The 57,671-nt window shown below is 47.3% G+C and carries 57 protein-coding genes (1 of these 57 running past the window's edge); 1 reads left to right on the top strand and 56 read right to left on the bottom strand.

Annotation, left to right across the window (positions count from 1 at the left end):
* From ACTNB3_RS10230 to gpr, 53 genes are all read right to left on the bottom strand, one after another.
* Window positions 1-435, bottom strand: partial view of a D-alanyl-D-alanine carboxypeptidase family protein gene (locus ACTNB3_RS10230; protein WP_441025384.1) — the beginning only. 930 nt of this gene lie to the left of the window's left edge; the window shows 435 of its 1,365 coding nt (coding positions 1-435); its start codon is at window positions 433-435; its stop codon lies beyond the left edge, outside the window.
* A gap of 256 nt (window positions 436-691) precedes the next feature.
* Window positions 692-1,261, bottom strand: coding sequence for an SMC-Scp complex subunit ScpB (gene scpB / locus ACTNB3_RS10225; protein ID WP_427805858.1), 570 nt, complete (start codon window positions 1,259-1,261; stop codon window positions 692-694).
* Window positions 1,251-2,018, bottom strand: a complete 768-nt coding sequence (locus ACTNB3_RS10220) for a segregation and condensation protein A (RefSeq protein ID WP_427805859.1) — start codon at window positions 2,016-2,018, stop codon at window positions 1,251-1,253. The genes scpB and ACTNB3_RS10220 overlap by 11 nt, the downstream gene beginning before the upstream one ends.
* A gap of 143 nt (window positions 2,019-2,161) precedes the next feature.
* Entirely contained in the window at window positions 2,162-3,046 is an 885-nt protein-coding gene (locus tag ACTNB3_RS10215) for a metallophosphoesterase (RefSeq protein ID WP_441025380.1), read from the bottom strand.
* Window positions 3,047-3,070: 24 nt separating this feature from the next.
* Complete coding sequence (locus ACTNB3_RS10210; protein WP_427820669.1) at window positions 3,071-3,328, bottom strand: hypothetical protein; 258 nt, start codon at window positions 3,326-3,328, stop codon at window positions 3,071-3,073.
* 565 nt (window positions 3,329-3,893) lie between these two features.
* Entirely contained in the window at window positions 3,894-5,123 is a 1,230-nt protein-coding gene (locus ACTNB3_RS10205; protein WP_441025377.1) for a serine hydrolase, read from the bottom strand.
* A gap of 65 nt (window positions 5,124-5,188) precedes the next feature.
* Complete coding sequence (locus ACTNB3_RS10200; protein WP_427820665.1) at window positions 5,189-5,476, bottom strand: hypothetical protein; 288 nt, start codon at window positions 5,474-5,476, stop codon at window positions 5,189-5,191.
* A gap of 231 nt (window positions 5,477-5,707) precedes the next feature.
* Window positions 5,708-6,925 (bottom strand): aspartate aminotransferase family protein, encoded by a 1,218-nt coding sequence (locus ACTNB3_RS10195; protein ID WP_427807941.1) that lies wholly within the window; start codon window positions 6,923-6,925, stop codon window positions 5,708-5,710.
* 256 nt (window positions 6,926-7,181) lie between these two features.
* Complete coding sequence (locus tag ACTNB3_RS10190) at window positions 7,182-7,778, bottom strand: putative ABC transporter permease (protein WP_427807943.1); 597 nt, start codon at window positions 7,776-7,778, stop codon at window positions 7,182-7,184.
* Between the two features lie 89 nt (window positions 7,779-7,867).
* Window positions 7,868-8,044, bottom strand: a complete 177-nt coding sequence (gene rpsU, locus ACTNB3_RS10185; RefSeq protein ID WP_004054229.1) for a 30S ribosomal protein S21 — start codon at window positions 8,042-8,044, stop codon at window positions 7,868-7,870.
* A 142-nt stretch (window positions 8,045-8,186) separates the two neighbouring features.
* Window positions 8,187-10,826 carry an alanine--tRNA ligase gene (gene alaS / locus ACTNB3_RS10180; protein ID WP_441025375.1) on the bottom strand — a complete coding sequence of 880 codons (2,640 nt, stop codon included), beginning with the start codon at window positions 10,824-10,826 and terminating at the stop codon, window positions 8,187-8,189.
* Window positions 10,827-11,251: 425 nt separating this feature from the next.
* Complete coding sequence (locus tag ACTNB3_RS10175) at window positions 11,252-11,386, bottom strand: hypothetical protein (protein ID WP_427807947.1); 135 nt, start codon at window positions 11,384-11,386, stop codon at window positions 11,252-11,254.
* 110 nt (window positions 11,387-11,496) lie between these two features.
* Window positions 11,497-13,971, bottom strand: coding sequence for a homocysteine S-methyltransferase family protein (locus tag ACTNB3_RS10170; RefSeq protein ID WP_441025373.1), 2,475 nt, complete (start codon window positions 13,969-13,971; stop codon window positions 11,497-11,499).
* 24 nt (window positions 13,972-13,995) lie between these two features.
* On the bottom strand, window positions 13,996-14,643 hold the full coding sequence (locus ACTNB3_RS10165; protein ID WP_427807951.1) for a vitamin B12 dependent-methionine synthase activation domain-containing protein: 648 nt from the start codon (window positions 14,641-14,643) through the stop codon (window positions 13,996-13,998).
* Between the two features lie 8 nt (window positions 14,644-14,651).
* Window positions 14,652-15,518, bottom strand: a complete 867-nt coding sequence (gene metF / locus ACTNB3_RS10160) for a methylenetetrahydrofolate reductase [NAD(P)H] (RefSeq protein WP_427807953.1) — start codon at window positions 15,516-15,518, stop codon at window positions 14,652-14,654.
* 80 nt (window positions 15,519-15,598) lie between these two features.
* Window positions 15,599-17,035, bottom strand: a complete 1,437-nt coding sequence (gene glgA, locus ACTNB3_RS10155) for a glycogen synthase GlgA (protein WP_427807955.1) — start codon at window positions 17,033-17,035, stop codon at window positions 15,599-15,601.
* Between the two features lie 74 nt (window positions 17,036-17,109).
* A complete protein-coding gene (gene spo0A / locus ACTNB3_RS10150) occupies window positions 17,110-17,898 on the bottom strand; it encodes a sporulation transcription factor Spo0A (RefSeq protein ID WP_427807957.1) in 789 nt (262 codons plus the stop codon).
* A gap of 125 nt (window positions 17,899-18,023) precedes the next feature.
* Complete coding sequence (gene spoIVB, locus ACTNB3_RS10145; RefSeq protein WP_427820423.1) at window positions 18,024-19,091, bottom strand: SpoIVB peptidase; 1,068 nt, start codon at window positions 19,089-19,091, stop codon at window positions 18,024-18,026.
* 149 nt (window positions 19,092-19,240) lie between these two features.
* Complete coding sequence (recN, locus tag ACTNB3_RS10140) at window positions 19,241-20,914, bottom strand: DNA repair protein RecN (protein WP_427820424.1); 1,674 nt, start codon at window positions 20,912-20,914, stop codon at window positions 19,241-19,243.
* Between the two features lie 24 nt (window positions 20,915-20,938).
* Window positions 20,939-21,391, bottom strand: a complete 453-nt coding sequence (gene argR / locus ACTNB3_RS10135; protein WP_427808035.1) for an arginine repressor — start codon at window positions 21,389-21,391, stop codon at window positions 20,939-20,941.
* 35 nt (window positions 21,392-21,426) lie between these two features.
* Window positions 21,427-22,260 carry an NAD(+)/NADH kinase gene (locus tag ACTNB3_RS10130; RefSeq protein WP_427807963.1) on the bottom strand — a complete coding sequence of 278 codons (834 nt, stop codon included), beginning with the start codon at window positions 22,258-22,260 and terminating at the stop codon, window positions 21,427-21,429.
* A 19-nt stretch (window positions 22,261-22,279) separates the two neighbouring features.
* On the bottom strand, window positions 22,280-23,086 hold the full coding sequence (locus ACTNB3_RS10125) for a TlyA family RNA methyltransferase (RefSeq protein ID WP_441025370.1): 807 nt from the start codon (window positions 23,084-23,086) through the stop codon (window positions 22,280-22,282).
* Window positions 23,087-23,092: 6 nt separating this feature from the next.
* Window positions 23,093-24,964, bottom strand: coding sequence for a 1-deoxy-D-xylulose-5-phosphate synthase (dxs, locus tag ACTNB3_RS10120; protein ID WP_441025367.1), 1,872 nt, complete (start codon window positions 24,962-24,964; stop codon window positions 23,093-23,095).
* 12 nt (window positions 24,965-24,976) lie between these two features.
* Window positions 24,977-25,867, bottom strand: coding sequence for a polyprenyl synthetase family protein (locus ACTNB3_RS10115; RefSeq protein WP_441025365.1), 891 nt, complete (start codon window positions 25,865-25,867; stop codon window positions 24,977-24,979).
* Window positions 25,857-26,159, bottom strand: a complete 303-nt coding sequence (gene xseB / locus ACTNB3_RS10110; RefSeq protein WP_427807971.1) for an exodeoxyribonuclease VII small subunit — start codon at window positions 26,157-26,159, stop codon at window positions 25,857-25,859. Before xseB ends, ACTNB3_RS10115 begins: the two co-directional genes overlap by 11 nt.
* A gap of 3 nt (window positions 26,160-26,162) precedes the next feature.
* The gene (xseA, locus tag ACTNB3_RS10105) at window positions 26,163-27,431 is read right to left on the bottom strand and encodes an exodeoxyribonuclease VII large subunit (protein ID WP_441025363.1); all 1,269 of its coding nucleotides are present in this window, start codon (window positions 27,429-27,431) and stop codon (window positions 26,163-26,165) included.
* Window positions 27,432-27,462: 31 nt separating this feature from the next.
* A complete protein-coding gene (nusB, locus tag ACTNB3_RS10100; protein WP_427807975.1) occupies window positions 27,463-27,858 on the bottom strand; it encodes a transcription antitermination factor NusB in 396 nt (131 codons plus the stop codon).
* A 15-nt stretch (window positions 27,859-27,873) separates the two neighbouring features.
* Window positions 27,874-28,257 carry an Asp23/Gls24 family envelope stress response protein gene (locus ACTNB3_RS10095; RefSeq protein ID WP_427807977.1) on the bottom strand — a complete coding sequence of 128 codons (384 nt, stop codon included), beginning with the start codon at window positions 28,255-28,257 and terminating at the stop codon, window positions 27,874-27,876.
* Window positions 28,258-28,362: 105 nt separating this feature from the next.
* Window positions 28,363-29,955 carry a peptide chain release factor 3 gene (locus ACTNB3_RS10090; RefSeq protein WP_427807979.1) on the bottom strand — a complete coding sequence of 531 codons (1,593 nt, stop codon included), beginning with the start codon at window positions 29,953-29,955 and terminating at the stop codon, window positions 28,363-28,365.
* Between the two features lie 156 nt (window positions 29,956-30,111).
* The gene (locus tag ACTNB3_RS10085; RefSeq protein ID WP_441025360.1) at window positions 30,112-30,726 is read right to left on the bottom strand and encodes a SpoIIIAH-like family protein; all 615 of its coding nucleotides are present in this window, start codon (window positions 30,724-30,726) and stop codon (window positions 30,112-30,114) included.
* A 21-nt stretch (window positions 30,727-30,747) separates the two neighbouring features.
* Entirely contained in the window at window positions 30,748-31,317 is a 570-nt protein-coding gene (locus ACTNB3_RS10080; RefSeq protein ID WP_427820430.1) for a stage III sporulation protein AG, read from the bottom strand.
* Window positions 31,304-31,609: a stage III sporulation protein AF gene (locus ACTNB3_RS10075; protein ID WP_441017715.1), complete on the bottom strand. Its 306-nt coding sequence runs from the start codon at window positions 31,607-31,609 to the stop codon at window positions 31,304-31,306. Before ACTNB3_RS10075 ends, ACTNB3_RS10080 begins: the two co-directional genes overlap by 14 nt.
* Window positions 31,610-31,625: 16 nt before the next feature.
* A complete protein-coding gene (locus tag ACTNB3_RS10070; RefSeq protein WP_427807987.1) occupies window positions 31,626-32,819 on the bottom strand; it encodes a stage III sporulation protein AE in 1,194 nt (397 codons plus the stop codon).
* A 50-nt stretch (window positions 32,820-32,869) separates the two neighbouring features.
* The gene (locus ACTNB3_RS10065) at window positions 32,870-33,256 is read right to left on the bottom strand and encodes a SpoIIIAC/SpoIIIAD family protein (RefSeq protein WP_441025357.1); all 387 of its coding nucleotides are present in this window, start codon (window positions 33,254-33,256) and stop codon (window positions 32,870-32,872) included.
* 37 nt (window positions 33,257-33,293) lie between these two features.
* Window positions 33,294-33,488 carry a stage III sporulation protein AC gene (gene spoIIIAC / locus ACTNB3_RS10060; RefSeq protein ID WP_427807991.1) on the bottom strand — a complete coding sequence of 65 codons (195 nt, stop codon included), beginning with the start codon at window positions 33,486-33,488 and terminating at the stop codon, window positions 33,294-33,296.
* 24 nt (window positions 33,489-33,512) lie between these two features.
* Window positions 33,513-34,034: a stage III sporulation protein AB gene (locus tag ACTNB3_RS10055; protein ID WP_441025354.1), complete on the bottom strand. Its 522-nt coding sequence runs from the start codon at window positions 34,032-34,034 to the stop codon at window positions 33,513-33,515.
* Window positions 34,019-34,942, bottom strand: a complete 924-nt coding sequence (gene spoIIIAA / locus ACTNB3_RS10050) for a stage III sporulation protein AA (protein ID WP_441025352.1) — start codon at window positions 34,940-34,942, stop codon at window positions 34,019-34,021. Before spoIIIAA ends, ACTNB3_RS10055 begins: the two co-directional genes overlap by 16 nt.
* 103 nt (window positions 34,943-35,045) lie before the next feature.
* A complete protein-coding gene (locus tag ACTNB3_RS10045; RefSeq protein WP_427820434.1) occupies window positions 35,046-37,133 on the bottom strand; it encodes a polyribonucleotide nucleotidyltransferase in 2,088 nt (695 codons plus the stop codon).
* 263 nt (window positions 37,134-37,396) lie between these two features.
* Complete coding sequence (rpsO, locus tag ACTNB3_RS10040) at window positions 37,397-37,663, bottom strand: 30S ribosomal protein S15 (RefSeq protein ID WP_427807999.1); 267 nt, start codon at window positions 37,661-37,663, stop codon at window positions 37,397-37,399.
* Between the two features lie 128 nt (window positions 37,664-37,791).
* Window positions 37,792-39,435 (bottom strand): Na/Pi cotransporter family protein, encoded by a 1,644-nt coding sequence (locus ACTNB3_RS10035; protein WP_441025348.1) that lies wholly within the window; start codon window positions 39,433-39,435, stop codon window positions 37,792-37,794.
* Window positions 39,436-39,447: 12 nt separating this feature from the next.
* Window positions 39,448-40,377, bottom strand: coding sequence for a bifunctional riboflavin kinase/FAD synthetase (locus ACTNB3_RS10030; RefSeq protein ID WP_427808003.1), 930 nt, complete (start codon window positions 40,375-40,377; stop codon window positions 39,448-39,450).
* A gap of 32 nt (window positions 40,378-40,409) precedes the next feature.
* Window positions 40,410-41,333, bottom strand: coding sequence for a tRNA pseudouridine(55) synthase TruB (gene truB, locus ACTNB3_RS10025; protein ID WP_427808005.1), 924 nt, complete (start codon window positions 41,331-41,333; stop codon window positions 40,410-40,412).
* Window positions 41,334-42,293 (bottom strand): DHH family phosphoesterase, encoded by a 960-nt coding sequence (locus ACTNB3_RS10020; protein ID WP_427808007.1) that lies wholly within the window; start codon window positions 42,291-42,293, stop codon window positions 41,334-41,336. It abuts the gene before it with no gap.
* Complete coding sequence (gene rbfA, locus ACTNB3_RS10015) at window positions 42,274-42,666, bottom strand: 30S ribosome-binding factor RbfA (RefSeq protein WP_427820436.1); 393 nt, start codon at window positions 42,664-42,666, stop codon at window positions 42,274-42,276. Before rbfA ends, ACTNB3_RS10020 begins: the two co-directional genes overlap by 20 nt.
* Window positions 42,667-42,687: 21 nt before the next feature.
* The gene (infB, locus tag ACTNB3_RS10010) at window positions 42,688-45,504 is read right to left on the bottom strand and encodes a translation initiation factor IF-2 (protein WP_441025343.1); all 2,817 of its coding nucleotides are present in this window, start codon (window positions 45,502-45,504) and stop codon (window positions 42,688-42,690) included.
* A gap of 13 nt (window positions 45,505-45,517) precedes the next feature.
* The gene (locus tag ACTNB3_RS10005) at window positions 45,518-45,841 is read right to left on the bottom strand and encodes a L7Ae/L30e/S12e/Gadd45 family ribosomal protein (RefSeq protein ID WP_427808013.1); all 324 of its coding nucleotides are present in this window, start codon (window positions 45,839-45,841) and stop codon (window positions 45,518-45,520) included.
* Complete coding sequence (gene rnpM / locus ACTNB3_RS10000) at window positions 45,828-46,097, bottom strand: RNase P modulator RnpM (protein WP_427808037.1); 270 nt, start codon at window positions 46,095-46,097, stop codon at window positions 45,828-45,830. The genes ACTNB3_RS10005 and rnpM overlap by 14 nt, the downstream gene beginning before the upstream one ends.
* A gap of 23 nt (window positions 46,098-46,120) precedes the next feature.
* Complete coding sequence (gene nusA / locus ACTNB3_RS09995; protein ID WP_427820438.1) at window positions 46,121-47,284, bottom strand: transcription termination factor NusA; 1,164 nt, start codon at window positions 47,282-47,284, stop codon at window positions 46,121-46,123.
* A 20-nt stretch (window positions 47,285-47,304) separates the two neighbouring features.
* Window positions 47,305-47,772, bottom strand: coding sequence for a ribosome maturation factor RimP (rimP, locus tag ACTNB3_RS09990; protein WP_427808017.1), 468 nt, complete (start codon window positions 47,770-47,772; stop codon window positions 47,305-47,307).
* Window positions 47,773-47,917: 145 nt separating this feature from the next.
* Entirely contained in the window at window positions 47,918-50,158 is a 2,241-nt protein-coding gene (locus ACTNB3_RS09985; protein WP_441025340.1) for a DNA gyrase/topoisomerase IV subunit A, read from the bottom strand.
* A gap of 13 nt (window positions 50,159-50,171) precedes the next feature.
* A complete protein-coding gene (locus ACTNB3_RS09980) occupies window positions 50,172-52,094 on the bottom strand; it encodes a DNA gyrase/topoisomerase IV subunit B (protein WP_427820440.1) in 1,923 nt (640 codons plus the stop codon).
* Between the two features lie 78 nt (window positions 52,095-52,172).
* Complete coding sequence (locus ACTNB3_RS09975; protein WP_427808023.1) at window positions 52,173-53,345, bottom strand: stage II sporulation protein P; 1,173 nt, start codon at window positions 53,343-53,345, stop codon at window positions 52,173-52,175.
* Window positions 53,346-53,414: 69 nt separating this feature from the next.
* Complete coding sequence (gene gpr / locus ACTNB3_RS09970; protein ID WP_427820442.1) at window positions 53,415-54,392, bottom strand: GPR endopeptidase; 978 nt, start codon at window positions 54,390-54,392, stop codon at window positions 53,415-53,417.
* A 185-nt stretch (window positions 54,393-54,577) separates the two neighbouring features.
* Between gpr and rpsT the strand changes: the two genes are divergently transcribed.
* Complete coding sequence (rpsT, locus tag ACTNB3_RS09965; RefSeq protein WP_427820443.1) at window positions 54,578-54,841, top strand: 30S ribosomal protein S20; 264 nt, start codon at window positions 54,578-54,580, stop codon at window positions 54,839-54,841.
* A 123-nt stretch (window positions 54,842-54,964) separates the two neighbouring features.
* Here the strand turns inward: rpsT and ACTNB3_RS09960 are convergent, their stop codons facing one another.
* The 3 genes from ACTNB3_RS09960 to ilvN all read right to left on the bottom strand — a co-directional run bounded on the left by ACTNB3_RS09960 (window position 54,965) and on the right by ilvN (window position 57,416).
* Entirely contained in the window at window positions 54,965-55,606 is a 642-nt protein-coding gene (locus ACTNB3_RS09960) for an orotate phosphoribosyltransferase (protein WP_427808029.1), read from the bottom strand.
* A 178-nt stretch (window positions 55,607-55,784) separates the two neighbouring features.
* Window positions 55,785-56,801: a ketol-acid reductoisomerase gene (gene ilvC, locus ACTNB3_RS09955; protein WP_427808031.1), complete on the bottom strand. Its 1,017-nt coding sequence runs from the start codon at window positions 56,799-56,801 to the stop codon at window positions 55,785-55,787.
* Between the two features lie 114 nt (window positions 56,802-56,915).
* The gene (gene ilvN / locus ACTNB3_RS09950) at window positions 56,916-57,416 is read right to left on the bottom strand and encodes an acetolactate synthase small subunit (RefSeq protein WP_427808033.1); all 501 of its coding nucleotides are present in this window, start codon (window positions 57,414-57,416) and stop codon (window positions 56,916-56,918) included.
* Window positions 57,417-57,671 lie beyond the last annotated feature (255 nt).

Genomic DNA, 57,671 nt, shown 5'->3' with positions numbered 1-57,671 from the left:
ATGGACCTTAGGCTGAGAAGCAGCATTCTTCGATACGGTTACAATTTCCCCGGCACTTTCCATCTGTGTACCTTCATTCTCCGCGCTTTCATTCTCCGCGTTCATCGCTTCCAGGGCAAGGATACAGGTCATGATTTTTGTCGTGCTTGCCATCGGCCGCATGGTTTGCCCGCCCTTCGAGATCAGGACACGCCGGCTCTTGGCATCCATCAGCACAGCGGAAATGGCATGCAGATTCTGCAGCTCTTCCGGCAGGGAACCTGCTGCTTCTTCTTCCTTCACTGATTCCTGAGATGCCTGATTCACTTCCCATACCTCGTCAGAAGCCAGCGCATGGAGTATTTCTTCAGTCCCGGCAAGCTGCGGCATCACGATGAGATTAATGGATATGATGAAAATGCAGGTGACCGATATAAGATTCCGGATTCTTTTCATTACGCACATCTCCCTATTCGAATCATATCATAGCTCCTCTTGAGGACATTATTTTCCTCTATCCTATCGTATGAACGGGTGCTTTTCTCCATGCATCTTCTTTCTTCCAATTTCTCTATGAAGCTATTGATTACCGAACCTTTTGGGAGTCTGCACAGCAACTAAAAAAGCTGCTGAAAATGTATACAGGAATGATCCTGTTTCCTACAATTTCTGCAGCTTTCTGCTTTTTACATGTATAATACCTCTGTCCCGGTTATATATCCAGCTTCAGCTGAACTTCGTCTTCGGCCTCTTCTTTGAATGTCTCCATCTTCTCCGCATCGATTCCCGGCAGCTCATCCAGCGACGTTACGCTGAATCTTCGAAGAAATTCTTCAGTGGTTCCGAATAACAACGGTCGCCCCGGTGCGTCGAGCCTTCCCACCTCACAGACAAGATTGTACTCGATCAGTTTATTCACGGCATGGTCTGATTTCACACCACGGATCTTCTCGATCTCCAGTCTGGTAACCGGCTGTTTGTACGCGATGATCGAAAGCGTCTCCAGCATGACATCGGTGAGGACGTAGCGCTTTGGCTGCTTGGCGATCCGGATCAAATACTCATACATTTCCGGCTTCGTGGCAAGCTGAAAGGAATCCTCCAGTTCAATGATGCGGATTCCCCTGCCTTCCTTCTCATATTGGTCCATCATGTTGTGAATGATTTTCTTTGTAGTTGGCACATCCTGTTCGATTGCCGCAGCGATCTTGCTGACTTCAACCGAATCACCCATGGCAAATAAAATCGCCTCGATTATGCCTTGCAGCTGTTTAATCTTCATTATGTTCCCCTTCATTCTCGTTCGAGGTAATCAGTATATCATCAAACGTATGTTCCTGATAAATCGTAATCTTTCCGATTTTCATAAGTTCTAATATTGCAAGAAATGTAACGATCACCTGGACCTTGGATGCCTGTCTAGTAAGTAGATCCCGGAAGCTGAAGTTGCGGTGTACTTTCGCATACTCTTCCACATAATTCAGTTTCTCAGGCAATGTCACTTCTTCCTTCTCAATCTTTCCGAATTTACTTCGGATTGGATCCGTCTTCTCCGTCTGTCGTTTTAATACTTCCTGGAAAATGTCATTCAGCTTCGAAAGGGTTAGATCCCCGAGAAGCTCATCCAGATCCACAGGCTCGACATAGCTCTTGACAACATCGGGAAGCGTTTCCTCCTTGTAATAAATCTTCTCTCCGTCTACCTGACGATCCCGAAGCTCATAAGACATATATTTGTACATCTTATATTGGAGGAGCTGTTCCACCAGTTCCTGTCTCGGGTCCTCTTCTTCGCCCTCTTCGTTGACTTCCTTCGGCAGGAGCATACGGCACTTAATGTCCAGAAGCGTGGCTGCCATCAGCAGGAATTCACTCATAATGTTCAGATCTTCCCGTTCCATATCTCGGATATATTCCATATACTGGTTGGTGATTTCCACGATCGGAATATCGTAAATATCTATTTTATTTTTATCAATCAGATGCAGAAGAAGGTCCAACGGCCCCTCAAACACCTGCAGTTTTACCGGAATTCCCATATTCTTACTGCCTTTCCGTCTGTCGAATCAAAGCGTGTCCGTGCACTAGAACAGTGTAACACACTTCTGGCTTTCGGGCAAATAGATCTTACAAATCCACTGAAATAAGCCCATGGCAATATCCACAGGCATAAATCATTCTTCTACATTCCATGAATATGAAGCACGATCAGCTCCGCCGGATTGAACAGACGGATATTGATCGTATGCGTCCCCAGTCCTTTGCTGACTACAATACTTGTATCTCCCTCTTTGTAGCAGTCGCCGGAATATTTCGGGAACAGCCCTACTTGAGGGCTGATGACGCCTCCCAGTACAGGGAGCCGCATAACGCCCCCGTGAAGGTGACCGGAAAGAATCAGATCCGCTCCCCATTCTTTGTAGATCGTGACAAATTCCGGGTGATGCACCATCAGAACATTCCATGCCTGCGGATCTGCCTGTCCCAGTCCGTCTTTCATATCCTGCAGGGAAGGCTCCATCCTGCCGAATCTGGCATAACATTCCGAAGGCATCTTCATTCCATACAGAAGAACCCGAGTGCCTTCCCATTCCATCTCGCAGGATTCATTGATCAGAAAATGGATTCCGGCCTGTTCCAGTTCTTTCTTATATTTCCAGTAGCTGTCGCCGTAATTTTCCGGATCCTCAAGCATCCTCTGTTCATGGTTTCCGAGCGCGCAATATACCGGGGCAAATTCGGTCAGTTTTTTCATGCATTCTGCCGCCTTTCCCCAGGAACTCTCCCTGCCGCCATGCGTATTTCTATTTGCCACAAGCATATCCCCGCCGCAGAGGATCAGATCCGGTTTCTGCTCCCGAATCTTTTCCAGAAGCTTACCATTCTCCTCTCCGTATTCGCGGTTATGAAGATCACTTAAAAATACGATTCTTTTATCTTCCATTTCAGGAGGAAGCTTCGGTGTCCTGATCTCGTATTCCGTCACTACAAACCGATGTGTCTCCCGGTATATTTCAGCTAATATGAGCAGCACTGCCGCTATGAGGGCAGCCAGTAAATATATCATTCTGCAAATCTCCTTAAAGTCATCTTAATCTCGTTCTACCCGTTCTATCATACAGGAATGTTCTTTGCTCTTCGGATCGTAATTAATTCCAACCAACAGAATATCTGCCCCATAATCCTTAATTGCAGCAGCCACCTCTTCCGCATCCATATTCAATGTAGCATCCAGAAGATGATCAGAGTTACGAATCAGCTTTGCAATTTCTGTATGCTTCCCTGTAGTTACAGCACGAACAAATTCCTCACGTGCATCTTTGCTGCAAATGATTTTCCAAAACGTCATGGTCTGCTTACACATGTCATCTTATCGCTTGTTCCAAGTGTACTGTTAATAAACGATATCAACCCTGTCTTATCTACATATATTCCTTTTCTTACAGTTTCAAACCCAGCATTTCCATGGTACTTATATCATATCTGATTTTTGAATATTTGTACACCTGATTTATTAATTCTTCTAACCGATGATCGTATGGTCCGTCACAATAGAACCCCGGCCAGACCGAGGGTAAACTTCGCTTTGACCGGGGCTTTTCTCCCTCGGCATCTTCTGTCGGTTCTGTGGTGATAACGCCATCGTCCCACTTATGATTCAGAGCATCTACCTCGCGGGTTTCGGTAACCTTGCAAACAGTGCAGGTTCTGGTTTCCTCACCCTTTTCGGTACAGGTAGGCTCGGTGGTAACAGTCCATTCACCCCACGCATGCTCTTTGCAGAAAGGTTTCCAGGTGATGGTGCCGCCGTAGTTCTGCATCACATCGCTTGTCCAGGTCTCATTCCCGCCGGGATAGAAAGCTGTAGCCGTAACTCCTTCGAAAGCATTTTCCTGAATTTCCGTTGCATCTCCTTAAACTGTCATTTCTTCCAATACGTCCAGCAATGCCGAAAAAAATGTCATCGCTCCGACATCTTCTTTTGCATAAATGGCAACTTCACCAATCTTTTCTCCGTTCAGCTTGTAACTTACCTGCCCGATGGTATCGCCCTGTTTCACCGGTGCATCGAGTTGTTCCACCGTTGTTTCTTTCGTTATGGCATTCAGATCTGCACCTGTGACATCCACATACTGAAAGGAATTCTCGGCTTCGCCTTCAACCTGTTTTTCGATTCCCCTGGTCACTTCCGCAAAAATCGGCTCCTCAAGCACATTTTCATCGACGAAGCGGCTGCATTTTCCAAAACCGTAGTTCAGCATAGAAATCGCATCCTTGACACGGGTTTTGGAATCCGGCTCAGCCATGACAACAGCGATCATTTCAATCCCGTCTTTTTCAGCCGTTGCCGAAAGGCAGAACTTTGCCTTACTGGTGGAGCCGGTCTTCAGTCCTGTCGCGTATTCGTACTGGCGAATCAATTTATTGGTGTTGGTGAGACCGAATTCGCTGGTTCCTTTAGCAGTCGTGTGGGTGATATTTTCCATCCAGATCATCGAATACTTATGAATCTCTGGATATTTTGTGATGAGTTCCCGAGACATCAGTGCGATATCTCTTGCGGTCGTGAGGTGTCCGTCCGTATCCAGTCCGTTGCAGTTTACGAAATGAGTATGTTCCATTCCAAGCCCCTTGGCACGTTCGTTCATCTTCTGTACAAAGGCCTGCTCACTGCCACAGATCAATTCGGACATTGCCACACAGGCGTCGTTCGCACTTGCCACAGAAATGCATTTGATCATAGTTTCCACGCTCTGCTTTTCTCCCGGTTCCAGAAACACCTGGGATCCGCCCATGGATGCCGCATACTCGGAAGTCGTCACCTCATCCTCCAGATGGATCTGTCCACTCTCAAGAGCATCAAAAATGAGCAGAAGTGTCATGATCTTGGTCACACTCGCAGGCGGAAGCTCCTTGTCGGCCTCCTTCTCATAGAGAACTTTCCCGGAGGAAGCTTCCATAATTATTCCTGACTCTGCGGAAATACCAAGTTCTTCTGTATTTTTTTCTTTTTCCCCGGAATCATCCTGGATATTGCCGGTTGTTTGCGTTTCTTCATTCGCCAGGCTGACCAAGCATGGCATCCTATAACTCGTCTGCAGGCACAGTACGATTCCCAGAAATACAGCCAAAAATCTACGCATAAAACAGCTCCTTCACCAATTCGTCTGTTACTAATAAATGCCATGCCGCATTAAAATAGAACCTTCTATCCTATGTTTCCGTTATATTCTTTTCCTTTTTCATTAAACCAGTCCAGCGCTTCGCAGATTCCTTCTTCTGCAAAGGCAAATTCTTTCGTCTCTTTTTTTTCCTCCGGAGTGTTGTCGTAATTGTACGGTCCTTCCCAGACCGTACCCAGAAGGATCGTCTCCTTCTCGCCATCCTCAGATTCTTTTTCTTCTTTTCCCAGTCGGAAATTCATCTTTCCCATACTTCCGTTAAACTTTGCCTTTTTATAAAAATTCAGCGGAAAAAGCTGCATCCGTTTCAACATTGATTTATCCCTCCATTGTAAATAACCGCCTTATATACGGAACCATTTGAAAGAAATATACTGCCAAATCACAAAAATAGCAAGCTCATTTTATTATATACATGACAACTCACAATAATCCAATGGACCATTTTCTCAAATGCATGGAACAAAAAAAGGCATTGCCATGCTTTGTGATGTTCGCATGCAATGCCTTTATTTGCAATATTTATGATTGTTTCACGCCGTCTTCTATTCTCCTGTCACTTCAAGGATCGCATCTCTCATGATCTCGATTGCCTGATCAATGTGATCTTTGGTAAGTGTAAGTGGCGGAATCATACGGTTTACATTGTTTCCGATCGCCGTGATCAGAAGTTTTCTGCGGAAGCATGCCCATTTCACATCCAATGCAATCGGCATATCGTATTCGCAGCCTACCAGGAGTCCTTTTCCTCTTGCTTCTTTTACATGTGGAAGGGTTGCAAGTTTTTCTTTGAAGTATTCTCCCATTACTTTTGCGTTTCCGCTCAGGTCGTTGTCCAGAATCTCTGTGATAGATGCAAGAGATGCAGCACATGCAAGAGGATGTCCACCGTATGTAGAACCATGTGTTCCTGATGTAAATACTTTCGCAACCTCTTCACTTGCACAGCAAGCTCCGATCGGCATTCCGCCGCCCATTGCTTTCGCCATAGTTACACAGTCCGGTTTTACTCCGTATCCCATGAATGCCATCGGAGAACCTGTACGTCCCCATCCGGTCTGTACTTCATCAAGAAGGAGAAGCATTCCTCTCTCATCGCAGAGCTTGCGAAGTCCTTCGATGAATTCCTGTGTTGCCGGATGTACACCGCCTTCGCCCTGTACCGGCTCGATCATGATCGCGATCGTATTTTCTGTTACTTTTGATTTGAAATCTTCCAGATCATTGTATTTTGCATAAGAGAATCCAGGAAGCATCGGTTTGAATCCAAGCTGGCATGCATTGTCCGGCTGACCTGTTGCTGAAAGTGCTCCGTAGGTTCTGCCATGGAAACCGTTGACAGCTGTTACGATATGGTAATGTTCCGGGCCGTATTTTTCAACACCGTATTTTCTTGCCATTTTGATCATGCATTCATTAGCTTCTGTTCCTGAGTTCTGGAAGAAAATCTTATCCATCCCGATCGTGTCACAGATTTTTTTTGCAAGGAGTGCCTGCGGTACGGTATATGGGTAGTTGAAGGTATGCATAATATCATCAACCTGATCCTTGATTGCCGCAACTACTTTCGGATTTCTGTTTCCGGCACTGTTTACAGCAACACCGCCATAGAAGTCAAGATATGCAACGCCTTTTTCATCATACAGATACATTCCCTCTGCTCTCTCTGCGATGAAATCGTAACGTGCATAGGTTTCTACCATGTATTTGTTTACAATGGCTTTCAATTCTTCTGCTGTTAATCCTGTGTCTTTGAGTTTCATAAGAAATTCCTCCCATTTTCTTTATTGTTGTAAGAAATATCAAAATGAAGTAGATTTGACTCCCACCAAGAGTAACTTGCGCAACTCGCCACCTATGAAGGTGGGAGTCTTATCTTCTTTCAAGATAAAAAAAAGCGCCATGTACATCCTGTACATGACGCCTTTGTCATTTAACGATTATGAGTATATACCTCAGTCTAAAATTTGTCAACACAAAATTTTTACAAAAAAATTATAGATATTTCAGATAAATTTTCTAAATAAAATTACGGATATTCTCTTTTATTCTTTCGATCGGTCCGGTAACACATTCCGGCATATCATCCTTTTTTACATTGTAGAAGGATGAAAGAAAATCCATACCGAATACGGTGATCAGTACCGAACCTGCCACCCGTCCTACATAAAGCGGGATCAATGCCACGATTCCCTCCACTGTGTTCTGCAGGAACATGAAGAGAAACAAGGTATAGAATCCCCAGGCGATCGAACTCTCGAGACAGATTATCCCTTTATAGTTGAAAGGTTTTTCATTATAATCCCACCAGACTTCTCCGAACACCTTCTGCATCAGAAGTGCGGTCAGATATTCCAGAATGGTTGCGAAAAAGGATCCCATGAAAAACAACAGGACACGATTCTCGCTGTATGGCCTGAGGAGAAAAAATACAGTCAGCGCCCCCACACCATAGATTGGACAGAACGGACCTCTTCCGAATCCCCTGTTCGTCAGCTTTTTATTACAAAAGGACATATAGATCGATTCGACGAGCCATCCCAGCATTCCGTAAGTCAGGAACCACATGACTAATTCATAACTTCCAACTCCAAAAATCACTCTATTCCACCACATATCCATTCCTCCGGCACTTGGCCCTTCGACCTCCTGCCCGCTAAAAAAATGAGGTGTTGATATTCAAACACCTCATTATTCTGCACATATTAATTATATTTACGTTTTCTAGCAGCTTCGGATTTCTTTTTACGTCTTACGCTTGGTTTTTCGTAATGTTCTCTCTTACGAATCTCCTGCTGAATTCCTGCCTTTGCGCAGTTTCTTTTGAATCTGCGTAAAGCGCTGTCTAACGTCTCGTTTTCTTTTACGATTACATTTGACATAGTCTCACACCTAACCTCCCCTCCAGCCTTGTATTGTGCATTATACGACTGTTCGGGTATTTTATTGCACTACACATGATTATAGCATATTTTTTAATACAGTCAAGAATTTTCTTTAAAAATATGCCAAATTATGCATAATTTATTGAATCTGTCCTGCTAAAACCTCTTTCACTTTTGCAAGTGCATCCGGAATGCCTGCCGGATTCTTTCCGCCTGCCTGTGCCATGTTCGGGCGTCCGCCGCCGCCACCGCCAACGCAGGATACGATTGCCTTGATCAGATTTCCGGCATGAGCGCCTTTCTTCATTGCTCCGTCGGTTACGGTTGCCATCAGGCTGACTTTGCCGCCTGCAGCAGATGCAATCACGACCACACCTTCTCCAAGCTTCTCTTTGAGCTGGTCGCCGAGATCGCGAAGTCCGTTCATATCCATATCTTCTACGCTGACAGCAAGAACCTTCACTCCGTTCACTTCTTCTACCTGGCTCATCACATCGCCCATAGCGTCCTTTGCCAGTTTGCTCTTCAGGCTCTCGACTTCGCTGTGAAGTTCTTTGTTCTCAGCCTGCAGATGCGTGATCTTCTCAGTGAGATTATCCGGGGTCGCCTTCAGAAGCTTCGCAGCTTCGTGCATCTTTTCTTCCAGAGCCGCGTAATATTTCATAAGTCCTTTGGAAGTCAACGCTTCGATACGGCGCACGCCGGCTGCCACACCGCTCTCGGATATGATCTTAAATGCTCCGATTTCTCCTGTATTTGCAACGTGGGTTCCTCCACAGAATTCGATGGAGTAATCACTCATATTGACAACTCGTACAATATCACCGTATTTTTCACCGAAAAGTGCCTGTGCTCCGGTCTTTCTTGCTTCTTCGATCGGCATATTCTTCGCGATAACCTGAAGGGATCTGGAAATGCTGTCGTTGACCATATCTTCGGTCCTCTGCAATTCTTCCGGTGTCATTGCAGAGAAATGCGAGAAGTCAAAACGCAGTCTTTCGTCATTTACGCTGGAACCTGCCTGTTCAACATGAGTTCCGAGAACCGTGCGGAGTGCTTTCTGAAGCAGATGAGTCGCACTGTGGTTTCTTGCGCAGAGAGAACGTCTCTCGGCATCTACGGTAAGTGTTACCGTATCTCCTGCTTTCATCATTCCGCGGGTCATGCGTCCGATATGACCGATCTTGCCGCCGAGCAGTTTTACAACATCTTCTACGATGAATTCTCCATCTCCGCAGCTGATCACGCCGTGGTCAGCTTCCTGTCCGCCGCTGGTTGCGTAGAACGGAGTCTTCTCTACAAAAATGGTTCCTCTTTCTCCATCTGACAGTGCATCCACAACCTCTTCGTCGGTTGTAAGAACGGTGATCTTTGATTCATAGGTCAGGTTATCATATCCGACAAATTCGGATGTCACGGAAGGATCGATGGATTCGTAAACGGTCACGTCTGCGCCCATATAGTTTGTCACTTTACGTGCTTTTCTTGCAGTCTGACGCTGTACTTCCATGGCAGCCTTGAAGCCTTCTTCATCCACATCCATTTTCTCTTCTTCCAGGATCTCTTTTGTCAGATCAAGCGGGAATCCGTAGGTATCATATAATTTGAATGCATCCTCGCCGGACAGAGTCTTTACGCCTTCTACCACCATCTTCTCTTTCATCTCATTGAGAATGACAAGGCCCTGATCGATCGTCCTGTCGAACTGCTCTTCTTCTTTGCGAATCACATTCATGATAAAGTCTTTCTTCTCTTCCAGCTCCGGATAGCCGTCCTTGGAACCTTCGATTACAGTCTCTGCAAGCTTGGTCAGAAAACCGCCCTCGATGTTCAAAAGTCTTCCGTGACGGCAGGCACGGCGGAGAAGTCTTCTCAGCACATAGCCGCGTCCTTCATTGGAAGGCATGATTCCATCGGAAATCATGAACGATACGGAACGAATATGGTCGGTGATCACGCGAAGGGATACGTCTGTATTATAATCTTCACCGTAAGACACACCTGCAAGTTCGCATACCTGATCGCGAAGTGCCTTCAGTGTATCAATATCGAACATGGAATCTACATCCTGTACGATACATGCAAGTCTCTCAAGTCCCATACCGGTATCAATGTTCTTCTGTTCCAGTTCTGTATAATTGTTATGTCCGTCATTGTCAAACTGGGTAAATACGTTGTTCCAGATCTCCATGTATCGGTCACATTCACATCCTACGGTACATCCCGGTTTGCCGCAGCCGTATTTCTCACCGCGGTCATAATAGATCTCAGAACATGGACCGCACGGGCCTGAACCATGCTCCCAGAAATTGTCTTCTTTTCCAAAACGGAAAATCCGCTCCGGAGCGATTCCGATTTCTTTATTCCAGATCTCAAATGCTTCATCGTCATCCTGATATACAGACGGATATAATCTGTTCGGGTCCAGTCCCACAACTTCTGTCAAGAACTCCCATGACCAGTGGATTGCTTCTCTCTTAAAGTAATCTCCAAAAGAGAAGTTACCGAGCATTTCAAAAAATGTACCGTGACGTGCTGTCTTTCCAACATTTTCAATATCACCGGTACGAATACACTTCTGGCAGGTCGTCACACGACGTCTCGGCGGGATCTCCTGTCCGGTAAAATACGGCTTTAACGGTGCCATACCGGAGTTGATCAGCAAAAGGCTGTTGTCGTTGTGCGGTACCAGCGAAAAACTCTTCATCTTCAAATGGTCCTTACTCTCAAAAAACTCAAGGAACATACGTCTTAATTCGTTTACTCCGTACGCTTTCATCTTTTTCCTCCTATACTGTATCGTGCAAAATTCTGCACGCAATTTGCTAAAGTTTAATTATAAAGATTGTGGGGAGGTTTGTCAACTGTTTCGCGTTGGAAAATGGGGACGCCCCCGCCTGGCAGGGATGGTTCCCGGACTCGCTTTCGCTCGGGCAAAAACGCAGCGGTACTATGATGCCAGGGCGCCGCGCATGCGGCTGCTGCCATCAAGTGCCGGCGTTTTTGACGGTCCGGGAACCATCCCTGTCAGGCGGGGGCTGTGCATTTCCATGGGGGAGGATGTGCATTTTCTGGGGGAGGATGTGGTTTTCCTGGGTGGGGCTCAATTGGGTCCCATAGATGGGACCGATTGAGCGGGGGAAGTCAGACAAATAAAAAGATTCTCCGGATTTATGATCCGGAGAATCTTTTTATCTGTCTTCATTATTTTTCTTCAGCTGCGGTTTTGGCGTTTTTGCGGTCGCGCAGTTTTTTTCCGGTCAGGATTCCGAGGAATGCGAAGACTGCTATGATAGCCATTTTAATAAGTGTGCTGATTAGTGTTGAGAAAAATGCCATACTCGTGCCTCCCTTGCTAAACTAGTTTTATCATAACATATGAATGGGTTCTTTTCAAATCAATTTTCACATAATTTGTGGTTTTTGTGGCTTGATTTTATGAATTTTTTCTAAACTTTGTTTTCTGTTCCGAAGAGGGACTGGGCGTAGTGTACGGACTGCATGGCGTCTTTGCCGTAGAAGTCGGCGCCGATCATGTCGGCGTATTCCTGGTTGAGGACGGCGCCTCCTACCATGACGCGGCAGTCGGGCTTTTTCTCGCGGAGCTGGCGGATGGTTTCTTCCATGCTGACTACGGTGGTGGTCATGAGTGCGCTTAGGCCTACGAGTGTCACTTCTTCTTCAATTGCTTTTTCTACGATAAGTTCCGGCGGTACATCTTTGCCGAGGTCCAGGACTTCGAAGCCGTAGTTTTCGAGAAGGACTTTGACGATGTTTTTGCCGATATCGTGAATGTCGCCTTTGACGGTTGCAAGGATGATTTTTTCTTTTTTTTCTTCGGCAGCTCCGGATTCGGCGAGTACGTCTTTGATAACGGCAAAGGCGATTTTTGCGGCGTCGGCACTCATGAGGAGCTGGGGAAGGAACACGGTTCCTTTTTCAAAGCCGTCTCCAACAACGTTGAGTGCGGGGATCAGTTCCTGCTGGATGATCTCCATCGCATCCCGTGTTTTCACGAGTTCCCGGGTAAGATGATGGGCTTCTTCCTTCAGGCCTTTTTCGATTGCGTATTTTAATGTCAGTGTGTTCCCGGTATCTGTGCCCACCGGCTGGGAGGGGCCGTTTCCGCCCGCTATCCGGAGTGTTCCGTTTCCGCCTGCCACCTGTGCCGCAGCTTTTTCCGCCGCTGCCTGTGCAGCATATTTGGTGATATAGGAGGTACAGTTTTCATCGTATCCCATCAGTGCGAGGAATGCGTCGTAAGATTTCATCATTTCTTCGGAGGAAGGATTGATGATGCCTGCCGTCAGTCCGTTCTGCATCGCCATGGTGTAGAAATGGCTGTTGATCACCGGTCTTTTGGGAAGTCCGAAGGAAATGTTGGATACGCCGAGTACGGTGCGCACTCCGTAGATCTCTCGCACTTTTCTGAGGGCTTCCAGGGTGACTTTTGCACCGTCCTTCTCGGAGCTGATGGTCATGGTCAGCACATCGATAACAATATCTTTCTTCCTGATTCCGTATTTTGCGGCTTCTTCGATGATTTTTCCGGCGATCTTCACTCTTCCGTCTGCATCGGAAGGTATTCCCTGTTCGTCTAAGGTCAGCCCGACTACGACACCACCGTATTTTTTCACCAGCGGGAAGACGGCGTTCATGGATTCCTGTTTGCCGCTAACGGAGTTAAGCATAGGTTTGCCGTTGTAGATCCGCATGGCGGCTTCCATGGCCTTTGCGTCTACCGTGTCGATTTGCAGCGGAAGGCTGGTCACGCTCTGAAGCTGGGTCACTACATCCTTCATCATCTGCACTTCATCGATATCCGGCAGTCCCACATTGACATCCAGAATGTGCGCACCCTTCTCCTGCTGTGTGATTCCCTCTTTGAGGATGTAATCCATATCGTGCGCTTTCAATGCTTCTTTAAACCTTTTTTTGCCGGTCGGATTGATGCGCTCACCGATAATAAGCGGCATATCCCCTAAAATCACTGCTTTCCCATAGGAGGAAACGATGGTATCCTCCTTCTCTTCCACCGGAAGGATTGGATGGTCCTTGCAGGCTTCCACCATTCTTCGGATATGATCGGGTGTGGTTCCACAGCAGCCTCCGATGACGCAGGCACCCTCTTCTACGATTTTCTTCATCGTGGCGGCAAAACGTTCCGGCTCTACATCATAATATGTCTCCCCGTTCTTCTGCTTCGGAAGTCCCGCATTTGGCTTTACGATGACCGGAAGAGAGGTGTAGCGTCGCATCGCTTTCAGAAGTGGAAGCATCTGGTCCGGTCCGAGGCCGCAGTTCATTCCGATGGCATCGACTCCCAGTCCTTCAAGCATCGCCACAACGGACGGGACATCTCCGCCGGTCAGAAGTTTTCCCCGCTCATCGAAGATCATCGTGGCAAATACCGGAAGGGAGGTGTTTTCTTTCGCGGCAAGTACCGCAGCTTTCACCTCGTAGGTGTCACTCATGGTTTCTATATGGATGAGATCTGCACCGTTCTTTTCTCCGAGGGTGGCAGCTTCTGCAAATGCGCGGTACGCATCCTCAAAATCCAGATCGCCCATGGGCTTTAACAACTTACCGGTGGGTCCCATATCGAGTGCCACATAGGTTTCTCTTCCATCCAGCACTCCCTGCTCCTGTGCCTGCTTTGCATTTTTCACGGCAGCACAGATAACTTCCTCCAGTGACCAGTTGTCATCATGGAATTTGCAGGCATTTGCCCCGAACGTATTGGTCAGGACGATGTCGCTGCCTGCTTCAAAATATCTCCGGTGGATCTCCTCGACCTCTTCCGGGTGCTTCAGATTCCATACTTCAGGGAGCTCTCCCGGTTCCAGTCCCCGTTCCTGGAGAAGCGTCCCCATTCCTCCGTCAAAAAAGAGCAGTTCTCTGCCCAGTCTTTCTCGTATACTCATGTCCATTGCTCCTTCTAACTTCTTCTAGTTTCTTCTGTAAATGCAGTCTGTCTTCCCACAGGATTCACAGCCTTTGATATGACATTTCTCATCGGAATCGCTGATCCCGATCAGTGCAGTCACAGATTTGACCGGTGTAAGCATATAGCTGTCCGTCATCGTAAGGCCGATCGTTTTGGCCGTATCCAGCATTTGCAGAATGTCCTTCTGATGATGAATATCAAAATCCCCGTACCCGGGACTGAATCGTGGTCTGAGCCATTTTTCCTGTTGCCTTAGCTCTTCACCGATCTTCTCCTGGAGCTGATCCAGATATTCCTCCAGATACGCTGCGGCGCAGGCCTGAAGTACCACCGTCTTGGCCATATCTGTGAGGGAGAACCGCTTCATCATCAGATCCACGCCGGTCCCCAGTGTAGCTCCAAGCAGAACCACACTGCCGCATCCCTTCAGGTTCCTTCCGAGACTCCTGCTTGTAATATTCATTTTTCCTATTTGTAATTCGTTCTCCCCTGTATGTTCACATTCAAAAATGCGGTAGATGGATTTCGCTGCCGCACATGCTTCCAGATCCCTGAAAGAGTCTGAAATCAGCCCAAGCGTTCCCTCATCTACCGCGTGTTTTCCATAACCAAGGTAACGAATCGCTTCTTTCGTCCTTAAGTCTGTCATAGTTACACCTATTTCATAATTTCTGAAAGATTTGCCATGATTGCCGCTGCAACCTCCGGCTTATTCATAGAATAAATATGGATATTCTGTATTCCGTTTGCAATCAGATCGATGATCTGGTCTGTCGCATACGCGATTCCGGCCTGCTGCATTGCCGCCGGATTATCTCCGAATTTATCCACTACCGCGAGAAATCTCTGCGGAAGCACAGTTCCGGAGAGCGAACAAATCCTTGCGATCTGCTTACCGTTGGTAACCGGCATGATTCCGGGAAGCACCGGAACCGTGATCCCTTTTTCGCGGATGCGATAAAGGAAATTATAAAGAATACTGTTATCGAAAAACATCTGTGTCGTAAGAAAATCCACACCGCAGTCCACTTTTTCTTTCAAATGGAGAATGTCTTCATCCTTGCTTGCAGATTCTACATGTCCTTCCGGATAGCAGGCTGCGCCAATACAGAAATCTCCCTGTTCTTTGATGTCCCGGATCAGTTCGGATGCATAGTGATACTGTCCCGGAATCGGGAAACTGGCGTCTTTCGGAATATCTCCCCTAAGTGCAAGAATATTTTCAATTCCCTCTTCTTTCAGCCGGTCGATCACTGCATGAACTTCTTCCCTTGTGGAAGACGCGCAAGTCAGATGTGCGAGACTCGGCACACCCAGATCTTTCTTAATGTGTGAAGCGATCTTCACTGTATTCTTGCTCGTTCCGCCGCCGGCACCATAGGTAACACTGATATAAGAGGGCTTCAGAGCAGCGATTTTCTCCACCGCTCCCATAACGGATTCAAAGCCTGCATCTGTCTTCGGCGGAAATACTTCAAATGAAATATGTACTTTATTTTCCTGTAGTCTTTCTTTGATTTTCATTCTTATCTCCTATTCTAACATACTTATCTTCCATTATATCTCAATACCGACTCTCTTACTAGGGATAATTTTACCAAATATTACATTCCTTCATAGAGATCTTCATATAATCTTGCTGAATTGCTCCATGAGAAGTCTTTCTGCATGCCTCGTTCCACGATCTTGTTCCAGTCACGTTTTCTATCATAATAAATACGTTCTGCATAACGGATCGTTCCAAGCATCTCATGCGCATTAAAGTTCATAAAACTGAATCCGGTTCCCGTCTTCTCGAACTCGTTGTACGGCTCAACCGTATCTTTCAGTCCACCGGTCTCACGAACGATCGGTACGGTTCCGTAACGAAGGCTCATAAGCTGACTCAGTCCGCAAGGTTCAAAAAGTGACGGCATCAGGAATGCATCACAGGATGCATACACTTTGTGTGACATCGGCTCGGAATAATAGATATTGGCACTGACTTTCTCCGGATATTTCCATGCGAAATAACGAAAGCTGTTCTCATAGCGTTCTTCTCCGGTACCAAGAATGACGATCTCCACCTCATCCTGACAAAGTTCATCCATTACATAGTTGACCAGGTCAAATCCCTTTTGGTCTGTCAGTCGGGATACAATACCGATCAGCATCTTATGAGGATCTTTTTCCAGGCCAAGCTCTTCCTGAAGTGCGGTCTTATTCTTCACTTTTTCCTTGCGGAATGTCTCAATAGAATAATTTTTCACAATGTTCGGGTCTGTCTCCGGATTGAACTCATTGTAGTCAATTCCATTTACAATTCCGGAGAGACAATTGGAACGGGCATTCATAAGTCCGTTCAGCTTTTCTCCGTAAAATGGTGTCTTTATTTCTTCTGCGTAGGTATTGCTTACCGTTGTCACGCGGTCTGAATACACGATACCGCCTTTGAGGAAGTTGGCATCCCGGTATGCCTCCAGTTTATCCGGTGTGAAATAGTAATCCGGAAGTCCGGTGATATCACGAACCGTTTTCTTATCCCACACGCCCTGGAACTTCAGATTATGGATGGTAAATACAGTCTTGATTCCTCTGAAATACTCATTTCCGTAACGGAAGTTGTCAAGAAATACCGGGACAAGTCCTGTCTGCCAATCGTGGCAGTGAATAATATCGGGGCGGAAATCCAGGAGCGGGAGTGCGCAAAGCGCTGCTTTGGAGAAAAATGCGAACTTCTCAATATCATAGGCAATATCTCCATACGGCTTCGGTCCGTTAAAATAATATTCGTTATCAATAAAATAGAATGTAACACCTTCGTACTGCAGTTCCAGAATTCCCACATACTGCTGCCGCCAATTCAGATCCATATAAAAATGAGTCTTATAAACAAGCTGATTCTTCCATTCTTCCTTCATACATACATACTTTGGAATCATCACACGCACGTCGTATTTCTTTTTGTCAAAATATTTCGGAAGTGAGCCGACAACATCTGCAAGGCCTCCCGTTTTAATAAATGGCACCGCTTCCGATGCTACAAACAATATCTTTTTCATCCTGCGCCCTCCTTCTTCTCTCTTGCGGCTTTCTAGCTACTAATTATACCGCAAAAACGGCGATTTGAAAAGATTTATCTGTGCTTTGACTGTAATCGGATCGTATCTGCGACAAGCGCGATAAACTCAGAATTTGTAGGCTTGCCTTTTCCATTGCTTACTGTATACCCGAACAGCCGCTCCAGCGTGTCGAGTTTTCCTCTGCTCCATGCAACTTCGATCGCATGGCGTATTGCTCTTTCTACTCTGCTCGCCGTGGTCTGATGTTTTTTCGCCACGGTCGGATACAGAATCTTGGTAATCGCATTCAGAATATCCATATCGTCTACGACCATCAATATCGAATCCCGAAGATAATGATATCCCTTGATGTGTGCCGGTATCCCGATCTCATGAAGAAGATCCGTCACTTGTTTTTCCAGGTTCTCCTGCATGTCCGGTCCTTTTGTAACCATCGTTTCTTCTTTCCGGTCCGCCGCTTTTGTTCCGTGGCCGGTACTTTTTATCCGCTGTAGCACAGTCTCATTGTTGAAAGGTTTTAAAATGTAGTATGATGCACCTTTTTCAAAGGCATCTTCCGTAATCCGCTCCTGTCCGATTGCGGTCACAACAATGAAATTGGGTTGTTTTTTGACCGCCTTATCCTGGCTCACAAGTTCCATCACACTGATCCCGTCCATTTTCGGCATGATCAGATCCAGAAGTACAACATCCGGTTCCTCTTCTTTGATAATATGATACATATCCTCCCCGTTGTTCGCCTTTCCAACAAGATTCAATTCCTGATCACTTTCGATAATTTCGCTCAATAAATCCAGCATTCGTTCATTATCGTCGGCAATCGCAACATTCAGCCTTTCCATAAAGTTATACCCTCCTTCGATTTGACAGCAGATTTACGGCTGTTACGGGAAACATTATATGCTCCTGAATTTGCCGGATACAAGAAAACAAAGTCGTAAAAATTAGACATTTTTCGCGCTTGACGCTATTCGTCAAGATTCTCCAGCATATTTTCGATGAAAATGCCGTAGCCTTTTGTCGAATCCTGTACGAAAACATGCGTGACTGCTCCCACAATTTTTCCGTCCTGCAAAATAGGACTTCCACTCATTCCCTGCACAATTCCGCCTGTTATTCTCAAAAGTTCCTCATCGGTGACCCGGATCTCGATTCCCTTATTGACCTCCCCCGGGTGTAAGTCGATTTTTGTAATCTGAATCTCATAATCTTTTACTTCACCGCTTACGGCGCATCGGATATACGCTTTCCCTGTTTTGATTTCTTCTTTCGAACCTGCCGGATAGGCCTCCTGCTTCTTGAACACCTTATCTACCCGGTCGATTTTCCCATAGATTCCCGTTTCCGTATTGCTCGTTATACTTCCGAGTACATTGTAGTGATTATATACAATGATTCCTTCCATGCCTCCCGGACTGCCATTCTGCCCTTTTTTGATGTTTTGTATACTGGTTTCATAAAGAGTACCTTCTGATATTTCCAAAAGCTCACTCGTGTCCACATCATGGATTCCGTGACCAAGCGCTCCGAACTCGCTGTTCGCATTCAGAAATGTGATGGTTCCGAGTCCCTGCACATTGTCCCTTACCCAGATGCCAAGTTTATACTTCCCCTCTTCATCCTTTGCAGGATGAATCTTTACATCAATATACTCCATTTTTCTACGTAAGTGCAGAATTACGGTTTTTTTCGACATATTCTGCATAACTTCGATGAGTTCCTGCTTATTTTCCACCTCTTCTTCATCGATTCCGACGATATAATCTCCGTCTTTCACCAGATGTTTTGCAGGGGAAGTTGAGCTCCCGTCACTGCTTTTGATCTCGTCTGTGCCGAGTACCATCACTCCGTCCGTCTCCATGTATATGCCTATTGGCATTCCTCCCGGAATCAACAGATTCTCGGATCCGGTGCCTGCGCTCACCTCTTTTTTCAGTTCCTCCCTTTTTATCTGCAGGAAGCAGTAGCTGCCGCCGACCGTCACGGCAAACACCAATAAAATAATCAGCATTCTTCGATACCATCTGACTGTCATGTCTGTTCCCCTTTCTCCTGCTTTTTCTGAAGATTCTGATGAAAAAACGTAAGTGTTCAGAGCCAACTTTGAAACCACTGCTCGGCTCTGAACAGATACAAAAAAAGCAGGAAACTTGTGTTCCTGCTTTTAGTATGCAAAAAATATCTTTATTTTAAACCGGATGCCAGATTTTTCATTTCTTCGGCATTGCGAAGCACTGCATCCGTGATCTGGGCGCCTCCCAGAATCCGCGCCAGTTCTCTTACGGATGCTTCTTCGTCCAGCCGGGAAATGCTGGTTTTCGTCACATGATTTTCCACTTTTTTTTCGATCGCATAATGGGCATCCGCCATCGCTGCGATCTGCGCCAGATGGGTAATGCAAATCACCTGATGTTTCCGCCCGATCACGCCCATCTTCTCGGAGACCTTCTGCGCCGTGCGTCCGCTGATCCCCACATCGATTTCGTCAAATATCAGTGTCTCGATCTCATCTTTATCTGCAAGAACCGACTTGATTGCCAGCATGATTCGGGATAGTTCACCGCCGGATGCGACCTCCGCCAGCGGCTTTTGGGGCTGTCCCGGATTCATGGAAATCATAAACTCCACATCATCGGTTCCTTCCGCTGTGTAATCCTGGGTTCTTGTGAACCGGATCTCAAATTGTACTTCAAGGAAATTCAGATCCAGAAGCCCTTCCCGAATCTTTTCCTGCAGTTTCTTCGCCTCTTTTTGGCGAATCCGGCTCAGTTTTTCACACAGCTCCCCTAATTTATCCTCTGCGTCTTTTAGGCGGACTTTCAGGGTATCCAGATAATGATCGTAATCCTGAAGGATCTGAAGTCGCTGTTGCTGTTTTTCACAGTATTCGAGAATCTCCGTCACGGTGTTGCCGTATTTGGACTTGAGGTGATTGATATCGTTCAGTCTGCTCTCCACTTCATAGAAAGCTTCCGGTGAAAAAGACAGCGAATCCGTGTATTCCCTGAGTTCCCGGCTGAAATCGCCCAGCAGATTCTCCACTTCCAGTATCTGGCCGTACAGCTCTTCCGTATGCTTGTCGTATCCGGTCGCATCTGCGATGGCACGGACAGCGCGTCCCAGAAGTTCGCCTGCATTTTCCTGGTTCTCTCCTGCCAGATAGGCATAGGCCTCTTCCAGACTCTCTGCGATTCGTTTGCCGGACACCATCTTTCGATATGTTTCTTCTATTTCCAAATCTTCTTCTTCGGATAGTCCCGCATTCTGGATCTCTTCGATCTCAAATTCCAGGAAGGAAATCTCCTTCAGTCTCTGAGCTTCATCCGTATCCGCCTCGTTCAGTTCCTTTTGCACGGCACGATATGTCCGGTACGCTTCCTGTACCTGTTTTTTCACTCCGTCCGCATCCTTGGCAAATGCATCGAGTATGGCCAGGTGATTCTTTTTATAAAGCAGGGATTGATGCTCATGCTGTCCGTGTATATCAATAAGCGCCGATGCCACTTCCCGGATCTTAGAGGCTGTCACCGTCTCCCCGTTGATCCGGCTCACACTTCTGGAGCCCGTCAGTTTGCGGCTGATGATGATCTGCCCGTCATCCGGATGAATCTCCAGCTCTTCAAGCTTGCGGATCGTCTCAGGAGAATTCACGGAAAAGGTAAGCTCTACAAGCCCCGCATCCGTTCCTTTTCGCAGCATATCAGCTGAATAGCGCCCGCCGAGGGCAAGACTCACACTTCCCAATACGATTGATTTTCCTGCCCCAGTCTCTCCGGTCAGAATATTCAGACCTTCCGCAAAATCCACTTCGACCTCATCGATCAGGGCGAGATTCTTCACATGTAGATTCTGTAACATGCTTCCTCCTGTTCTACTTTTCAGCTACTTCGCGAGCAGCTTCTTGATCTTTTCCATCAAAAGGATGGTATCATCCACACTTCGCACCGCGCACATCACGGTGTCGTCTCCGGCAATACATCCCACCAGTTCTGTCCATTTCATCGCGTCCAGAGCGGCCCCCACTGCCATCGCCATCCCGGAGACCGTCTTGATGACCAGAATATTCTGTGCCATATCCATGGACACGAATCCGTCACGCAGAATGCGGATATACTTTTCTCCCATGGCAGTATTTCCGCTTTCCAGTACTGCGTATTTCTGTTTTCCGTTCTCAGCCGGAACTTTCGTAAGCTTGAGGTCCCGGATATCTCTGGACACCGTTGCCTGTGTCACATGGAAACCAACCTGGTTCAGCCGCTCTGCAAGTTCTTCCTGTGTCTCGATCTGGTATTTATTTATAAGTTCTACTATTTTCGCGTGTCGGTTTACTTTCATGTTCCAGTTCCTTTCCATATTTATCAGGCAATGCCCTAATTTCCCTTCATCTTCTCACGCATAGTCTCCAGGAAACTGATCTTGCTCAATTTGACGATTTTCGCCGTCTCCCAGGCTTTTTTAATTCTCACCCGGTCTCCGGTATGCAAAGGAATCACATCTGCCCCATCAAAACTGATCGCCGCCTCTTCACACTGTCCTGCACGATGAGCTCCAATCTCAATCACGATCTCATCATCTCCCGAAAAAACAATGCTCCGTGAATTCAGTCCGTGTGAACAGATCGGGGTGACCACGATGAGCGATGCCCTGGGCTCCACAATCGGGCCGCCTGCCGAAAGGTTATATGCGGTCGATCCGGTCGGTGTAGAAATAATGATTCCGTCTGCTTTATACGAATTTAAAAATTCCCCATTGACATACAGATTAATCTGGATGATTTTCATCAGTCCGCTTCTTGTGACAACAATATCGTTCAGTGCCACATCACGCATCTGATTCGGGCCGGAACCATAGAGCATCATTCTGTTCTCGATCGCATAGTTGCCTGTCATCAGCTGTTCGATGGCGCGCTCCACATTCTGGACCTCTACTTCCGTCAGATATCCAAGCGTTCCCATATTGATGCCAAGCATAGGAATCTCTCTTCCGAACAAGGTTCTGGATGCCTGGATGAACGTTCCGTCGCCTCCAACGACCAGTGCACAGTCGATCTGATTCGGTATCGTCTCCGGTCTGATCTTCTCATAGTCATCCTTCTGGCAAAGGATACAGGTCTTCCCGTAAGACTCAATACACTCTTTGATCCGAGTCGTTATTCGATAGTCTTCGTCTTTTGCATAATTTGTAATAATATAAAATCGTTCCATTTTCAGCCTCATATCCCTGTTATGCAAGTGTGTCAAACGCCGCATCCGTCACCTGACGGATCCGTACACCTTCCTCCACTTTTGCTTCTTCCGGCGGGCATTTCTGCAAATGAACCAGATATTCGATATTACCTTCCGGTCCTTTGATCGGCGAAAACTCCAGCGCCTTTACCTTAAATCCTATGGAAACGGCATATTCTGTCACTTTCTCAATCACTTCAACATGAGTACTTTTTTCCCTGACCACTCCTTTTTTACCGACTTTCTCACGCCCCGCCTCAAACTGTGGTTTGATCAGTGCCACGATTTCCCCATCATCTTTCAGATAATTCCGGATCGGAAGGAGCACCTTGGTAAGGGAAATGAAGGAGACATCGATGGAAGAAAAATCAATCGGCTCGCCGAGATCTTCCGGAACCACATAGCGGATATTGGTCTTCTCCATGCAGACAACACGCTCATCCTGTCTTAGCTTCCAGTCAAGCTGCCCTCTTCCGACATCAATTGCAAATACTTTTCTGGCTCCATTTTGCAGCATACAGTCCGTAAAGCCTCCCGTAGAGGATCCCACATCGGTGCACACCTTGCCCTCCATGGAGACATCAAAATTCTTCATCGCTTTCTCCAGCTTCAGCCCTCCCCGGCTCACATAAGGAAGGGTATGCCCTTTTACTTCAATCTTTACATCTTCGGAAAATGTGGTTCCCGCTTTATCTTCTCTCTGTCCGTCCACAAACACATTGCCGGACATGATGATTGCCTTTGCTTTCTCTCTGGAGGCTGCCAGACCCTGCTTTACAAGTAATACATCCAACCGTTCTTTCATGTCTTTTTATCCTCTCCGTCCCATATATTCCGTCATGATTCGCTTCGCTATGGACTCATCATCCATCAGGACTTCCCGGCGCAGTACATCCACACTGCCGTGTTCAATATAATCATCCGGCAATGCGATCATAAGTACCTTCATCTTCAATCCTTTTCTGGAAACAAAATCCAACACTCTTTCTCCGTAACCGCCGCTTTTGACATTTTCTTCGATCGTAACGAGAAGTTCATGTTCACCTGCCAGTGCAAGGAGCATTTCTTCATCGATCGGTTTCACGAAGCGCGCGTTGATCAGCGTGCAGTTGTAACCGGTATCCTTCAGCTGTTCACGTACACGCACGGCCGTTTCAAACATATGTCCCACACTCAGGATGGCAATGGAATCCTCCTCGAAAATCGCTTCACTCTTGCCGTAGACGATCGGCTGACGGTATTCTTTGAATCCGTCGTACGCCGTGCCACGGGGATACCGAAGCGCGGCCGGTGCTCCCATTTTTACCGCAAAGCGCAGCATGTCTGCCAGTTCCCATTTATTCTTCGGTGACATCACCGTCATATTCGGCACCATCGAAAGATAGGACAGATCAAAATCGCCCTGATGCGTCTCGCCGTCGCTTCCTACCAGACCTGCCCTGTCAATGGCAAACACGACCGGAAGCTTCTGCAGACATACATCGTGGATGATCTGATCAAATCCCCTCTGCAGGAAAGATGAGTAAACCGCAAATACCGGATGAAGGCCGGCTGCCGCAAGTCCCGCCGCGAACGTCACGCCATGCCCTTCGGCGATCCCCACATCGAAGAACCGGTCCGGGAAATGCTTATGGAAAGCGGCAAGTCCTGTTCCGTCCTCCATCGCAGCCGTGATTGCCACCAGACGTTCATCCTTTTTCCCAAGATCCAGCATGACTTTGGAAAACACATCCGTGTAAGAATCTTTCGCACTCTTTGTCAACGGTTCTCCCGTTACGATGTCAAATGGCCCGGTTCCGTGGAATTTCGACGGATCCTGCTCTGCCGGGAGGTATCCTTTTCCTTTGCGGGTCAGCACATGAAGAAGCACCGGCCCTTTCACTCTCTTTGCTTCTTTGAACGTCCGGCAGAGTGCTTTCAGGTTATGCCCGTCCACCGGTCCTAAATATTTGATCCCCATATCTTCAAAAAACATACCCGGCACAAAGAGCTGTTTGATGCTGCTCTTCGTCTTGCGCATATGTTTTACAAGCTTCTCGCCGCCGACCGGAATGCTTCCCACCACCGTCTCAACCGCATTTTTCAAGTCAGTATAGGCCTTGGCGGTGCGCAGTCCGTCCAGATACTGGGACATTCCGCCCACATTCTGGGAAATAGACATTTTGTTATCATTTAACACAATAATAAAATTAGTTTTGAGTGTGGCCGCGTTGTTGAGTGCCTCGTAAGCCATTCCTCCCGTCAGGGATCCATCACCGATGACGGAAATCACATGATAATCCTCCCCGAGGATATCCCGCGCACACACATATCCAAGCCCCGCGGAAATGGAAGTGGAGCTGTGTCCCGTGTCAAATGCATCACAGTCACTTTCCTTTCTTTTCGGGAATCCGCTCATGCCGCCATATTTTCTCAAATCATCAAACCCGTCTTTTCTTCCGGTCAGAATCTTATGGGTATAGGATTGGTGGCCCACATCCCAGATAATCTTATCCTCCGGAAGATCGAAATTCAAATGCATGGCCATGGTGAGTTCCACCACACCAAGATTGGAGGCAAGATGCCCTCCGGTTCGGCTGATTTTATCTATGAGAAATTTCCGGATCTCAAGAGCCAGTTCATCCAGCTCCTCGTCCTTCAATTTTTTGATATCATTTGCTTTCTGAATCTGTTCCAGATACATGCCAACACCTCATTATTTTCTCCTATGTACCAGTTCCTGAATCAGCCATGTCAGATAAGGATTCTCAAGATTCAGACTCTGAAGCAGCTCCACTGCTTCTTCCGAGATTCTTTCTACGTCCTTTGCCGCCTCATCCAGACCTTTTATGGTCACATATGTCGATTTTTCATTCTTTTCATCGCTGTGGATCGGTTTCCCGAGTTCTTCCTGCGTGCTCGTCACGTCCAGGATGTCATCCTGGATCTGGAATGCAATTCCCACATCCGATGCGATCTTCTCCACCGTTCTTACCTGTTCCTGCGTAGCACCGGCAAGCACTGCACCGATCATCATAGCACTTTCAATGAGTGCTCCGGTCTTCAGCTCATAGATGAAGTTCAGCATCGCTTCGTCCAGTCCCTTACCGCAGGATGCCACATCCACAACCTGTCCGCCGATCATTCCGTAAATTCCTGCCTTTTCTGCCAGGATCTTAAATGCCTTCCCAATCTGAAGGCTCTTTTCGGGAGCAATGTCAAATGCTTTCACTGCCGTCTCAAACGCATAATTGAGCAGTGCGTCTCCCGCAAGAATTCCCATCGCTTCCCCGTAAACCACATGGGTCGTCTTCCTGCCCCGGCGGTATTCGTCGTTATCCATCGCCGGCAGGTCGTCGTGAACCAGTGAATAGGTGTGGATCATCTCCAGTGCCGCCATAAATGGCTCCACGACTTTTCCTTCTCCGCCAAAAAGGCGGAAGGTCTCCTGCATCAGCATGGGGCGGAGACGCTTTCCTCCCGCCGTCACACTATACGCCATTGCTTCCATGATCTGCTTCTGATATCCTTCGGCAGCCGGCAGATACTCATCCAGGATTGCCTCGATCTCATTTACTTTCTGCTTCATTTCTCCACTAAAATTCATGTGTTTCTCCATTCTCCTCTAATATCAGCACCTGTTTTTCTACTTTATCGATTTTATCACTGCACCGTTTCAACATCTCCATTCCGCTCTGGTACAGCCGGAACGATTCCTCCAGCGATGTCTCGCCGCTTTCCAGTTTGTTCGTCACATCGTCCAGCTTCTCAAAGAGTTGCTCCAGTGTCTCTTCCGCTTCCTGTTCAGCTTCCTTCTCTTCCTTGATCGGTCCTGCCTCTTGTTTCCATTCTTCTTGAAATTTTTCTTTCGGCACTGCCTTTTTCTTCGTCTCTGCCACCCTTTAATCCTCCTTCCGGACGTCCCTGACCTGTGCGTGGATCACGCCATCGGTCACATATATGTTGAGGAGCTCCTTTTCTCTGACATCCGCAACGCGTCTGACCGTGCGTCCGTCCTCCCGCTGCACATAGGAGAATCCCTGATTCAGCCTGTCAAGCGGTGATGCCCCCTTCATCCGCTCGATCCTGAGAGCCAGCCTATGCTTTGCATCTGTCAGCTGCCTTCCCATGTCGGCGTGAAGGAGCTCTTCGTATTCGTCTACTTTATCCCGGAAATCCCTGATTCTGGCGTTAAATGCCTCCGGAATCAGTTCTTCGTAATCCGCAAGCTGCTGTCTCAGATCCAGAAGTCTTCCCCTGGGACTTAGATACCCCATCTTTGCCTGATATGTTTCCAGCACCAGGCGCGTCATATTCAGCTTCTGCACGAGGCTCCGGTGCATCTTGCGTGCATAATTCTCCATCTTCTCATCCACTTTGCGAATCTCACAGACCGCAAGTTCCGCCGCAGCCGAGGGTGTCGGCGCGCGCAGATCCGCTACATAATCAATGATTGTCATGTCCGTCTCATGTCCCACGGCCGAAATGACCGGAACTGTGCTTTCAAATACGGCTCTTGCCACGATTTCTTCATTAAATGCCCAGAGATCCTCGATGGAGCCTCCGCCTCGTCCGACGATCATGACATCCACCTTCTTCTCCTCCAGCATCCGGATTCCTTTCACGATACTCTCAGCGGCACCTTCTCCCTGTACCAGCGCCGGGTAGAGGATAATCTGCACATAAGGATTCCGCCTTTTCGTAATATTCATGATATCACGCACAGCCGCTCCCGTCGGAGCCGTCACCACGCCCAGTGTCCGCACGTAGGGCGGGATCGGCCTTTTGTATTCCGGCGCAAACATCCCCATTTCTTCCAGTTCCTGCTTCAATGCCAGAAAACGTTCATAGAGAAGTCCTGCCCCGTCCAGACGGATTTCCTTCGCGTAGAGCTGGTATTTCCCGTCTCTCTCATAAACGCTGATGCTTCCAAGGACAATGATCTGCTGCCCTTCCCTCATACGAAAAGAAAGTCCGCTGCGTTGCCCGGCAAACATGACACAGGCAATCGTCCCGGACTCATCTTTTAAAGAAAAATATATATGTCCCGAAGTGTGATATTTTACATTCGACACTTCACCCTTCACATAAATTCGATTCAGCATAAAGTCCTGCGCAAACATATTTCTGATATACGCATTGACCTGCTTTACTGTATATACATTCTGCATGATCTCTCCTGCACCGAAGACCGGGTAAGACTTAAGCAAGCTTTCCCAGTACTCCGTTAATAAATGCCGGCCCTTCATCACCTGAGAATCTCTTGGCAAGCTCTACGGCCTCGTTGATCGCTACTTTCACCGGCACATCGTCATCGAATTTCATCTCGTAGACAGCAAGCCGCAGAATAGAAAGATCCACCTTATTCATTCTTGTTGTCTTCCATCCGGTCGCATTCTCATTGATCATCGCATCGATCTCACATACTTTTTCGGCAATCGCTTTTGCCTTTGCCAGCATATAGCTGCGATCCTTCTCGCTCACCTCATCCAGCTGGTCAAGATACAGCTCCAACTGCTTCTCGATCTGTTCCTCCTCCGTGAATTCCAGTCCGAAAATCATTTTGAAAATATGTTCTCTCAGTTCACTTCTTCCCATCGTCTCTCTCCAAATTTATTCTTCATCCGGCATATCCACGCCTGCTACACGGATGTTCACGTCCGCTACGGTAAGGCCGGTCATATTTTCAATTGCTGCCTTTACTTTCTCCTGCACCTTCATGGTCGTCTCTTTAATACTTCTTCCGTACTTCAGATTCAACGCAAGAGAAACGGTCACGATTCCTTCAAGCACATCTACTTTCACACCCTTGGAAAGGCTCTTCATACCAAGCTTCTCGATCAGTTCTCTTGTAGCGTTGCCTGCCATGGAAGAAACGCCTTCTACTTCCATTGCCGCAAGCCCAGCAATGATCGCAACCACTTCATCTGCGATCTGAACAACGCCTAGATTCTCATCGGTTTCAATTGTATATGTGTTTCTTTCTTCTTTATTCATGATAAGCCTCCTTCAAAATTCATCTGTATACTCAGTTCATCCGCCCCTTATCGGGGCACATTCTACTCATACTATATCACATTTTCCATGCGTTGGAAAGAAGAATTATGAACGCCCGAACTCGGATAATACCAGGCCTTCATTTCGCTCCAACACCATACGGATGCTCCAGCTGTTGACAAAAAGCAGGAGCGGCCGGTCTTTCAGATCCTTGATCTTCTTCATATCAGAGGTACCCACCAGCCTGTCCATATCAATGTTATCATTTTCAATCCACCGAATATGCTCATACGGAAGGGTATCCATGCGGATCTCCACGTTGTATTCATTTTCCAGACGGTACTTCAGCACATCAAACTGCAGAACCCCGACCACCCCTACGATGATCTCTTCCATACCGGTATTGAATTCCTGGAAGATCTGAATCGCGCCTTCCTGAGCGATCTGATTGATTCCCTTGATAAACTGCTTTCTCTTCATGGTATCCACCTGGCGCACTCTTGCGAAATGCTCCGGTGCGAAAGTCGGAATTCCTTCGTATGCGAATTTCTCCGGAGAATTGGTGAGAGTGTCTCCGATGGAGAAGATTCCCGGATCAAACACACCGATGATGTCTCCTCCGTATGCCTTGTCGATCATCTTTCTCTCGCTCGCCATGAGTTGCTGCGGCTGGGAGAGACGGACCTTTTTGCCGCCCTGAATGTGATACACATCCATTCCCGCATCAAATTCACCGGAACAGATCCGCATAAACGCGATCCGGTCCCGGTGTGCCTTATTCATATTTGCCTGAATCTTAAATACAAATGCAGAGAATTCTTTCTCTTTCATCGGATCAATAAGCCCTTTATCGGACATTCTCGGGAGCGGAGAAGTCGTCATCCTAAGGAAATGCTGAAGGAATGTCTCCACACCAAAGTTCGTGAGCGCAGATCCGAAAAACACCGGCGACAGCTCTCCTTTACTTACCAGTTCCTGATCGAACTCGGCACTTGCACCGTCCAGAAGTTCGATCTCCTCCTCCAACTTCTCGTACTGTTCCTGCGTCACGATCTGCTTCGCTTCCTCACTGTCGATCGGCGCCTTTCTTACTTCTCCTACCGTCGTTCCTTTCTTCGTATCTGAAAAGATTTCCAGTTCTCTGGTATCCCGGTCAAACACCCCGCGGAATTCCTTTCCCGATCCAATCGGCCAATTGATCGGACAAGTGGCGATCCCCAGTTCTTTTTCAATGTCATCCAGAAGTTCAAAGGTGTCCATCGCCTCACGGTCCATCTTATTGATAAACGTAAAAATCGGAATGTGGCGCATTACACATACTTTAAACAGCTTCCTTGTCTGCGCCTCAACACCCTTGGAACCATCGATCACCATGACCGCCGAATCCGCTGCCATCAAGGTACGGTACGTATCCTCCGAGAAATCCTGATGTCCCGGAGTATCCAGAATATTGATGCAGTATCCACCGTACTCAAACTGCAGTACGGACGAAGTTACCGAAATACCTCTTTCCTTCTCAATCTCCATCCAGTCTGAAACAGCATGCTTCGCTGTCGCCTTTCCCTTGACCGAACCGGCCTGGTTAATGGCTCCTCCGTAAAGCAGGAACTTCTCGGTCAATGTCGTCTTTCCGGCATCCGGATGGGAAATAATTGCAAATGTTCTTCTTTTCTTTATTTCATTCGTAAAATCTGCCATGGTATACTCCTGTTATTCTATAATGTAGTATTCGTTCTTTCTATCTATTTATTCAACTTTTCTCACTTAATGAGGTCATTTAATTAGTCTACCACATCTTATTCCAAAATAAAAGAGAGAAGTTGTTGGGGATGGCTCTGATTCCACAAATTAAGCTCATTCATTCTCCCCGCTATGGATCGGAGTGATCACAATATTTGCCGCGTTGATCCCTGCCTTGCGTGTCACGATGTCTTCGATCTGCGCGCGTTTGGCTTCCGTGAGGTCACTGCTGTTCACCACAACATCTGCCGAATCCTCGGAAAGGCTGACGACTGCCTCGCTGAACCCTTTGCTGGCCAGTAGGGTTTCGATCGTCACTTCTTTTTCTGCCAACTCAGTCATCTGCACCATCTGCGCGATGGCATCTGCTTTCTGCTCATCGCTCACATTTGCATCATCGATGATTGCCTGAAGGGTTTCTTTATTTTTCGCCCTTACCTGCTCCCGGCTGATCTTTGCCTGTGCCACTACGCCGCGTGCAGTTCCGCTGGTAAGAACCGCTTCTCCCGGTGTACCTTCCGTTTCCGCATCGGACACTTCTCCGTCCGTCTGAGATGTATCTTCGTCAGAAATATCCAGAAGTTCCGTGCTTGCAAGTGTACTGTCCGCTTCCTCGGCCGTACTGTTTTTTCCAAATATTTTTCCGGAGTAATTAAGATAACCGGCCACCGCGATCATAACTGCAAGTGCCGCAATGACTATCTGATTCTTTTTGAATATTCGTTTCACTTTCCTTCCTCCTGTTAATATTTATTGATTGCGCTTCATTACTTTAATTCTATGCGTGTCTACCGGGAATAATGCCTGGACAGCCTCGGTTATATTTTCGATCACCACGGCATCATCTCCCCCATCCGCAATCACCAGAACCCCTTCAATAGCGGGGCTCAGTTCTTTCGTAATGTAAGGCGTCTCATTGCTCCCGTTTCCGGTATAAACGGAGGTTTCCGAGGAACTGCTCCTTTTCGACGAACCGGATTCATTTTCTCCGCTCGTCTCGCTGGAACTCTCTCTGTCTTTTTCCACGATCTTCTCCGAAGAAGCAGAAAGCGTGATCATCACGGACACTTTTCCTACTCCCTGCACCTGCACCAGTGCATCCTCCAGCCTCCGTTCCAGGCGTCGGACGTACGCCTCATCGTCGGTGCTTCCGGAACTCGCTGTTTCGTCCTGTACCTCTTCCTGCTCTTCTTCCCCTTCTTTTGGGACCGGGATCGCGATCACGACCAGCAGGATCCCGACAAGCAGAAGGATCAGCCACTGCTCCTTTTTCCCGAAGAACTTTTTTATATATTGTAGATACTCTTTATTCTTCTCCATCCTGCTCCTCCCCGGAAAATGAATAGACAAAATCTTCCAGACCCTCGGCCTGCTCTCGAATCTCCTCCAGTTCCTTCCAGTTGTCATCACTTACAGACGCCCGCATCCTGCCTTCAAATCCGGCATCTATGACTCTCATGACCGGTGTCAAAAGAAGGATGACCAAAATCAGCCCACAGAAGAAACGAATATATTTTTCATAGCTTCTGTTCGGGATCAGCTGCAGGACAGCCGTTACCAGCACCATGTAAAATGCCAGATTTCGAAGCCATTCATAAAAATAGTTGAACATCCTGTGTCTCCTTTCTTCAACTGGTAGATGCCGCCGTCACTGCAATGGTCACCAGAAAGAGGATTGAAGTTGTGAAAATGATGCTAAGGAGCATCCGGCAGGCATTTCCCATGCTGGACAGTACTTCCACGATCCTTTTATCGGAAATCGGCTGAACCACAGCTGCCATCGCTTTATAAAGAATCGTCAGCACGCCCATATTCAGAATCGGGAGCAGACAGATTCCAACCGCCAGCACCGCTCCCGCCATACCGACCGCATTTTTGATCAGCACCGCTGTTCCAAGTACTACTTCCGTCACCCCGCCGATGGCATCCCCGATTCCGGGAAGCATTTCGGCACCTTTTGTCCAGACACTCCGTTTCACCTGATCAATTGCAGGACTTAAGATTCCCTGGATCACACTCACTCCGGTCACACAGGCAAGCATCGTCTTCATCACCCAGGAGATCAGCGTCTCCAGAAGTTCCCCTGTTTTGGAAAGATATTCTTCACCGGACAGATAGTTCAGGATCTGCACCATCAGATAAACATGCACGAGCGGGAGAACAAACCGCACGATCACCAATTCCACCAGATAGATCAGAATCAGGATGAGCTGATAGAATCCCATTCCGGAAACACTACCGGTCGCCGCCGTCATACACAGGAAATAGGCAGGAGCCAGAACCTTCATAAAGGTCAGAAGAGTTTCCAGCCCCTGTTCGACCGTTTCCGTGGTAGAAGAAAATCCGGTCAGGCAGACAGCAATCAGAAGAATATAGACGATATAAAATGCGCAGTCCGCGATCTGGCTGCTTTGAAACACGCCGGAGAAATTGGTGAAGACGGCTGCAACGATCAGGAGCAGAAGCATCTGCAGCATGGCGGGTCTGTTTTCCCTCACAAGACCGAACAGAGTATCCGCGACGAAATCCACAATCAATTCCGGGGAAATGGTTTGCTCCCCGTCCATCATTGCCTGCACCACATCTCGGAACCGGACTTTTTCCCGCGAATATGCCTCTTTTAAGACACGGTCGATCTGGTCGGTATCCAGTTCGTCGAACAGACTCTCTGCTGCATCCTCACTTAATTTCGCAGCGTCTTCCTGCGTCACCCTTTCCTGTGCCTCCTCTCCCTCGGCGTGTACCGTGCCCGTGACTGCAATCAGCAGAGCCACGAAGAGAACATACATTCCATGCCGCATGCGCCGTAGTATTCCTGTCATCTTTCACTCCTTCCCCATATTCCCAATCCCATACTCTTTTTCCCGGGCCTTCAGCCGAGGAATCCCTGAATCGTGACCAGAAGTGCTTCCAGTACAGGCATACTGAGAGCCAGGATCGTCAGCTTTGCAAAGATTTCGATCTGCGATGCGATCGTCTGGTATCCTGCATCCCGGCAGATCGCGGAAGCAAATTCCGACACATAAGTCACCCCCAGCATTTTGAGAATTGCTTTCATATAGCCATTGTCCACTTTAACAAAACTACCGATGGTATCAAATGCCTCTTCGATCACCTCCAGCCTTCCGCTCATTCCAAAGAGTAAAAACAGACTGACGGCGATCCCTGTGTATATACCGTATTCCGCTTTTCCGCTTTTGAACTGCAGGGCAAGGAGCGTCCCCACTACCCCGATTCCTGCAATCTGCAGCATGTTCATCCGAATGCCTCCCTTCTAAAAACAGTCCGGCTGTTTTCTACAGTGCAAATAATCTCCTGATATCTTCAAAAAGCTCATACACATAAGGGATGATCCAGAACAGTACCAGTATAAGGCCCGCAAAACTGGTCAGAAATGCCTGTTCCTCCCGCCCGCTGTGTTTCAACACCTGACTGAGCACCGACACCAGGATCCCGACAGCTGCGATTTTAAAAATCAGATTAACACTCATGAATTCCTCCTCCGATTTCTTTTGTCACATAAGCAGGATCACAAGGAAAAGTCCTGCCGACACCCCCAGCAGATTACTGAGACGCTGTTTCTCATATAAAATCTTCTCTTTACGGCCTCTCCGCTCCTCCAGTCGTGTGACGTACCAAATAAGTGTCTGCTCCTGCATACGGATATCCAGATGATTCATCTGATATCCAACCTGCGAAAGCTCGTTCATTTCCTCCGAATCTAAAGAAAGTGTTCCCAGAATTTTCCGCGTTCTGTTCTCCCATAACGCTCCAAGCTGCACTGCCCCCTTTTCCTGCATTTCCCTGGCCATTTCACGGAGCCAGAGGCTGTACGGACTGCGGCAGTATCTCGCTGTACGGAGAAAGATTTCCGGGAGCGGTGCTTTTGTATAGGAAATCTCTCCGCCGATCTCCCGGATCAGCTGTTCCAGACAGTGCATTTCCTGGATCTGCCTTCTATACTCTATACCTTGAAAATACCCCAACCCCGAAGAAGCCGTCAGAATGCAGAGACATCCGATCAGTTTCCACAGCATATCCGGTTCCCTCTGTCATCATAAATTCCTTCGATTTCTCCCGTCTTTCCACTTTCTTTCATCACCACATACCGTTTAAAATCATGACCTTCCCAGAAACGTTTCAAGAACGGCTTCTCACGGATTTCCTCCAACGATGTTCCGTGAACCGTCGCAAGCATGATCGCGCCACAGTGCATGGCATAGGATACGGCCTCCACATCTTGAGCGGTTCCAATCTCATCCGCGGCCACGACCTGCGGAGACATGGATCGGATGAGCATCATCAACCCCTCCGCTTTCGGACAGTTATCCAGAATATCGGTCCGTTTTCCCACCTGATTCTGTGCCACTCCCTGATAGCATCCTCCGATCTCGGACCGTTCATCCACCACTCCTACATTTTGCCCCGCAAGATAGGCATTCCCATCCGATATCTGCCGCACCATATCCCGAAGAAGTGTGGTTTTGCCTCTCCCCGGCGGCGATATGATCAGCGTGTGACAAAGGCGCCCATTTTCCAGCACTTCCGGAAACAGCCGGTCCGCACATCCTTTCACTTCATGACAAATACGGATATTAATAGAAGAAATATATTGAAAATTGCGCACATGTCCTCCATCTGGTATAATTTTTCCGGATATTCCCACCCGATGGCCGCCATCGATCGTGAGGAACCCCTGTTTCATCTCTTCTTCATAGGCATACAAAGAATAGTTAGCTATGTATTCCATCGTTTCTCTCAGCTCTTCGCGCGTCACAATGTGCGCAAACAGCTTTTCCTCCCCATCACATCGGATCACCAATGGCTGTCCTTCCCGGAGTCGGATCTCCTGCAGCGTTGCAAAATCAATTCCTTCATTCAATATGATCCCGCGGATCCGCTCCGCAAGCACTCGGATAATCTGGTTTTTCTTCTCTCTTCTCATCTTGTCCACCTCTTTAAACCAAATATATGGGCAAAATGCCGTATTTATGCTAAAAAAAGAACCCTTCATCTCTGAAGAGTTCTTTTCTGTTTCAATTTTATCTTTATTCAGCTACATCTTTGATACTAAAGCTGAGACGTCCCATCTTGTCCTTTCCGAGGCAGACAACCTTCACATGGTCGCCCAGTGTCAGGACATCTTCCACATGTTCAATTCTCTGCTTAGCGATCTTGGAAATGTGAACCATTCCTTCCTTGCCCGGAGCAAATTCAACGAAAGCACCGAATTCCTTGATGCTGACAACGTCACCTTCCAGAACCATTCCTGCTTCCAGGTCGGTCACGATGATTGCAATCATCTTCTTCGCTTTTTCCATGTTTTCAGCGTCGGTTCCGCAGATTGATACGTTACCGTCATCGGTGATATCGATCTTTACGCCCGTCTTTTCGATGATCGCGTTGATGGTCTTTCCTCTCTGTCCGACTACATCGCCGATCTTAGAAGGATCAATACTCATTTGAATAATCTTCGGAGCATATTTTCCAACCTGCGGTCTCGGCTCGGCGATCGCTTTACTCATGACTTCGTCCATGATGTAAATTCTAGCCTGTCTTGTACGTGCAATCGCTTCTTCGATAATCGGTCTTGTCAGTCCGTGAATCTTGATATCCATCTGGATCGCTGTGATACCTTTCTTGGTTCCTGCTACCTTGAAGTCCATGTCTCCGAAGAAGTCTTCAAGTCCCTGAATATCAGTTAGTACCAGATAATCATCGTCCGTCTCTCCGGTTACCAGACCACAGGAAATACCTGCTACTGCAGATTTGATCGGTACACCTGCTGCCATCAGTGACATAGAAGATGCACAAACGCTGGCCTGTGAAGTAGAACCGTTGGATTCAAATGTCTCGGATACGGTACGGATCGCATACGGGAATTCTTCCTCTGACGGGAGTACCGGCACCAGTGCTCTCTCAGCCAGTGCTCCGTGTCCGATTTCACGTCGTCCCGGTCCTCTGGAAGGTCTGGTCTCACCTACAGAGTAAGACGGGAAGTTGTAGTGGTGCATATATCTCTTGGATGTTTCTGCTTCATCCAGTCCGTCCACTTTCTGAGCCTCTGAAAGTGGAGCAAGTGTGGTAACGGTACAGATCTGAGTCTGTCCACGGGTAAACATTGCAGAACCGTGTACTCTCGGAAGCAGATCTACTTCTGCTGCAAGCGGGCGGATCTGATCAATTGCTCTTCCGTCCGGACGCTTATGATCTTTGAGGATCATCTTGCGGACTACCTTCTTCTGATACTGATATACTGCATCCGGAAGTTTTGCCAGCCATTCTTCATTGTCTGCAAATGCTTCTTCCAGTCTTTCTGTCACTTTGCGGATATTCTCTTCTCTGGTCTGCTTGTCATCGGTAAATACCGCAACTTCCATCTCTTCCGGTGTCACGATCTCCTTCATTGCATCAAAGAGCTCTTCCGGTACAGCGAAACTTACATAGTCATGTTTCGGCTTTCCGCACTCTGCAACGATAGTTTCGATAAATGCGATCACCTTCTGGTTCACTTCATGTGCAGCGAAGATCGCTTCGATCATCTTATCTTCCGGAACTTCATTTGCACCGGCTTCGATCATGATAACCTTTTCCTTTGTAGATGCAACCGTCAGTGCCAGATCGGATTTCTCCTTCTGTGCTGCAGTCGGGTTGAAAACAAACTCTCCGTCAACCAGTCCGACCTGCGTAGATGCTGTCGGTCCGTCAAACGGAATGTCTGAGATTGCTGTTGCGATTGCAGAACCAAGCATTGCGGTAAGTTCCGGTGCGCAGTCCTGGTCTACAGAAAGAACCAGGTTCTCTAAAGTTACATCATTTCTATAATCCTTCGGGAACAGTGGTCTCATCGGACGATCGATTACACGGCAGGTAAGAACCGCATTTTCGGAAGCCTTTCCCTCTCTCTTGTTAAATCCTCCCGGGATCTTTCCAACGGCATATAATTTCTCATTGTATTCCACACTAAGCGGGAAGAAATCGATTCCTTCTCTCGGCTTGTCTGATGCAGTTGCTGTTGACAGCACAACCGTATCACCATAATGCATAAGCGCTGCTCCATTTGCCTGCTTTGCTACTCTACCGACATCAACGCGGAGAGTTCTGCCTGCAAGCTCCATTTCAAATGTTTTATACATGCTTTTTTTCCTTTCTACTATTCACTATATGTCTCACTATATGTCATCGGCAGCCTTTTCCGAAACTACTGAAAAACCCATCTTCCCCTCCGGATACAGATGCGCTTTTCAGTGGTCTCGGATCTACATACTGCCACAATCTTACACATTATATCACAGCAAGTCCTTAGTTGCAAGGGAAAAGTGAAGAGGGTGGCTAGCCACCCACATAAAAAGAGAGCACTCCACCCAGTGAAATGCTCTCTTTCGCTTTATGATCAGAATTACTTTCTCAGACCTAATCTTTCAATCAGTGAACGATATCTTTCAATATCATTCTTCTTAAGGTATGCAAGAAGTCCTCTTCTCTGTCCAACCATCTTAAGAAGTCCTCTTCTTGAGTGGAAATCCTTCGGGTTAGCTTTGAAGTGGTCGTTCAGGTCATTGATTCTTGCTGTAAGAATAGCAACCTGTACTTCCGGAGATCCTGTATCTCCTTCTGTTCTTCCGTATTCCTTAATAATCTGTTCTTTCATTTCTTTTGTGATCATTTGTCACTACCTCCTGATATATACTAATAATTGCCAGGTATTAAGCAGCGGTTGGAGATTCCATCTGCCGAACACCGGTTTTCACACCGCTTTAATATATCACAACAGCCGTATGAAGTCAAGCACTTTTAATCATCATCGTCACTGTAATCGTCCGGCTGATGAATCGCAAATGCAATATTTGTCGCGTGGTCCGCCACACGTTCCAGACCGGATACCGTATCGGAGAAAATCATACCGCCTTCCGGTGTACATCTGTTTTTAGTAAGACGTTTTACATGGGCTCTCTGGAGCTTCTTCTCTTTCTCATCGATCGCATCCTCGAGATCCAGAATTTCCTGCATATGTTCCTGATTGTTGTGTGTGAACATATCCAGTGAGTAGTCCAGAATTTCCATAACCATCTCTGTCATATCCTGAAGCTGCTGTTTTGCCTTATCGCTGATCTGTGCCTCTCCGTTCCTGATCATTTTGGCTGAATCGGCAAGGTTCTCCGCATGGTCACCGATACGTTCGATATCGTTTACCACGTGAAAGAGTGCTCCCACCATCTGAGAATCGGCGATCGGCATCTCCATCTCGCTGGCCTTCACAAGATAATCCGTGATCTTATGATTCAGGAAGTTGATATACCGCTCTTTCTGGTAGATCACATTGATCTCATCCTCGTTCGGATCACAGAGTGTTTTCATTCCAAGCTTCAGATTATCACAGGCAAGCTGTCCCATGTGTTCGATTTCCTGAATGGCATTCACTGTTGCGGTACTTGGTGTCATCATCTTTCCTTCTCCGATGTAAAGAAGTTCAAATTCATCTTCCGGTGAAGGATCTTTACCCTTAATAATCTTGTAAGTTGCTTTCACTACCCAGTTCATGAACGGGAACAACAGGATTACTTCTGTAATCTTAATGATCGTATGTGCGTTCGCAACCGCACGAGACGGATTGTTTCCTGAGAACTTCAGGATTGCCGTTGTAATCGGATCGGTCGCAATCATCAGTACGATGAAAATAATAAAGGATCCGATAATGTTAAACAGAAAATGAATCCATGCGGCCCGCTTTGCATCCTTCTTTCCTCCAAGGCTGGCAAGAAGGGCTGACATACAGGAGCCCATATTACATCCCAGGATCAAGAACGGACAGATGGCAAATGCCAGAAGCCCTTGTCCTGCCATCAGAATAATGATACCGACCGTAGCCGATGAACTCTGAAGAATGGATGTAATCACAAATCCAACCACGATTGCCATCAGCGGATTGGTCAGTGACTGGAGAAGTTCCATGACTTGCGGAGAGTTTTTCAGGGATGTCATGGCATCCCCCATGGTACTGAGTCCCATGAACAAGATACCAAATCCAAGGACCACCACACCAACTCGTTTGATATTGGTCTTTTTACAGAACATATACATGATCACGCCGATCATGACGAACAGTGGTGCAACATCCGAAAGATTAAATGCAATCAGCTGCCCGGTCACTGTTGTACCGATATTGGCTCCCAGAATGACTCCACTGGCCTGGTACAGATTCATGAGCCCGGAATTTACAAAGCTGACCACCATGACCGTCGTCGCACTGGACGACTGAACTACTGCCGTGAAAAGAATTCCCACCAGCATTCCAATAAAACGGTTTTTTGTAAAGAATTCAAGAATTCCCCGCATCCGGGCACCGGCTGCTTTCTCCAGTCCGTCGCTCATAAGCTCCATACCGAACAAAAACAGACCCAAACCACCCAGCAGCAGAAAAATCGTTGTGATATTCATATCGTTTTCTCCTTATCCTCTTTTGTGACGGAAATACTCTCTTCCATAAGAGATATCAGACTCTACCTGCTGCCGCATTTCTTCGACAGAGGCAAACTTTTTCTCAGGTCTGCGGAATTCGTAAAGCTGAATCTTCACATTTTTTCCATAAGCATTTCCTTCATAATCAAACAGATAGCTTTCTATCAGCATCCGCTTTTCGTCTGTTACCGTCGGCTTTACACCTACATTGCCGATTCCGTCATACCACACGCCGTCCAGCTTCACGCGGTCTATATAGACTCCGTTCGGCGGAAGCAGTTTCTCTTTGGCAGGATGGACATTCAGGGTGGGAAATCCCAGTCTTCTTCCAAGCTGTTTTCCATATTCCACAATTCCGGCAACCGTATAGGGATACCCGAGCATCTCGTTTACCACTTGCATATTTCCTTTACGCAATTCTTCTCTGACATAAGTACTGCTGATCTCACGATCTCCATACATTTCTTTCTCGATCACGAACAGTTCATAATCATATTCTCCGGCATATTCTGCCAGCATGTTCACATCACCGCGTTTATCGTGCCCGAACCGGAAATCGGTTCCGACCACAACATACTTTGCGTGAAACAGCCCGGAAAGAATGTCACGGATGAAGACTTCTGCCTCCATACTGCTGATTTTCTCTGTAAACGGACACTCCACAAGCGCATCCACCTCATCTTCCAGATGCATACGCCGTTCCTCGTTCGACATGATCCCATCTCTTGGCAGCCCCAGCCGCTCAAAAAGCGGTGTCATGTCAAAAGCAAACACAACCGACTTCACTTCATGCGCTTCCTTCAGCTGACGCACCTTATGAATCAGCTTCTGATGTCCGCGGTGAAGTCCGTCAAATTTTCCAAGTGTAATCGCTGTCCTTCCGTCTCCCCGGTAGGATGCAAGCCCTTTGAAATACTCCATTTCATTTCCTCTTTATGTCATAGTATACAGTCTTACTTCTCTTTTTTGTCAAAAAACATTTTTACGATTTTAAATAATTGATTTTCTTTTTCAAATTCATACACGGCAATAAAATTCCGTTCCTCATCATAGACCCGTACTCTTTCCGCATTCTGAAATCCAGAAAGTTCCGATATCCAGATTACATCCCCCAGACGGAACGAATTGCCGTTCCTCACAGCAGCCGAAGCTTCCGGCGTCAGATACACCTTCTGATAATCCGGGAACATCTCATCCACTTTTATCATATGTTCCTGAAGTGTTCCCTCATCCATAAGTTGCTCCACTTCGGAAATCCGGAGACTTTCTGCCACGCCAAACCGCTCCACTCTTGTCCGGAGCAGGGATTCCATGCATCCTCCGCATCCCAGTTTCTCACCGATATCGTGGCACAGTGTGCGGATATAGGTTCCCTTGGAGCATGTTACTTCCATACGGACACGAGGCAGATCGATCTGAAGGATTCGGATACGATAGATCTGCACATGCCTTGGCTTTCTCTCCACTTCTTTCCCGTCTCTTGCGAGCTCATACAGCTTTTTCCCGCCGACTTTCAAAGCGGAAAACATCGGCGGTATCTGATCGTACTCGCCTTCAAAGGATAATACCACTTCCCGCACTGCTTCTTCCCTCAAATCCGCCGTGTTTTTTTCCTCCAGGATCTTTCCTGTGGTATCCTGCGTATCGGTTGAAATTCCCAGAAGCAGTACCGCTTCGTAGGTCTTATCCTTGTCAGTCAGAAGATCACATAATTTGGTCGCCTTCCCGAGACATACGGGCAGGACGCCTTCGGCTTCCGGATCGAGTGTCCCGGTATGACCGATCTTCTTCTGTCCCACGATCCTTCTCAAACGGGCAACCACATCATGAGAAGTATATCCTTTTTCTTTATAAATATTCAGCACTCCGTGTATCATTTAAGCCTCGTTCCCGCCTTTCATCTGCAGTTCGATCCTTCTTGACAGATTATTGATCACATCATGTACCGTTCCAGACATGGTGCATCCTGCTGCCCTTACATGACCGCCGCCGCCGAAATATCTGGCGACTTCACTGACATCCACAGCTTCGGTAGAGCGCAGGCTGACTTTAAATGTGCCATTTTCCAGCTCATACATGAAGATAGCGACATCCACGCCTTTCGTCAGCTTCAGCTGACTGACAATGCCATCCAGATGCTTGGGCTGTACCTGATAAAATTCCATATCTTTCTTCCGAAGAGAGGACACGATACATCTCCCATCCATGAACCGGATACTTTCCAGAAGCGCACGGCCCAGAACCTGGTTCTGAACATAACTTTTTTCGTCAAATGTCTCCGTAATGATCCTGGAAAAATCGATTCCTTTTTCCATCAATGCTGCGGCCGAGCGCATCGTAGACGGATGGGTATTGGTGTACCGGAACACCCCTGTATCGTGCACCATCCCCGTGTACAGACACTCTGCCACTGCTTTCGGGATTTTCTCATGATCCAAAAGATCATAGATCAGTTCTGACGTGGAACTTGCATCCGGTCGTACATAGTTCTCTTCTGCAAAAGCCTGGTTGCTGATGTGATGATCCACACACAGCGAATGCTTTGCATTCTCATAAAGAGGTGCTGAGAATCCCAGTCTGTCCGGTGATCCGCAGTCCAGAAGGATAAACAGATCGTAGATCTTCTCATCCGGGATCTCATGACGGATTTCTTCTGTTCCCTTCATGAACTTGAACGTATTCGGGATTTCCTCCAGATACACATGAATCTCTTTTTCGGGAAAGTTTTCTTTTACATAAAGCCATAATCCCATACAGGAGCCTACACAATCTCCATCCGGACGTATATGACCGCCGACAGCGATCGTCTGCGCTTTCTTAATTGCTTTCTGTAACATGCTCCTCATCCTCTTTTTTCAAATTCTTTGTCAGATCATCAATTTTCTTCGACATATTTACGCCGTACTCGATCGACTGATCCAGCACAAACCGGATCTCCGGTGTATTTCTCATATTCAGTGTATGTGCAAGCTCACGGCGGATATAGCCTTCCGCACTCTGAAGTCCCTTTACCGTGTCTGCCTGTGCCTTTTCATCACCAAGAACGCTGATGTATGCTTTACAGGTCTTTAAATCCGGTGCAACTTCAACCGCCACCACCGAAGTCATCGGTGCAACGCGGGGATCCTTGATCCCGCCGCGCAGAATATTGCTCAGCTCACGCTGCACCTCCGTATTTACTCTTGTATTCTTAATACTGTTCTTTCTCATATTTCAAAACGCCTTCCTTTATTATCTTGGGATCTCGACCATCTTGAATGCTTCTACCTGGTCACCCTCCTTGATATCGTTGAAACGTTCAAATACAAAACCACATTCATAACCGGCTTTCACTTCTTTCACGTCATCTTTGAAACGTTTGAGGGATGCCAGTTTTCCATCATAGATCACAATGCCGTCACGTGTGATACGAACCTGACAGTCTCTTTCAAACACACCATCCAGCACGTAAGAACCTGCAATGGTTCCGACTCCGGATGCCTTGAATGTCTGGCGCACTTCGGCATGACCAAGAACCTTCTCCTCAAATACCGGTTCCAGCATACCCTTCATGGCAGCTTCTACATCCTCGATCGCATTGTAAATGACGCGATATAATCTCATGTCAACCCCTTCGCGCTCTGCTGTTTCTTTTGCAGATGCATCCGGGCGGACATTGAATCCGATGATGATCGCGTTAGACGCCGCAGCCAGTGTAACGTCTGATTCGTTGATTGCACCGACACCTCCGTGGATGATCTTCACCACAACTTCATCGTTGGACAGCTTCACAAGACTCTGCTTGATTGCTTCAACGGATCCCTGTACATCGGCTTTGACAACGATACCAAGTTCTTTCAGATTACCTTCCTGGATCTGGTTGAACAGATCATCCAGAGACATCTTCGTCTTCGTTTCATCCAGCATTTTCATTCTTCCCTGGCTGATAAATGTCTCTGCAAAGCTTCTCGCTTCTTTTTCGTTACCGCATCCCACGAAAACTTCGCCTGCGTTCGGAACGTCATTCAGTCCGAGGATTTCTACCGGAGTAGACGGGCCTGCCTCTTTCACCCGGCGTCCCTTGTCATCCATCATGGCACGCACTTTACCGTAAGCAGAACCTGCCGCAACCGGATCTCCTACACGGAGAGTTCCTTTCTGTACCAGCACAGTCGCAACCGGACCTTTACCTTTGTCCAGTTCGGCTTCGATCACAAGACCTCTTGCGCGACGGTTCGGGTTTGCCTTTAATTCCATCACTTCCGCAGTCAGAAGGATCATTTCCATCAGATCATCAATGCCTTCTCCGGTACGAGCGGAAACCGGAACAAAGATGGTGCTTCCGCCCCAGTCTTCCGGAATCAATTCGTATTCAGTCAGTTCCTGTTTTACTCGTTCAATATTTGCACTCGGCTTATCGATCTTGTTGATCGCAACAACGATCTCAATTCCCGCTGCTTTCGCATGGTTGATCGCTTCCACAGTCTGAGGCATGACACCGTCGTCTGCTGCTACAACCAGAATCGCGATATCTGTAGAATTTGCCCCACGCATACGCATTGCAGTAAATGCCTCATGTCCCGGTGTATCCAGAAATGTGATCTTTTCTCCGTTCACCTCTACAACAGATGCACCGATGTGCTGGGTAATTCCGCCGGCCTCGCCTTCGATCACATGGGTATCACGGATCGCATCCAGAAGAGAGGTTTTACCATGGTCTACATGACCCATAACACATACAACCGGAGGACGTTTCTTCATTTTCTTTTCGTCCTCTTCTTCCTCTTTCAGAAGCTCTTCGATCACATCGACCACTTCTTCTTTTTCACAGAGCACTTCGAACTCCATCGCAATTTCTTCTGCGGTATCGAAATCGATTTCCTGATTGATCGTCACGATCTTGCCCTGCATAAAGAGTTTCTTCACGATCACAGACGGCTGGATTTTCATCTTGTCAGCCAGTTCCTGAATCGTCAGCTTCTCAGGAATGGTGATCTGCTTGATCTGCTCTTCTGCCGCCTCTTTCTTCGGCTGCGGTCTTTCTAATTTCGGCTGCGGGGTATTATTCTTTCCTTTTTTGCCTTTTGGCATTCTTTCTTCGTTGTCATTATCATCATTTCTGTATTCTTTTTTCTTATGAGCATCCTTCGGTTTCGTACGGCTCGGTTTCTGCTCAGCAATTGCAGGTGCCGGAATTGCCGGGCCGGATTTTCTCCGGTCATCACGACGACCGTCTCTTCTGTCATCCCTGGAATCCTTGTCACGGAAATCGCGGCTGTCCTTGTCACGGAAATCACGTCCGTCTTTGTCGCGGAAATCGCGGTTTTCTCTTCTGTCATCGCGGTCTCTTCCCTGGAACCCTTCTCTTCTTCCTTCGAATGGGCGACCCTGTCTCTGGTCGTCACGGCCTCTTCTGTCGTCACGGTCTCTTCCCTGGAATCCTTCTCTTCTTCCTTCACCCGTGCGGTTCTGTCTCTGATCGTCACGGCCTCTTCTGTCGTCACGGTCTCTTCCCTGGAACCCTTCTCTTCTTCCTTCAAACGGACGATTCTGACCGCCGTTTTGCGGGCGGCCTCCCTGCGCGTTATTATTTCCCTGCGGGCGGCCTCCCTGCGCATTGTTATTTCCCTGCGGACGGCCTCCCTGCGCATTGTTATTTCCCTGCGGACGGCCTCCCTGCACATTGTTATTTCCCTGCGGACGGCCTCCCTGCGCGTTGTTATTTCCCTGCAGACGGCCTCCCTGCGCATTATTATTTCCCTGTGGACGGCCTCCCTGACGCTGTCCCTGCGGACGGCTGTTTCGTCCGCCGTTCTGTGTATTCTGAGGACGGAACACCTGAACAATATTTTTCTTCTTCGGTACCTCCGTCTCTTCTGTCTCTTTTTTCGGCTGTACTTCTGCCGGCTTCTTCGCCGCTGCCGGTTTCTTCATCATATCGACCTGCTCATCCGAAAGAGTGCTCATATGACTTGCAACTTCGATACCCTTTTCCTTTAACATGGCGAGCATCTCTTTGTTCGTCTTATTCAGCTCTTTCGCGAGCTCATATACTCTTAATTTTGACATATATAACTACCTCCTATGCAACCGTATCCTTCTCTGTATCCAACTGCTTTCTGATTCCTTTCGCAAATCCTGCATCCGTTACTGCAAGAGACGCGCGGAATTCCTTCCCCATTGCATGCCCCAAGGTATCTTTATCTCCATAAAAATAGATTGGCACTTTATAAAAATCACACATATTCTGAAATCGTTTTCTGGTATTGTCCGATGCATCCGCCGCGACGATCACGAGATATGCATCTCCCTCCTTGACTGCTTTTTCCGTAAGGAATTCTCCGCTTTTTGTCTTACCCGCTTTCGTCGCAAGACTCAGAAGGGACAGTGATTTATTCAACTTCAAGATTTTCCAGCTCCTTTTCCAGGTTCTCATAGACTTCCTTCGGGATCGTCTGCTTGAATGAACGTTCAAGCCCTTTGTTCTTTCTTGCCTTTTCCAGGCATTCCTTCGAGAAGCAAAGGTACGCCCCGCGTCCGTTCTTTCTTCCGGTCGCATCGAGAACAAATTCATTCTCCGCTGTTTTCAGAATACGCAGCATTTCTTTTTTACTCTTCATTTCCTGACATCCCACACACTTGCGCATGGGAATTTTTCTCATAGCGCTCAACGTATCACTCCTAATTATTCTTCATACAGATCCAGATCATCGGAAGTATAATCCTCTTCCCCGGAATAATTCTCAGCAGGTTCATCCTCCTGATAGTCCTCCTCCATGGCCATTTCCATATAATTTGCCGGGAGTTCGCCGGATTCGATTGCCTGGGTCTCACTCTTGATATCGATCTTGTATCCGGTCAGGCGGGCAGCCAGTCTTGCATTCTGTCCTTCCTTGCCGATGGCGAGGGATAACTGGTAATCCGGAACGATCACGCTTGCCGTCTTCTCATCCGGATCAGCCGCAACCGAAATAACCTTCGCCGGGCTGAGCGCATTCTCGATCAGAAGTGCCGGGTTCTCATCCCAGTTGATGATATCGATCTTCTCACCGCGGAGCTCATTTACCACCGCTCCGACTCTGGCGCCGTTCATACCGACGCATGCTCCGACCGGATCCACATCCGGATCATTGGACCACACAGCAATCTTGGTACGGGATCCCGCCTCTCTGGCAATGCTCTTGATCTCCACGATACCGTCCTTCACTTCGGTAACCTCTGCCTCGAAAAGACGTTTTACCAGCTCCGGATGAGTTCTGGAAACCAGGATCTTCGGTCCCTTCGTGGTGTTCTTCACTTCAACTACATATAACTTGACTCGTTCGGTCGGCTGGAATACTTCTCCCTTCACCTGCTCGTTTTCTGTCAGCATCGCATCCGCCTTACCAAGGTTGATGCTGATATTCTTGCCGACATAACGCTGCACGATGCCGGTCACGATATCCTTTTCTTTTTCAAAATACTGATCGTAAACGACTTTTCTCTCCTCTTCACGGATCTTCTGAAGAATCAGATTCTTCGCATTCTGCGTTGCGATTCTTCCGAAAGATTTGGACTCGACCGGGATCTGTACGATATCGCCCAGTTCATAGGACGGATCCATCATCTTTGCATTGGTAAGACTGATCTCTTCCACCGGATCCTCTACCGTCTCAACAACTGTTTTCTCCTGGAACAGAGAATAGTCACAAGTCTTACGATCCATGATCACTTTAATATTGTCAGCTTTTCCAAAATGGTTCTTACATGCGCTGATCAGTGAATTCTCAATTGCATCCATCAGCGTTTCCTTGCTGATGTCTTTTTCCTGTTCAAGAATATTAAGCGCTTCTAATAATTCTGTGTTCATTTTCTTTTTTCCTCCTGTCACTAGAAATCAAATGCGAGACGAATCAAAGCAATATCTGCTCTTTCGAATGTCTTTGTCTCTTCGTCTTCATACTCAATGGTAACTGTATCCTTATCATAACTCTTTAAGATTCCAAGAAATTCTTTCTGTCCGTCGATTGCCCGGTATGTCCGGATCTCCACTTCCTCGCCCAGGCTTCGTTCAAAATCTCTCTCCTTCTTAAGCGGGCGTCCCAGTCCCGGAGAGCTGATCTCCAGAATATATGCCTCATCAATAAAATCTTTCTCGTCCAGAATATCGGACAGTTCGCGACTGACCACCTCACAGTCATCGACCATGATTCCCCCCGGCTTGTCGATATAAGCTCTGAGATACCAGTTGCTTCCCTCTTTGACATACTCTACATCCCAGAGTTCAAATCCATGCTTTTCGAGGATCGGAAGCAGAATTTCTTCCGTTTTCTGTTCATACACTTCCCTTTTTGACAATCTGCAACTTCCTTTCTTTTTGAATCTGTCCCGTCACCGGCACTTCGTAAAAAGAAGAGTGAACTTTCGTCCACTCTTCTGCTCATTTCCTATGTTACTGGTAATAACTATAACACTTTCAATTCTCAAAATCAAGTATTTTCCGCTATTTTCTCATTTTCGTTCCGATTCCATCCCGCCGTGCCAACTTCAGACGGTTCAGTGTGATCTCTTTCTCATGAAACATAACCTTTGCTTCCGTTCCCTCTTCAAACAGAACCACTTTCTCCACGGCATCCTTCTTCTGGAGCCGGATTCCCCGCACTCCGACGGCACCCTTTTTCTTTTCGGCCACTTCTTCCGCAGCAAACCGGAGTACATATTCGTTTTCCGTCATCAGCACCACGTTCTGGCTGTCGTTCACAATCTGAATGCTCACAACCGCGTCATCATCCTGCAGCTTCGTCGCTGCGATCGTCCGCTTTGCCACCTGGAACTCACTTCCGTCCACCTTTTTCAGCATTCCCTGCTTCGTGACAAACAAAAACTTCGCGAAATACAGCTGTCGGTCATCACAAATATAGATGATCTCCTCCTTCGTACTGTCGTAATTACTTACGTTGTCCACCGGAAGCCCCTTATCGCGGAACTTTCCGTAAGGCAGATCCTGTACCTTGGCCTGATGCATCTTGCCGTCCGCCGTGAACAGCATCAGCTTTCCGGTATTCATGCAGGTAAGAATGTATTTATTCTCCTTGTCGGCAGCTTCTTTGTTCCTTTCATAAGTAGAAACATCCACCGTCTTTGCATAGCCGAAACGATCCATCAGAAGTACGACCTCCTGCTCTTCCACCTTCTTTTCTTCGAAGACAGCTTCCTCAGCATTCTCGACCACCGTCCGCCTCTTCACCGCATATTCCTTCTTCAGCGCATCCAGATCATCCATGATAACCTCGGACATGGAGTCATAATTATTCAGGATATCCTCATAGCGTGCTATATTTTTCAGCGTCTCTTCGTGCTCCTTCATGAGCGCTTCGATCTCCAGTCCGATCAGCTTGTAGAGACGCATTTCCAGGATCGCCGTCGCCTGACGCTCGGTAAAGCGCAGCATGGATGCCATCTTCTGGGAAATCTTTGACTTAAACTTGATATTCTCCGTGATTCCCTGAGTCAGGCACGCCTTTGCCTCCTTCACCGATTTGCTCCCCCGCAGGATCTCAATGATCAGGTCGATCACATCGCAGGCCTTGATCAGGCCTTCCTGAATCTCCTTTTTGTCCTTTTCTTTATTGAGAAGTGTCCGGTACTTTCTGGTTGCCAGTTCAAACTGGAAATCCACATGATACTCAATAATCTTCTTCAAACCCAGGACTTCCGGTCTTCCGTCTGCAACCGCAAGCATATTAACGCCGAAAGTATCTTCCAGACGGGTCTTCTTGTAAAGCATGTTGATGAGGTTCTCCACATCCGTATCTTTCTTCACTTCGATCACGATGCGGATTCCTTCCTTGGAGGACTGATTGGAAATGTCCACGATATCATTCGTCTTCTTTGTCTCGATCAGGTTCGCCACGTCATTTAGGAATTTTCCGATTCCCGCACCGATCATGGTGTATGGAATCTCAGAAATAATGATCTTCTTGCGTCCTCCCTTGACCTCTTCCACATCGACCTTCCCGCGGATCTTGATCTTCCCGGTTCCGGTCTCATAGATATTCAGAAGCTCATCCTTGTTGACCACGATCCCTCCCGTCGGGAAATCCGGGCCCTTGATATATTTCATGAGCTGCTTCGTGGAAATGTCGTTGTTCTTCATGTATGCCTTCACCGCATCCACAATTTCTCCCAGATTATGGGTCGGAATGCTGGTTGCCATACCGACTGCGATTCCTTCAGCTCCGTTGAGCAGCAGATTCGGCACACGCACCGGAAGTACGGAGGGCTCCTTTTCGGTCTCGTCAAAGTTCGGCACGAAATCGATGATATCCTTATCCAGATCCGCCAGAAACGCTTCCTGCGTGATCTTCGCCAGTCTCGCCTCCGTATAACGCATGGCCGCAGCACCGTCCCCCTCGATGGAGCCGAAATTGCCGTGACCGTCCACGAGTACCATGCCTTTCTTGAAATCCTGAGCCATCACAACCAACGCTTCATAAATAGAACTGTCCCCGTGGGGATGATATTTACCCATGGTGTCCCCGACGATACGGGCGCATTTCCGGTAAGGCTTGTCATACCGTATTCCCAGTTCATACATATCGTAAAGTGTTCTTCTCTGTACCGGCTTCAGTCCGTCTCTCACATCCGGAAGCGCGCGGGACACAATGACACTCATCGCGTAATCGATATATGATTTCTTCATCAAATCCGAATACTCTGTCCGGATAATCTGTGAATTCTCCAAATTGCCTTCCCTCCTAAATATCCAGTTCCGCTTCCGTCGCATTCTCATAGATAAATGCGCGGCGCGGCGGTACTTCCGTTCCCATCAGCATCTCCGTCACGCTGGATGCCATGCGGGCGTCTTCTATCTCGATTCTCTTAAGCAGTCTTCTCTCCGGATCCAGTGTGGTCTCCCAGAGCTGCTGGGCGTCCATTTCTCCGAGACCTTTGTAGCGCTGAAGGGTAAATGGTCCCTCATGCGTCTTACGGTATCGCTCCAGTGCCTTGTCATCGTACAGGTACTCTTCCTCTCCCTTTTTCGGCATCGCTTTATAGAGCGGTGGCATCGCCACATACACATGTCCCTCATAGATCAGTTCCGGCATAAACCGGTAGAACAGCGTCAGAAGCAACGTGGAAATGTGCGCACCGTCCACATCCGCATCGGCCATAATGATGATCTTATCATACCGTAGTTTCGTAATGTCAAAATCGTTTCCGTACCCTTCGGAAAATCCGCATCCGAAGGCATTGATCATGGTCTTGATCTCCGCGTTGGCGAGAATCTTGTCGATGCTGGCCTTCTCCACATTGAGGATCTTTCCGCGGATCGGAAGGATGGCCTGATACATCCGGTTTCGCGCCGTCTTCGCAGAGCCTCCCGCCGAGTCCCCCTCGACGATAAAGATCTCACATTTGGAGGGATCCCGGCTCTCACAGTTCGCCAGCTTCCCGTTGCTGTCAAAGGAATACTTCTGTTTCGTCAGAAGATTGGTCTTGGCCTTCTCCTCGGTCTTACGGATCTTCGCCGCCTTTTCCGCACAGGAAAGCACTTTCTTGAGCGTCTCCAGATTCCGGTCGAAATACCTCGTCACCTCATCACTGGTCACCTTTCCGGTGGCTTTTGCAGCATCCTGATTATCCAGCTTGGTCTTCGTCTGCCCTTCAAACCGCGGATCCGGATGCTTGATGGATACGATCGCCGTCATTCCGTTCCGGACATCGGCGCCCGTAAAATTGCTGTCCTTTTCCTTCAGGATCCCCAGCTCTCTCGCATACTGGTTCATGATCGTGGTAAATGTGGTCTTAAACCCGGTGAGATGCGTTCCGCCTTCGGCATTGTAAATGTTGTTGCAGAAACCGAGTACATTTTCATGGAATTCATTTACATACTGGAATGCGACTTCCACTTCGATACCTTCGGCCTCTCCCTTATAATAGACCGGTTCGTGCAGGGTCTCATTCTTGGAGTTCAGATCCTTGATAAATCCAATGATTCCGTCCGGCTCATGATATTCGATCCGCTCCTCCGGTTCCTTTCTCTTATCTGTAAAAAGGATCGTCAGCTCCGGATTCAGATATGCGGTCTCATGCAGACGGCTCTTAATCTCTTCCTCCCGGAAACGGGTCTTTTCAAAAATCTCCGGATCCGGCAGGAAATTGACACAGGTTCCCGTCTTCTTCGTCTTCCCGATGACAGGCAGTAACCCATTTTCCAGCTCGATCACCGGATGCCCCTTCTCATACCGGTCGTGATGTACCGCGCCCTCCCGGCTGATCTTTACATCCATATATGTGGACAGCGCATTGACGACCGAAGAGCCTACCCCGTGCAGCCCCCCGCTCGTCTTGTATGCTGAATCGTCAAATTTTCCGCCCGCATGAAGTGTCGTATATACAATACGCGCCGCCGACACACCCTTTGCGTGCATTCCAACCGGTACCCCGCGGCCGTTGTCGTTCACCGTAGCCGATCCGTCCTTCTCCAGCGTCACCTCGATCCGATCGCAGAATCCTGCCAGATGCTCATCCACCGCATTGTCCACGATCTCATAGACCAGATGGTTCAGTCCCTTCGTACTGACACTTCCGATATACATACCCGGACGCTTTCTGACAGCCTCCAGTCCTTCCAGTATGGAAATACTATCCGCATCGTATGTAGATTGTTTTGCCATATTTACCGTTCCCTTTCTTTTTTCGTATGTTATGAATTTTATCCCAAACTTTCCTGTTTTGTCAAGTAACACGAAAATTCACTGCAGAACATCATTCAAAAGCTCGGCAAGCGGTTCCATGGCATTTCTCATTTCTTCCACCGTGTTCGTCTGTGCTCCCGCTTCGATCAACAGCATCTTCGGGCAGAGATCCATGTTATATTTGTAGCCCTTCAGATAAATCCGTCTCGCAAATCCGGGATATTTCGATTCCGCAGCAATTTTCATCTGCAGAGAAAATGCCAGATTATCCTGTATATATGGGTTCGTCATTCCCGTCAGATTGCCGTTCGCTCTGGTTCTGCACATACCGTTAAAAAACATGATCTGCGCCGTCTGCTTTCCGTTAATCTCCGTCACCAGATGCGTGGTGCTTTTCACACCGTCCCGATGCAGATCAATGACGACTTCGATTCCCGGATTCTCCTTCAGAATCCGCTCAATTTCCGGCTTTGCGAGCTCGTACGCTTCACTTCGATCCAGTTTGCCGTCGATCAGGTCATACACCCCTTCATGATGAAGGGTCTCGATATGGTACTTGTTTGTAAGAAGCTCCGCCAGATACCTTCCGATCCCCACGATACTGGTCGATGGATCCCCATTGGAATCGATAAAGCTTTCCTGTGAATGCGTGTGGAAAATGAGAATCTTCGGACCTTCGGCATCTCCCTGGATCCTCATATCCTTCTTCATCAGCTCTGCCGCATTCAGGTCCGAAGATTCCACATAGGTCACGCTGTCTACCGTATAGAAACTGCTGACCAGATACTCAAAATCCGACAGTTTTTCCAGAGAAATATCTGCCGCCGCCACAGTGGGTGTCTGCGTTATCTGGCTTTCATCCTGCCCTACAAGATTTCCATTCTCGTCCACCTGGTTTTCGTCCTCAGCCTGTCTTCTCACCAGCATCTCATAGGTAGCCTCATCCTCCACCGCAGACTCCGCATCACTTTTACTTCCTATATATTTACCAAGCGGGAAAAGATTCATCGCCATCCCGGAGATCCATTCATTTACCGATCGTTTATCCGACTGTTTTTCGCTGCATGCGATCCCTGGAAAATACATCATTTCCGCATGTTCCTGAATTTCCTGCGCGATCTGCAGCTTCCATGAATTCCAGATCTGCCTGCTTCCCTTAAGGAGCACATAGCCTCCGAGTATGCAGATAATGATTCCCGTAAGGAGTGTACTCATCCGCCATTTTTTCATATTTTCCGCCTCGATTTCAAACCTGCGACATTACCTTCGCTTTCCTATTTTATGCAACGTGGCGACAGATTATTCCTTCTCCTTTTCTTCTTCATGGGCGAACAGCATATTTAAACTTTCTGAAATCGTATAACTGATCCTTTTTACCGTCTCATCAATGTCTTTGGGCGTCACGAACATTCCATTTAAATGTGGGGAGATCAGTTGCCTGACCAGTTCATACTTTTCCGCAGCATTGTACCCCTGCAGGACCAGTCCGACTCCCTTGAGCGTCTCGGATTCTTCCAACGCCTGAAGAAAATTCTCCATCGTATCGTTGACAATCGTCGCCGCATCCACTACCGTGGGAACCCCGATTGCAATGACCGGTATCCCAACCGTCTCTTTCGTTATCGCATTGCGCTGATTTCCCACGCCCGATCCCGGATGGATTCCGGTGTCCGCGACCTGGATTGTCCGGTTCAGCCTTCTGGAATTCCGCGCGGCAAGCGCATCGATGGCAATAATGAAATCGGGGTTCGTCTCCTTAACCACCCCGCGTATAATCTCGACCGTTTCCATTCCGGTCTGCGCCATCACCCCCGGCGCAATGGCACTGACACTTTCCGCCTTTTCCTCCCCCATCGCATATTTTCCATACTCCCTGAAAATATGGCGTGTGATATTCAGGTTATCCACAACATAAGGTCCCAAAGCATCCGGTGTCACTTTCCGGTTCCCCAGTCCCACGATCAGCACCTGATAATCCTCCTCTTTTTCAGGCACCATATCCTTGATAAATTTCGCAAGCTCCCTGGAAATCTCCCGGTGGTACTCCTCATCCGGCACCGCCATATTCGGCGCTTCCATGGTAATATAGCTTCCCACCGGTTTTCCCATGATTTTCGCGCCTTTCTCCGTCTCTATCTTCACCGTGGTCACACGGATCTCCAGTTCTTCATTATATTCTTCCGTGAGAGATACTCCCTGAACCTCGACATTGTCCGATTCAAAACGCTCTTTCTGCTCCAAAGCTAGATCTGTCCGGATACTGTATTTCTCGATCATACTGTTCCCCCTTGCCTTCTGTTTTACTTTACCGCATTTATTCCTAGTTTTTCTCAAAAAACACAAAATATGTATTGACAAGAAATATTTATTCGAATACAATAAATAAGTGTGTTCGGCAGATGTTCCGTGTCACGTTCTGTCGGCAATGAAAGAAATGAATCAGAATTTGGAGGTGTCGGAAAATGGCTAACATTAAATCTGCTAAGAAGAGAATTTTAGTAACTGAGACAAAGACAGCTAGAAATAAAGCAATCAAATCTAAAGTGAAAACTTATGTGAAGAAAGTTGAAACTGCTGTTGCTAAGAAAGATGCTGAAGCTGCTAAGGCTGCTTTAAAAGAAGCAATCTCTGTAATCAACAAAGCAGGAACGAAGGGTGTTTATCATAAAAACACTTGCGCAAGAAAGATTTCCCGTTTAACAAAGGCTGTTAACGAGATTGCTTAATTTCGTTTCGAGATAAATTTGCAAATAGGAAAAGACAACCATTCCGTCATGTGGTTGTCTTTTTTATTTGCCTTTGTTTAGTCGATTCTGCAAATCTTCTCCGATTGCTCTTTATAATGTCCTTTACAATTTCGAATATCCGAAGCTGTTCACGATCGCTTCGATCCGCTTTCCTTCCTTACACATTGGACACTCGAGCGGCTTATATGCGCGATAATCCGGTAGATCCGCACTTGTGAAGATCGTCTTCACTTCCATTCCTGCCACTTTACTTACAGAACTGAAGATCGAACAGATTCCGCAAACAGTTCCCCCGTAATACAGCACGGACTCGATGGCCTGTTTTACAGACTTACCGGTCGTGATTGATGCTGCCAGCAGAAGCACCTGCTTATCCTTGATCATTCTCTGCTTATTATCACGGAAAATGATCTGGCCGCCCTCATGGTATTCCGGCGTTACAAGTGAAATATTGTTTCCCTTACTAAGAGAGAGCGGGTTCATATCGGCAAGCTGTTCCGCCATAAATGTTCCGATGGTATCCGTCTCCTCCAGACATACGATCGTATCAACCATCGTTGTACTTACATATTCTGACGCCAGTACCTTCGCCGTCTCACGGCAGTTGTTATGTCTTACTTTGACCGTAGACATATCAATATATGTATTGATGTGAGAATGGCTGGTTGCAAAATGTCCCTTTAATATCTTAATTCTTGCTTTCGGGTTCTTCGTCGAGCGAAGATCTTCAAATCTCTCGTCCATTTTATTCCTCCTTTAATTCCGACTCATTTTGGGAATTATCACTGAATTCAGTATAACATAACGGTGAGATTTATGCAATTCATCCTATGAATACTTTAAAGGAAAGGATACCGCAAGTTCATGCAAGCATGACTCGCGGTATCCTTTCTTTTTATGTGACCGGCTCGTTGCCTATCGACTAGTTATTGATCAATTTATCTTCGTTGCTCCAGCTGTAGAGTTTTCTTACTTCTTCGCCTACTACTTCTGCCGGATGTTCTGCTGCTTTCTTTCTCATTGCTTTGAAGTGTACCTGACGTCCTGCCGGTGACATGTCGAGTAAGAATTCTTTAGCGAATGTACCATCCTGGATATCGGAAAGAATCTTCTTCATTGCTTTCTTTGTATCTTCTGTGATGATCTTCGGTCCTGTGATGTAATCACCATATTCTGCTGTATTGGAGATAGAGTATCTCATTCCTGCAAAACCGCTCTGATAGATCAGATCAACGATCAGCTTCATTTCATGGATACATTCAAAGTAAGCATTTCTCGGATCATATCCTGCTTCTACCAGTGTTTCGAAACCAGCCTGCATAAGTGCACATACACCACCGCAAAGAACTGCCTGTTCACCGAAAAGGTCTGTCTCTGTCTCTGTTCTGAAGGTTGTCTCAAGGACACCTGCTCTTGCTCCACCGATTCCAAGTGAGTATGCAAGTGCTCTGTCAAGTGCTTTTCCTGTAGCATCCTGTTCTACAGCTACCAGACACGGAACACCTTTACCTGCCTGATATTCGCTTCTTACTGTATGTCCAGGTCCTTTTGGTGCAATCATGGTTACGTCTACGTTCTTCGGAGGAGTGATGCATCCGTAATGAATATTGAAACCATGTGCAAACATCAGCATGTTGCCTTCTTCAAGGTTCGGTTCAATGTCTTTCTTGTACATATCTGCCTGCAGTTCATCGTTGATCAGGATCATGATGATATCTGCCTGCTTTGCAGCTTCTGCTGCTGTATAAACCTGGAAGCCCTGTTCTTCCGCTCTCTTCCAAGATTTGCTTCCTTCATAAAGTCCGATGATGACATCACATCCGGATTCTTTCAGGTTCAGAGCGTGTGCATGTCCCTGGCTTCCGTATCCGATAATTGCGATCTTCTGTCCTTCCAATACGGATAAATTACAATCTTCCTGGTAAAAAATTTTAGCCATTTTAATATTCCTCCTAAGCTTTGCTTTTTCTGTATTATAGTTAAAGGCGATAGGCCCCTAGCTTCCTGATAAAAATGAATGTCTGCGGTTCTTCCCTCTTCGCTCCCGCAATCTTTAATCTATGTATACAACATCGTCTGATCCACGGGTAAGCCCGGTAATTCCGGTTCTTGCCAGTTCCAGAATCTCATATCCGTCCAAAAGCTCCATAAATGCTTCCAACTTGGATTCTGTTCCCGTCAATTCAATCATCAGACAATCTTTCTCAACATCTACGATCTTCGCACGGAAAATGTCTGATACGGAAATGATCTCCGCTCTCTGGGATGCATTTGCACGGATCTTGATCATCATCAGTTCTCGGCATACAGAGTTTGTTGTATTCAATAATTTGATATCAATCACATCCTCCATCTTCCGTACCTGTTTCTCAATCTGAGAAAGGATCTGTTCGTCACCGCTTGCCACGATCGTAATTCTTGTAAATCTCGGATCCGCAGTCGTTCCTGCCGTGATGCTTTCAATGTTATACCCCCGACGGCTGAAAAGTCCTGCCATCCGGCTAAGAAGTCCCGGGTTATTGTGTACTAAAATAGAATACGCTTGTTTTCTCATAACATACCTCTTTCTTCTAAAAACAGAGTGCGTTCTGTTTTTTTATTGTAACAATTCACTATATCTTTGTCAAGTGACTTTCTTAAATTTTATCATTTTCATTACTATTTGACAAGGGAGAGACAGGGGGTCAGGTGTAATTACTGAGAACTGGTTTAAAAAAACAAACACCCCCTTTAATGACCACACTTTAATATAAACACAAAAAAATAAATCAGGAAAAAAATTTATCAAAAACCCCCCGAGGTGGGGGGT

It is taken from the genome of Bariatricus sp. HCP28S3_D3, from assembly GCF_052065755.1.
Classification (GTDB): Bacteria; Bacillota; Clostridia; order Lachnospirales; family Lachnospiraceae; genus Allocoprococcus.
This window is presented reverse-complemented; position numbering and strand designations above follow the sequence as displayed.

What these genes read in the sequence shown, in the direction of transcription:
- scpB (WP_427805858.1), bottom strand. Translation starts at nt 1,261, where the DNA reads ATGAAGATTAAACAGCTGCAAGGCATAATCGAGGCGATTTTATTTGCC.
- ACTNB3_RS10220 (WP_427805859.1), bottom strand. Translation starts at nt 2,018, where the DNA reads ATGGGAATTCCGGTAAAACTGCAGGTGTTTGAGGGGCCGTTGGACCTT.
- ACTNB3_RS10215 (WP_441025380.1), bottom strand. Translation starts at nt 3,046, where the DNA reads ATGATATATTTACTGGCTGCCCTCATAGCGGCAGTGCTGCTCATATTA.
- ACTNB3_RS10210 (WP_427820669.1), bottom strand. Translation starts at nt 3,328, where the DNA reads ATGACGTTTTGGAAAATCATTTGCAGCAAAGATGCACGTGAGGAATTT.
- ACTNB3_RS10205 (WP_441025377.1), bottom strand. Translation starts at nt 5,123, where the DNA reads ATGCGTAGATTTTTGGCTGTATTTCTGGGAATCGTACTGTGCCTGCAG.
- ACTNB3_RS10200 (WP_427820665.1), bottom strand. Translation starts at nt 5,476, where the DNA reads ATGTTGAAACGGATGCAGCTTTTTCCGCTGAATTTTTATAAAAAGGCA.
- ACTNB3_RS10195 (WP_427807941.1), bottom strand. Translation starts at nt 6,925, where the DNA reads ATGAAACTCAAAGACACAGGATTAACAGCAGAAGAATTGAAAGCCATT.
- ACTNB3_RS10190 (WP_427807943.1), bottom strand. Translation starts at nt 7,778, where the DNA reads ATGTGGTGGAATAGAGTGATTTTTGGAGTTGGAAGTTATGAATTAGTC.
- rpsU (WP_004054229.1), bottom strand. Translation starts at nt 8,044, where the DNA reads ATGTCAAATGTAATCGTAAAAGAAAACGAGACGTTAGACAGCGCTTTA.
- alaS (WP_441025375.1), bottom strand. Translation starts at nt 10,826, where the DNA reads ATGAAAGCGTACGGAGTAAACGAATTAAGACGTATGTTCCTTGAGTTT.
- ACTNB3_RS10175 (WP_427807947.1), bottom strand. Translation starts at nt 11,386, where the DNA reads ATGGCATTTTTCTCAACACTAATCAGCACACTTATTAAAATGGCTATC.
- ACTNB3_RS10170 (WP_441025373.1), bottom strand. Translation starts at nt 13,971, where the DNA reads ATGAGTATACGAGAAAGACTGGGCAGAGAACTGCTCTTTTTTGACGGA.
- ACTNB3_RS10165 (WP_427807951.1), bottom strand. Translation starts at nt 14,643, where the DNA reads ATGACAGACTTAAGGACGAAAGAAGCGATTCGTTACCTTGGTTATGGA.
- metF (WP_427807953.1), bottom strand. Translation starts at nt 15,518, where the DNA reads ATGAAAATCAAAGAAAGACTACAGGAAAATAAAGTACATATTTCATTT.
- glgA (WP_427807955.1), bottom strand. Translation starts at nt 17,035, where the DNA reads ATGAAAAAGATATTGTTTGTAGCATCGGAAGCGGTGCCATTTATTAAA.
- spo0A (WP_427807957.1), bottom strand. Translation starts at nt 17,898, where the DNA reads ATGGAAAGGCTGAATGTTGCGATTGCCGACGATAATGAACGAATGCTG.
- spoIVB (WP_427820423.1), bottom strand. Translation starts at nt 19,091, where the DNA reads ATGACAGTCAGATGGTATCGAAGAATGCTGATTATTTTATTGGTGTTT.
- recN (WP_427820424.1), bottom strand. Translation starts at nt 20,914, where the DNA reads ATGTTACAGAATCTACATGTGAAGAATCTCGCCCTGATCGATGAGGTC.
- argR (WP_427808035.1), bottom strand. Translation starts at nt 21,391, where the DNA reads ATGAAAGTAAACCGACACGCGAAAATAGTAGAACTTATAAATAAATAC.
- ACTNB3_RS10130 (WP_427807963.1), bottom strand. Translation starts at nt 22,260, where the DNA reads ATGGAACGATTTTATATTATTACAAATTATGCAAAAGACGAAGACTAT.
- ACTNB3_RS10125 (WP_441025370.1), bottom strand. Translation starts at nt 23,086, where the DNA reads ATGAAAGAACGGTTGGATGTATTACTTGTAAAGCAGGGTCTGGCAGCC.
- dxs (WP_441025367.1), bottom strand. Translation starts at nt 24,964, where the DNA reads ATGTATCTGGAACAGATTCAGAAAGCAAATGATATCAAAAAATTGAAG.
- ACTNB3_RS10115 (WP_441025365.1), bottom strand. Translation starts at nt 25,867, where the DNA reads ATGAATTTTAGTGGAGAAATGAAGCAGAAAGTAAATGAGATCGAGGCA.
- xseA (WP_441025363.1), bottom strand. Translation starts at nt 27,431, where the DNA reads ATGCAGAATGTATATACAGTAAAGCAGGTCAATGCGTATATCAGAAAT.
- nusB (WP_427807975.1), bottom strand. Translation starts at nt 27,858, where the DNA reads ATGGGAAGAAGTGAACTGAGAGAACATATTTTCAAAATGATTTTCGGA.
- ACTNB3_RS10095 (WP_427807977.1), bottom strand. Translation starts at nt 28,257, where the DNA reads ATGAATAAAGAAGAAAGAAACACATATACAATTGAAACCGATGAGAAT.
- ACTNB3_RS10090 (WP_427807979.1), bottom strand. Translation starts at nt 29,955, where the DNA reads ATGGCAGATTTTACGAATGAAATAAAGAAAAGAAGAACATTTGCAATT.
- ACTNB3_RS10080 (WP_427820430.1), bottom strand. Translation starts at nt 31,317, where the DNA reads ATGGAGAAGAATAAAGAGTATCTACAATATATAAAAAAGTTCTTCGGG.
- ACTNB3_RS10075 (WP_441017715.1), bottom strand. Translation starts at nt 31,609, where the DNA reads ATGTTCAACTATTTTTATGAATGGCTTCGAAATCTGGCATTTTACATG.
- ACTNB3_RS10070 (WP_427807987.1), bottom strand. Translation starts at nt 32,819, where the DNA reads ATGACAGGAATACTACGGCGCATGCGGCATGGAATGTATGTTCTCTTC.
- ACTNB3_RS10065 (WP_441025357.1), bottom strand. Translation starts at nt 33,256, where the DNA reads ATGAACATGCTGCAGATTGCAGGAATCGGGGTAGTGGGGACGCTCCTT.
- spoIIIAC (WP_427807991.1), bottom strand. Translation starts at nt 33,488, where the DNA reads ATGAGTGTTAATCTGATTTTTAAAATCGCAGCTGTCGGGATCCTGGTG.
- ACTNB3_RS10055 (WP_441025354.1), bottom strand. Translation starts at nt 34,034, where the DNA reads ATGCTGTGGAAACTGATCGGATGTCTCTGCATTCTGACGGCTTCTTCG.
- spoIIIAA (WP_441025352.1), bottom strand. Translation starts at nt 34,942, where the DNA reads ATGAGAAGAGAGAAGAAAAACCAGATTATCCGAGTGCTTGCGGAGCGG.
- ACTNB3_RS10045 (WP_427820434.1), bottom strand. Translation starts at nt 37,133, where the DNA reads ATGTATAAAACATTTGAAATGGAGCTTGCAGGCAGAACTCTCCGCGTT.
- rpsO (WP_427807999.1), bottom strand. Translation starts at nt 37,663, where the DNA reads ATGATCACAAAAGAAATGAAAGAACAGATTATTAAGGAATACGGAAGA.
- ACTNB3_RS10035 (WP_441025348.1), bottom strand. Translation starts at nt 39,435, where the DNA reads ATGAATATCACAACGATTTTTCTGCTGCTGGGTGGTTTGGGTCTGTTT.
- ACTNB3_RS10030 (WP_427808003.1), bottom strand. Translation starts at nt 40,377, where the DNA reads ATGGAGTATTTCAAAGGGCTTGCATCCTACCGGGGAGACGGAAGGACA.
- truB (WP_427808005.1), bottom strand. Translation starts at nt 41,333, where the DNA reads ATGATACACGGAGTGCTGAATATTTATAAAGAAAAAGGATATACTTCT.
- ACTNB3_RS10020 (WP_427808007.1), bottom strand. Translation starts at nt 42,293, where the DNA reads ATGTTACAGAAAGCAATTAAGAAAGCGCAGACGATCGCTGTCGGCGGT.
- rbfA (WP_427820436.1), bottom strand. Translation starts at nt 42,666, where the DNA reads ATGAGAAAGAACAGTATTAAGAATACAAGAGTAAATACGGAGGTGCAG.
- infB (WP_441025343.1), bottom strand. Translation starts at nt 45,504, where the DNA reads ATGTCAAAATTAAGAGTATATGAGCTCGCGAAAGAGCTGAATAAGACG.
- rnpM (WP_427808037.1), bottom strand. Translation starts at nt 46,097, where the DNA reads ATGAGAAAAATTCCCATGCGCAAGTGTGTGGGATGTCAGGAAATGAAG.
- nusA (WP_427820438.1), bottom strand. Translation starts at nt 47,284, where the DNA reads ATGAACACAGAATTATTAGAAGCGCTTAATATTCTTGAACAGGAAAAA.
- ACTNB3_RS09980 (WP_427820440.1), bottom strand. Translation starts at nt 52,094, where the DNA reads ATGGCAAAACAATCTACATACGATGCGGATAGTATTTCCATACTGGAA.
- ACTNB3_RS09975 (WP_427808023.1), bottom strand. Translation starts at nt 53,345, where the DNA reads ATGAAAAAATGGCGGATGAGTACACTCCTTACGGGAATCATTATCTGC.
- gpr (WP_427820442.1), bottom strand. Translation starts at nt 54,392, where the DNA reads ATGATCGAGAAATACAGTATCCGGACAGATCTAGCTTTGGAGCAGAAA.
- rpsT (WP_427820443.1), top strand. Translation starts at nt 54,578, where the DNA reads ATGGCTAACATTAAATCTGCTAAGAAGAGAATTTTAGTAACTGAGACA.
- ACTNB3_RS09960 (WP_427808029.1), bottom strand. Translation starts at nt 55,606, where the DNA reads ATGGACGAGAGATTTGAAGATCTTCGCTCGACGAAGAACCCGAAAGCA.
- ilvC (WP_427808031.1), bottom strand. Translation starts at nt 56,801, where the DNA reads ATGGCTAAAATTTTTTACCAGGAAGATTGTAATTTATCCGTATTGGAA.
- ilvN (WP_427808033.1), bottom strand. Translation starts at nt 57,416, where the DNA reads ATGAGAAAACAAGCGTATTCTATTTTAGTACACAATAACCCGGGACTT.